Raw genomic sequence first — 57,671 nt, 5'->3', positions numbered from 1 at the left:
CCTGAAAGACCTCGCCGTGGGCGTCAGCTGGACCACGGCGCTGGCGCCCGCTCCGACCTACTCGGCGGGATGCACGCCCAGCACCTATCCCACCGCAGGCACGCGACACGGCGAAGTCGTCGCCGAGGAAACGCTGACGGTTGCCGCAGGCACCTTCAAGACGCTCAAGGTTGTCTCCAGCGCGAGCACCAGCTATGCGAGCGGAAACAAGACGGCGACTGAGTCCACCATTTGGCGGGACAGCGTCACACGCCGCGTCGTCAAGGAAAATTACAGCAGCACGTCGACGACGGCGCAGGGCAAAGTCAGCTCCTACACCGCCGCGATAGAACTGCAAGGCTATGCGGACGCCAAGCGCGGACGCCAGAGCCTGAATGTCGAGCGCTTCGCCGGTCCGTGGTCCGGCTCGTACTCCGGCTCGTACAGCGGCAGCTGCTCCGGGCAGATCTCCACTGACGGCGTGCTGGATGCGGCCTGCGGCGGCGGCCAGTTCAGCATCCACGGCAGCGTCGACGCGCGCGGCCAGGTAACATTCTCGCTGAGCTCTGGCGGCGTGTCCGGCCCCGTCTTCAGCGGCAGTTTCGAATCGCCGCTGACCATCAACGGCACGTGGAGCGCCGGCGCCGGCGTCTCCGGCAACTGGACCTTGAACCACCTGTAAAACAGTGCGCCATTAAAACGGCGCCGGCTCTACCATGTGCTTTTCGGACAGGGAGAGCGACGATGCGCGCGTTGTTGTGCACCGGACTGCTGGCCGCCGCGCTGTGCGGCGGCGCGGCGTTCGGCCAGGAGCCCCCGCCCCAGCGGGTGACGGTGACGGCCACCCGCGATCCGGTCGATAAATCCTACCGCAAGATGATCGCCGGCATGGACCGCTACCAGCGCGAACGCGCGCTGGCGCCGCAGTCCACGCTGCGCTTCGAGCTGCTGCCGCGCCTGCCCACCACGCGGCTCGACGGCATCACCCTGCGCGTGGTCGGCGACACGCTGTCGTTGCCGGTGACAGTGGCGGCCGATCACACTTTCACGCTGGAACGCAACGCCCAGGCGCTGGAGCAGGACGCGGCACTGGTGGCCAGCAGCAAGACCAGCACGCTGACCTGGCGTGCGCAGGTGCGCAGCCCGAACGTGCCGGCCGGCATGCGGCGGCTGGGCGACCTGCGGCTGGAATGCCGCGTCGGCGTCGAAGCCGGCCTGCTGTCGAACAACGCCAAACTGTTTGCCTGGCTGGGCGAACTGTTCACCGATGCCGACCGCGTCTGCAACGCGCCAGACGGCAACTACCTGTTCTTCAGCGAACGGCCGCTGTTCGGCGTCACGCTGCATGACGGCGCGCGCAGCGAGATGCTGCCGTTCGACCGGCTGTATGCGGGCGGCACGCAAACGCCGGACACCCTGCCCTACTGCGACTGCCAGGTATTGCTGGACCGCAGCTACTATGCGCCGGTGTGGGACCGCGGCTGGTCCGACGATACGCTGCTCGAATTCGACTACATGGACGATCCGCCCGGCGCCGCCGACACCGCCGTCGCCCCCGGGCTGCGCGGCATGGAACAGATGCGCGCGGCGCTGGGTCCGGCCACCGTGCAGCGCTTCGACAGCGGCTACCAGGTGTGGCGCTACCGCTACCCGTCGGCCGTCCGGCGCGATCCGCCGGCGTATGCCGACTTCGTCATCCTGTTCGGACCGGACGGCGTCGCCCGCAAGGCCCGTTTGAGCGAACGCTTGTAAAGCCGGCCGCATAGGATCATCATGGCTTGATGAAAACCTATCCCCACTTTCTCCGTCTGGCGGGCGCCGGCCTGATGCTGCTGGTTGCAGCCGCCTGCAACAGCGCGCCGCCGGCCGTCCAAGGCAGCGAAGGCAGCGCCGCGCTATGGCAGCGCATCCAGTCCACCAATGCAGCCAACAGCTGCGAGCGCGACAGCCAGTGCCACAGCATGGGTGTCGGCGCCAAGGCCTGCGGCGGGCCGGAAAGCTACCTGGCCTGGTCGGACAAGAACGCCGACGCCGCCAAGCTGAAACAACTGGTCGAACAACACGCGGCAGCCCGCCGCGACGAAGACGCGCGCGCCGGCCTGATGTCCACCTGCCAGGTGACGCCGGATCCCGGCGCCACCTGCCACGCCGGCCGCTGCGAACTCAGGACGCTGCAGCCCGGCCAGCCTGGCGGCGGCAGCCAGCAATAGAAAAAGCCCCGCAGCAAACAGCCTGCGGGGCCCTTCTTCCTACAGCCGGAACAATCAGTCGGCCAGCACTGGCTTGCTGCGTGCGCTCTGGAACAGCGGCAGCGGATCGGTGGTGTCGACATCGATCACCGTCGTTCCCTGCTTGACGCCGCCGATCAGGTAGTTCACCACGCCCACGTGACGCTTGCCCACCGGCAGGCCGGACCAGCTCATGCCCACCGAAGCGGTGCCGCCGATGGTGGCCGCGCCAGGCATCAGCACCTTGAAGTTGCCGCCGGTCGAAGTAGGCTGCACCACCCAGCTCGACAGTGCATAAGTCGCCTGGCCGCCCACCGGCGCATAGCCGATCACGCACACCTTGTAGTCGCCCGCCGCCGGCGCCAGCAGCTGCAACGCCTCGTTGGCGGTCGAGCCGCCGCTGCTGCCGACCGCGGTCGTGCCCTTGACCACGACCAGGTCGAGGTCGGAGTGGCCGTTGCCGGTCGTGTCGGCGTCGAACAGCGCGAAGCGCGCCATCAGCGTGCCGGCCGGGATGGTCACCGTATGCACGTTGACGCCGGTTGCGCCGCCCGCCGCGCACTGGCTGGTGGTGTTGGCCGCCGTGTTGGCCTGGCCGACGACACGCGATTCCTGGACCGCTGGAATCAGGCCGCCCTTGACGCTGCTCATGCTGCCGGCGAAACCGGTGCCCACGGTCAGGATCTTGCTGCCGGTGGTCGCTTCGCTATACACCGACGCTGCCGCCGCCAGCGCGCTGCCGCGCACGGTCAGCGGGCTGCGCACCGTGTGCACGCCGTCGGTCCATACCAGCTTGCCGTAGACCCAGGTGTCGATCGGCGCGTTGGTGCGCGTGATCTTGACCGTGAAGGTGCCCTTGGCGCCCGCGCCCAGCACCAGCGTTGCCGGCTGCACGTCGACCGTGTAGCCCGGTACCGAAGCGGCGGCGTTGTAGGTCGCGCTGGTGGCGCCGACGTTGGTGACGGTGCGGGTCAGCGTCATCGAGCCGAGGACGTTGCCGGCCGTCAGCGAAGCCAGGTTCAGGTTCTGCGCGGTGATCGGTCCGCCGGCCGCCGAGCATTGCGCCGCCGTGTAGACCAGGTTCTGGCCGCACAGGAAGCGCACGTAGTCGACCGGCGCGATGTCGTACACCAGGCCGGGATCGGCCGCCGAGGTCGGCGCGATATGGCCGGCGCCCTGGCCCCACGGCAGGGTGCCGGTGGTGCGGGCGGTGGCGTCCCAGGCCATGGCGCCGTTCTGGCCGTCGGCGAAGGTGTCGGTCGCGGTGGTCATCAGCGCCGATTTGATGGCGGCCGGGGTCCAGTCCGGATGACGCTGCTTCAGCAACGCGGCGATGCCCGCCACGTGTGGCGACGCCATCGAGGTGCCGGTGTAGAACGCCCAGTTGACCGATGGCGCCACGCCGCCGGCGGCTACGGCATTGCGCTGGTCGCGGGTCAGGTCGGCGGACACGGCGGCCAGGATGTCGGTGCCGGGCGCGGTCAGGTCGGGCTTGAGGATGTTGGCGTTGGCCACGTTCGGGCCGCGCGACGACGAGCCGTTCATGATCGGCGCCTTGACGGTGGCGTCCAGCGCGGCGTGCAGGTTGCCCAGCGAGCCGGTGGCGCCGGCCGGATTGGCGGCGATGTAGTTCTTGACCACCGCGCCGTCTTCCTTGGTGATGTGGATCGTCGAGATCGAGTGCGCCTGGTTCAGGATGGTGGTGGCGCCGCCCTCCACGTTGGCGATGATCACGCCGACCGCGCCGGCGGTCTTGCCGTTCGCGCTCTTGTTGACCAGCACGTTGTTGCCGCGGTCGCAGACCAGGATCTTGCCCGACACCTTGGCCGGATCGAGCAGGGCGGGCTGGCCGTCGGCCGCGCCGAAGCAGCGGCTCAGATTGATGTCGGCCGGATCGACGCCGGCCAGGCCGGCGTCCTTGGCCAGGATCAGCGGCGCCGACGGGGTGTTGGCGTTGCCCGAGGCGCCGCTGACGGTGGCGCCGCTGCCCAGCACGGCGTCGGCCAGGTAGATACGGTTGTGGGTCGAGTTGCCGACCGTGGTCAGCCACGGGCTGATGTGGGAGGCCGGCGCCGGCGCGGTCGAGGTCGGACCGGAGTTGCCGGCCGAAGCGGCGACGAACACGCCGGCCGCCGCCGCGCCCAGGAAGGCTTGCTCGGTCGCTTCGTTGAAGGTGCCGCCGCCGGAGCTCGGGCCGATCGAGAAGTTGATGACATTGACGCCATCCTTGACCGCCTGGTTGATCGCCGAGACGCTGTTGGACGTGGCGCAGCCGTTCTTGGCGGTGGCGCCGTCGGTCCAGCACACCTTGTAGGCGGCGATGCGCGCGCGTGGCGCCATGCCGGTGATCTTGCCCAGGTTGACGCCGCCGGTGGTCACCGTCACGCCGTTGTTGCCGCCGGCGGTGCTGGCGGTATGGTCGCCGTGGCCGCCCGACCCTTCGGTGCCGGCCACCGAATCGCGCGCCGACAGGAACTCGGTCCAGTGCAGCGTCTGCGACGGCGCCTTGTAGTAGCGCGCGCCGATCAGCTTGTTGTTGCAGTTGTTGGCGCCGAAGCCTTCGCCGATGTCGCAGCTGCCCTTCCAGCTGGCCGGCGGCGCATCGTAGACGCGGGTCGCCCCGCTGTGGCTGGGGTTGCCGTTGTCGTCGACGCGGTCGGCAAAGCTCGGCTGCTCAGGCCAGATGCCGCCGTCGACGACGCCGATGATCATGTTCTCGCCGGACGCGCCCTTGCCGCCCAGCTGTTCCCACAGGCCGCCGGCCTTGTCGAGGCCGAGGAAGCTCGGGGTGTAGCTGGTGTCGAGCTCCATCATCGAGTCGGCGGTGATGGCGGCCACGCCGCTGTTCTTTTTCAGCGCACGCACTTCATCGTCGGTCAGCATCGCGGCAAAGCCGTTGAACACCACGTCGTACTTGTGGGTGATCTCGGCGGCGCTGATGGTGTTGATGACGTCGTTCTGCTTGGCGTCCAGGTAGGTGAGGTAGGCCTGCACGTCGGCGGCGTCGACATCGAGGCGCTGGCCTTGCGGCGGCATGGTGGCGGCCAGCCCGGCCACCTGGCCGGTGTAGGTGGCGACCGGCTTGTCGGTCAGCTGCACGATGTACGAATGGCGCTCGGCGTCGGCGAAGGCCGAACTGGCAACCGTCGCCAGCAGCATCAGGACTGCGGAGGAAATAGGACGAAGTTTCATGTATGGTCTCGTGCTCAGGCGTTGATCGAAGCGGCTTTTTTTGCGCGGCGGCGCGACAGCAGGCTGATGACGGCCAGGCCCAGGCCCATCATGGCGTAGGTTTCCGGCTCCGGCACGGCGGCCAGGTTCAGGTTGTCGATGCTGAACTGCGCCTGGTTGCCGGCCGGGTGGACGCAGCTGGCGCCGTCGAACAGGCAGGCGCCGATGGTCACGCTGCTGAAGGCGGTGCTGCCGAAGTCATGGCTCAACGCGGCGCCGAGGAAGGGCGACTGGCCGCCGATCAGCGCCGGGAAATCGTAGTTGAAGGAGACCGTGCCGCCACCTACCTTTTGTCCCACCACCGTCATCTGGCCGTAGGAATAGCCGGCCAGGCCGCCGACCGGCGGCAGGAAGGCGTAGTCCACGCTGTAAAGGCGGAATGCCTGGTTGTCGGCGCGGCTGACCTTCAGGGTGCCGTCGTTGAGACCCATGTAGAAGTAGCTGCCGTTGCCGGTCGGGCACGCGGCAATTTCGCACAGGTAGGGATCGCTGCCGTTGCCGACGCCGCCGGCGAAACCGGTGCCGGTCTCGCTGGCCGGGGTATCGATGACCGTCATGTTGTAGCCGGCTTCGCTGAAGGTCTCGGTGCCGTTGTAGATGGCAGAGCCTATCGTTTCAAAGTTGATGGTGTCCGCCATGGCCGGTGCGGCGCCCATCAGCGCCAACGCGCCGAACGTAGCGGCGCCGATCGTTTTCAGTTGCGTGAAATGGTTCATTCTCTTGCCTTGTGGTTTGGTTAAGCCATGGCCCGCCCGGTCTGTGCGCCAGCTGGTACCCGTTTCTACTTTTTAAAAAGTAACAATTAATATATCAAACGAGCACCGCAGCAATGCTGAAATGCTAAGCTTAATTGTTTTCTTATGTTTCAATAAAACCAAACAAAATACGGCTGGCGCTATGTAAGCGAGGTCATCCACTAGTCACAAAATCATGTTAATTTTGGTATATTTGTGTTGTTATTTCACAAAAAACAGCAAAGATACTGAAAATTCGTATCGCATTGAAATAACCAGTAAAAAATAGTCATCGTCCGCTAAATGCGTATATAAAGATGATTTTATGCGGTCATCGAACGACAACCGGCGGGGTAAAAAAAAAGCCAGCCGGACGGCTGGCTTTCGAGGTCTAACGACCGGCAATTAAAATACTGTCATCGCTTTCTTAATGGCAACACAGCGTTCATCTTCCTGATGAGTCACCAAAAGGGAACGTTTTGTGCCAGCAGACAAATCTTTCAATTTAACAATTGTCGCTTGCAAACGCTGGACGCTGGCCGGCGTGCACGTGGCCGGTATCATCGAGGTGGCGTAGCTGCGCATAAAGACCGGGCCGGCATCCTTGTCGACCTGGCCCAGCGTGGCCAGGCGCTGGTTGGCGCTCAGCTCGTTCAAGGCGCCCTGCTCGGCCGGATACATGCTGCTCATGGCCGTGCGGATCTTGGAGAACGGCAGCTTGGTCTTCAGGTCGGCGATCGTCGCCAGCCATTCGGCCTTGACCTTGGCGTCCGGCTGGGCCACGGTGGCGGCCAGCGCGGCTGACTGGCCGCTGTCGGACTTGTCGCGCTCCTGCTCTGCCGCCAGCAAGGCCGCCGCGCCCGGATAGGCGTAGCGGTTCAGGTGGCCGACGATTTCCCAGCGCACGTCCTGGCTGACGTTCAGTCCCTCCACCACCAGCTTGCCGCTGAGGATGTCGGCCATCTGCTGCAACGCGGCCGGGCTGCTGCCCACGCCCATGAACAGCGAGAACCAGCGGCGCTGGAAGTTCTTGTCGCCGCTGGACGCCTGCATGGCGGCAAACGCCATCTGCTCCAGCTGCGCGCCGACCTGCGCGTTGTAGGCCGCGGCGGACGGTCCCATCAGGTCCAGGTAATGCTTGGACGCGCGGATCTTGCCGACGATGTCGCCCAGCAAGGTGTAGTCCTTCTCGGCCGGCGCATTGGCCAGCGCGGTCTTGAGGAAGTCGTTGAGCGGCAGTTTGGCATCGCGCACGCTGTCCCACAGGCTTTGCCAGAGCATCGAGCGCAGCAGCGGATCGTCCACCTTGCTCAGGCTGGCCTGCGCGGTGGCGAACGACTTCTTGTCCAACTGCACCTGGGCATAGCCCCAGTCCTGGTAGTTCGGATACACCAGGTCCGGACAGGCGGCGCCCTTCAGTTCCGGCACGGCGGTGCTGGCGCCCTGGTAGGTGACGGCCACGTTCTTGCTCAGCGCAAGACCCTGCGCGCCCAGGTTGAACAGGCCGATCTGCACGCGCTGCTCGCGCAAGGTCGGCATGGCCTTGGTCGGCGCCGCCTGGCGCAGCTTGAAGGCGCTGATCTTGCCGCCGGCGCAGCTGAACTCGGCCGCGATGGTGTTGACGCCAGGCTCGTACAGCCACTGCTTGGTCCAGCCGCTCAGGTCGCGGTGCGCGGCCTCCCCCAGGCTGCCGATGAAGTCGTCCAGCCTGGCGTTCTGGTACGAGTACTTGACCAGGTAGTTGTGCACGCCCTGGCGGAACACTTCCTCGCCCAGCAGGTGGCGCAGCTGCTTCAGGGTCGACGCGCCCTTGGAATAGGTGATGGCGTCGATGTTGTCGAAGGCGTTGGCGGTCGACGGCACCGGCGTCTCGATCGCGTGCGTGGTCACGCGCTGGTCCTGCACGTAGGCGCCCTGCTTGGCGCCCGAATAGAAGCCCTGCCAGGCGTTGCTGAACTCGGTCGATTCGGCGGTCGCCAGGGTGCCCATGAAGGAGGCGAAGGATTCGTTGAGCCACAGGCCGTTCCACCATTTCATCGTCACCAGGTCGCCGAACCACTGGTGGGCCATCTCGTGCATGATGACGCCGGCCAGGCTCTGCTTCTGCGCCGCCGTCATTTCTTCCTTGTACAGGAAGCCGCGCTCGGCGAAGGTGATGGCGCCGGCATTTTCCATCGCGCCGTACAGGAAGTCCGGCACCAGCAGCTGGTCGTATTTCTCGAACTGGTAAGGCACGCCGAAGTAGTTGTCGAAGAAGGCCAGGCCCTGCTTGGTGTACTTGAACCAGTCCTGCGGCGACACCTGCGCCGCCACCGACTGGCGCGCGAACAGGCGCATCGGGTACTTGCCGCTGTTGTCTTCCCACACCTTGTACGGACCGGCGTGCATCGAGAAGTTATAGGTGCTCAGCTTCTTGGTGCGCGGGAAGGTCCAGCGACGGGTAGCGCCGATCTCCTGGATGCCGGTCTCGCGCTTGGTCGACGACACCACCCAGTCGCCCGGCGTGGTGACGGTGACTTCGTACGTGCCCTTCAGGTCCGGCTGGTCGAACAGCGGGAACATCTGGTGCGCCGCGGCCGGCTCGAAGTGCGAATAGGTGTAGACGCGGCCGTCGACCGGGTCGACCATGCGGTGCAAGCCTTCGCCGTTGGTGCTGTGCGGGCGCTGGTAGGCGATGGTGACGCGGTTGCGGCCGGCCTTCAGGTCGGCCGGGGCGATGGTGATGAACCACTGGTTGTATTGCGGCGCGACGGCCTTGCCGTTGACCGTCATGCTGGCGATGGTCGCCTTGTCGAGGTCGATGGTCAGCGGCTGGCTGGCGTCGCTCAGGTCGAAGTCCAGTGTGGTGGTGCCGGAGAAGGTCTCCTTGCCGGTCAGTACAAACTCCAGCGTGTAGTCGACATTGGCCACGCGCGCCGAGCGGGCGGCGGCGTCGGCTTGCGACAGGAAGGCGTTTTCGGCGCGCGTGGCGGTGCCAGCGGCGGCTGTAGCGGCGGCCGGCGCGGCCTGGGCGGTGCTGTAGGCCAGCGCGACGGCGGCAACGATCAATGTTTTTTTCATGTTCTGTCCTTGAATGCGGCAACGCCCGCGTCGTCGCGGGCGTTGTATCGTTAAACTGGTTTTATTTTTTCAGGTAGGTATCGAGCCAGTCAATCACCGTGTGGTGCCACAGCACCGAGTTGGCCGGCTTCAGCACCCAGTGGTTCTCGTCCGGGAACACCATCAGCTTGCTCGGCACGCCACGGCGCTGCAGCGCGGTGAAGGTGCCCAGGCCTTGCGCGGTCGGGATCCGGAAGTCCATGTCGCCCTGCACCACCAGCATCGGCGTTTTCCAGTTCTTCACCTTCAGCGCCGGATTGAACTTCTCGTGCAGTTCCGGCACGTCGTAGTAGGCGCCGCCGTTTTCCCATTCGGTGAACCAGATTTCCTCGGTGGCGTAGGCCATGCCGCGCGTGTCGAACACGCCGTCGTGGTTGACGATGCACTTGAAGCCGTCGGACCAGTTGCCCTCGATCCAGTTCATCATGAAGCCGCCGTACGACGCGCCCAGCGCGCAGCTGCGCTCGCGGTCCAGCCACGGGAATTTCTGCACCGCGGCCGCCAGGCCTTTTTGCAAGTCTTCCAGCGGCTTGCCGCCCCAGTCGCCGCTGATCGAGTCGGTGAACTTCTGGCCGTAGCCGGTCGAACCGTGGAAGTCGATGAACACGGTGGCATAGCCGGCGCCGGCATACACCTGCGGATTCCAGCGGTAGCTCCACGAGTTGCCGAAGCTGCCCTGCGGGCCGCCGTGCACCAGGAAGGCGATCGGATACTTGACGCCGGGCTGCGCGTTCCACGGCTTCATCACGTGGCCGTAGACGGTCTCGCCGTTGGCGCCGGTGAAGGAGAACTGCTCGTACTCGCCGAACTTGACGTCGGCCAGCGCGGCCGCGTTCAGCGTGGTCAGCTGCGCCGCCTTGTCAGCCGTGCCGCCGAGCTTGAACTTGTACAGCTGCGCGCCGGACGACAGGTTGGCCTGCGCCATGACGACCGTGTCGCGCGCGACGTCGAAGGCGCTGACATAGCCGTTGCCGGTCAGCGGCGCCACTTTGCCGCTGGCGGCGTCGATGGCGAACAGGCGGTGCTGGCCGACGTCGTCGGCCGTGGCCAGCAAGGTCTTGCTGTCGGGCGTCCAGCGGTAGTCGGCGATCGAGCGGTCCCAGCCGTCGGCGACGGTGCGCTTCTTGCCGCTGGCGACGTCGATCAGCACCAGGTGGAAGCGGTCGGCCTCGAAGGTCGGCTTGTCCATGGCCAGGTAGGCCAGCGTCTTGCCATCCGGCGAGTAGATCGCTTTCGTGTCCCAGGCCTGGTTGTCGGCGGTCAGGTTCTTGGGCGCGCCGCCGTCGGCCGGCACGGTATAGACGTCGAAGTTGGTCGACCACGCCTCGGTCTTGCCGGCGATGCGGGCCGAGAACGCGACGGTCTTGCCGTCCGGGCTGAAGTGGTATTCGTCGTGGTCGCCGAACGGCTTGGACGGCACGTCGCCGTCAAGCATGCCGGACAGGCTGACCGGCTGCGCGCTGACCTTGCCGGTGGCGTCAATAGGCGCCGAGTACAGCACGTTGGTGCGGCCATCGGCCCAGGTATCCCAGTGGCGCACGAACAGCTTGTCGTAGATCTTGCCGCTGGCCTTGTTCTTGCCCTGCGCATCGAGGCGGGCCTTGCTGCAGGCCAGGTCGGCGCAGTCGCGGAACACGGCCACGCTCAGCGCCAGCCGGTCGCCCTGCGGCGACAGGCGGAAGTTCTCGACGTCCAACGCCAGGTCGGTGACCTTGGCCGCTTCGCCGCCGGCCAGCGGCAGGCGCCACACCTGCTGCGAGCCCGAGCGGGCCGACAGGAAGTAGACGGCGTCGCCGGCCGGCGACCATTCCGGATCGCTGCTGCTGGCGTCGGCCTGGGTCAGGCGCACCGGCGCCGCCTTGGGCGCGCGCAAGTCCAGCATCCACAGCTGGGTGTTGCCCCGGTTCTTGTCCATATTGGTCGAGCGCACGGTGTACACCACTCGGGTGGCGTCCGGCGACAGCACCGGGCTGCCGACGCGCTCCATCCTGACCATGTCTTCTACAGTGAAGCCGCGCGGCGCGGCAATTGCGCTGGACGCCGCGACGGCGGTGCCGAGCAGCAGCAGAGGTAATCTCATTCGGTGATCTCCGACGTTTATAAGAAATGGCCGGCTCGTGGCCGGCTGTCGGACATCATACCAAGAGTGCAGTGCAGCAAGCAAAACTGTTACTTTATGCTACTTGGGCTACTTGCCGCCGCGTGCCTGCCTGATCGCATCCCAGTACGCCTCGACCTGCGCCTGGTTCTTTTGATAAAACGCCTTGTTGACGATCAGATACATCGGCGTGACGATGAAGGGGCGCGGCAGCATCTCGATCTGGCCCCGGTACTTGTCGGCGATCAGCGTCTCGCCCTCGCCCTGCTGGGTCACGACGGCCGCCACGCGGTTTTGCGCCAGCATGGCAAACACCTGTTCCGGACTGCCGCCGCTGTCGTCGATGACCACGTTAAGCTGGCGCAGCAGCGCCACGTGCAGCAAGCCCGGCTGGGTGCCGACCGGCTGCCGTCCCAGGCCGTGGAAGCGGCGGCCGTCCCACTCCACCGTGCCGCCCTGGCGGCGCGACACCGAGAAGTTCAGCTCGCCGACGGCGCGGCTGGTGTCCGGCTGCGAGCCGGCCATCGGGAAGGCACCGTACGAGGTCCGGTCTTCGATGAAGGCGGCCAGCATGGCGTCCACCTGGCCGGTGCGCAGCTGCTCCATGCAGTCGAAGCGCGGCTTGACCACGTTTTGTATCAGCACCGGCTGCAGCCTGGAGGCGCGGCGCAACAGCTCCTGCGCCTGGCCGCTGCCGTCCGGCAAGGTCATCGGCGGGAATGGATGATCGAAGATGCACATCTTCAGCGTCAGCGGCGCGCCGAGAGCGGGCGCGGACAACGACAACCCCAGCAACAATGACAGCAGCAGGCGGCGCATGGATTCCCTCACTTGGTGACCGGTTCATGGTGGCGGATCGCGAAGGCCGCGATATGCGCCGGGTAGTAATGCTGAAACCATTTCCACAACGTGCCCTGCGCCGCCTGCCGCAGCAGCTGGTGCAGCTGCGCCTGGTCGGCCTTGCTCAACGAGCGGCGCGACACATAAATGCCGCTGTCGGTCGGCGGCAAGCCGTCCAGCGCCGAGAACCGCACCTGGCCGGCAAAACCCGCCATCTCCGGATCCTCGTTCAGCGAGGTCAGAAATATCGTCGGCGCGACAACGGTAAAGTCGGCCCGCCCCGCCTTCATCATGCGCGCCACCATCAGCGGTGCCGCCGCATACGACACGCGGCGCTGCGCCTCCAGCTGCTCCATCAGCGCGTTGTACTCGTTGCCGAACACATAGCTGCGCACCACCACGCCGCGCCAGTCCGGGTGCGCCAGCAGTTCGGCCACGCTGGCCGCGCGCACCGGGCCGTTCTTGTTGCTGATCAGCGCCATCTTCAGCTTCATCATCGGCACGAAGTCGGCCTGGCTGTCGCGCTCGTCGCTGCGCGAGGCCGGCAACAGCAGGTCGGCCTCGCCGGACTGCAAAAACATATACGAAATGCGCGCCCGCGGAATCACCGGGAAGGCAAACTCGCAACCGGCTTTCTTGCCCAGTTCCCGCAACGCGTCCGGAAACACGCCAGACACCTTGCCGCCGTCGATGATGACGCTGAAGCCGGTCGGCGCCACCGGCACCACTATGGTCCGGGAACAGCCCGCCCACGCCGGCGCAGCGGACAGCAGCATAGCTAAACCGGCAAGAATGAACAAACGGGGAAACAAGCGGACTCCGGATCGACTGCGGAGTTCCTATTCTAGCCCAACTGCAACTGTAACTAGCGCCGGCTGCCTGGATCAGTCGGCATCGTGAAACGCTTCTGGTCCAGCAACTCCTTGGCATCGACCGTCTGCACGTCCGGATTGGCCGAGCAATCGCGGCGCGTGATCGAGCTGCCGGTCGGCGCGTCGGCGTTGCGGTTGCACTTGGCCGTTTTCGCCGTGGCCGCAGCCTCCGGCGCCGCCTCAGGGGTCGACGCGCAGCCCGCCAGCAGCGCCAGGGAAATCCAGATACCGGTTGATGCCATTGCCTTCATTACACAATCCTCTTAACCATAAGTAAAAAACTATCGGTATGCTATCACCTCCATAGGAAAAAAGCCTTTGACTTTTTTAAGACGACCAGTCATATTACGCACATGCCTAAACCTAACGTCAAAGAGCAAATCGTTACCACCAGCCTGAACCTGCTGCACAGCAAAGGGTTCAATGCGACCAGTGTGCAAGACATCACGGAAGCGGCCGGTGTACCGAAAGGCTCGTTCTACAACCACTTCGCCAGCAAGGAAGCGCTGGGGATCGAAGTGTTGCAGCGTTATGCCAGCGTGGCCGGGGAGCACCTCGCGGTGCTGGACGAGACGGCGCTGGAACCCAAGGCCAGGCTGGCACGGTATTTCGGCTTGCTGATCGAAGCCAACGCCGTCAACGACTACAACTGCGGCTGCCTGCTGGGCAACTTCAGTTCGGAATTGTCGAACCAGATCCCGGCGATCCGCACGGCGCTCAGGGATTCCTACGACGAATGGAGCGCCAGGTTGGCGGTGCTGATCGCCGAGGCGCAGCGCGGCGGCAGCGTCAGCACGGCACAGCCGGCGCTGGAACTGGCCAACTTCATCATCGACGCATGGCAGGGCGCCGTGCTGCATGCGAAGGCGGCCAAGAGCCGGGCGCCGCTGGAGCGTTTCCTGGTCATGACGCTGGACCGGATTTTGATGTAGTTTGAGGTAACTCATGCAGTAGCGTTTTTTTTCGCTGTTTTTTAAGATGACCGGTCATATTTATATTTTTAACCACAACAAAGGAACTATCATGAACTTCAAAGATGCCGTCGTACTCGTCACCGGTGCCAACCGCGGCCTGGGCAAAGCCCTGGCGCAAGCCGCCCTCAACGCCGGCGCCCGCAAGGTCTATGCCGGCGCCCGCAATCCCGCCGCCGTCACCCTGCCGGGCGTGACGCCGATCAAGCTGGACGTCACCAGCGAGGCCGACATCAAGGCCGCCGTGCAAGCCATCCCCGACCTGACCATCCTGATCAACAACGCCGGCATCTCCTCCGGCGGCGGCGTGACGTCGCCGGAGGCCATCGCGACCGCCCGCCTGGAGCTGGAAGCCAACTTCTTCGGCCCGCTGGCCCTGAGCAACGCCTTCGCCCCGACGCTCAAGCGCAACGGCGGCGGCGCCATCGTCAACATCCTGTCCGCGCTGAGCTGGATCAGCCTGCCGAGCACCGGCACCTACAGCGTGTCGAAAGCGGCCGCCTGGGCGCTGACCAACGGCCTGCGCGGCGAGCTGTTCGCGCAAAACACGCAAGTGCTGGGCGCGCACATGGGCTATATGGACACCGACATGACCGCCGGCATCGATGCGCCGAAAGTGGCGCCGGCCGACGTCGCGCAGGCCATCGTCACCGCGCTGGAGGCGGGCGAGTCCGAAGTGCTGGCCGATGACACGGCGCGTCAAGTCAAGGCGGGCTTCGGCTTGCCCCGCGGCGCCTATCTGGGCGCGCCGCTGGGCGCCTGATTTCGCCGCAATGCAGCATAGAGCCGCGGCGAAAAATCGCCGCGGCTGATACAAATTATTTTTGATCGCCGTAATAAATCACGTATTTTCGCGCGCAAAAAAGGTGCATAATTTCCTACTCAGACAGGAAGAGTACGCACGATCACGACCGGCTTGACGTGCATACAACTCGTTTTCCCCGCCGGTAATCTTCGCTATGTTATTGACACACCAGCAGATGTGAACAATTGTAAATCGACGTGGAATGAGCCCGCCTCGGGGCTAAGGTAACACTCCTCACCTCGGGCGTGTCCACCATCCGACGTTGCCGCGCAGCCGAAGTCAGACGAAATACGGGAAACGTTATGCTTACTGCCACCTATGTCTTGTTGACACTATCTATCGAACAGAAGAAGGAACGCCACTTCATCTCGCGGCTGCTGCAGTACGTGCAGTCGATCGCCCGCCGTCCGCAGGAAATCGATCCTGTGTTCATCGAATCCCAGCTCAGGGAATTGACCAGCTTTGCCGAGGCACGCCACCAGCGCAAGGTCGAGGCCTGCCTGATGCCGGCCGTGCGCGCGGCCGACAGCAATTGCGCCGCGCTGATGAACGATATGGAATCGCTGAGCAAGCTGGGCGGCGCGATGCTCAACGCGGTGCACAAATGCCTGCGCCGCGCGATGCGCCGCAGCGCCTCGCAGGGCAAGTTCCTGTGCCGGACCGTCGACCTGTATTGCCAGAACCTGCTCAAGCGGCTGGACAAGGAAGAGCAGGAACTGCTGCCGCTGGCGCAAAAGGTCATCTCCAGCGAGGAGTGGTTCGAGATCGGCAGCATGTTCCTGGCGCAGGAAGAAGACGATGCCGCCAGCCAGCCGGAACTGCGTCCGCGCCGCACCCGCATCTATTCCAGCGGCGCCGCCGCCTGAAGTCCCCTGTTGTATTGAGCGGCGCCAAGCGCCGGGAGCTTGCCTAAGCTTTTAGGTGCGGCTAATATCGGCAGCATGCAGACCGATTCCGCTATCGCATCCACCGCGCCGGCAGCCGCACCATGAGCGCGGGCGCCAAGCTGCTGCATCTGCGCGGCGCCGCCGGCATGGATGCCATCTATCGCAAGATCAGCTGGCGCCTGCTGCCCTTGCTGATGCTGGGCTATGCGCTGGCATGGCTGGACCGCGTCAACATCGGCTATGCGCAATCGCAAATGCGGCACAGCCTCGGCTTCGGCGACCAGGCCGCCGCCTGGGGCGCCGGCCTGTTCTTCCTCGGCTACTGCCTGTTCCAGCTGCCCTGCAATCTGCTGCTGCAAAAAATCGGTGCGCGCAAAATGCTGCCGCGCCTGTTGCTGTGCTGGGGCCTGGCTTCCGCCGCCGCCGCCTTCGTCCGCACGCCCTTCCAGTTCTACGCGCTGCGCTTTGTGCTCGGCGTGTTCGAAGCCGGCTTCCTCCCCGGCGTGATCTACTATCTGAGCTGCTGGTACCCGGCCGCGCGGCGCGCCCGCGTGTACGCCATCTTCGCCACCGCCGCGCTGATCGCCGCGGCCGCAGCCGCGCCGCTGTCGGGCTACACGCTGCAGGCGCTGCACGGCCAGGGCGGCCTGCAGGGCTGGCAATGGCTGCTGCTGACGCAAGGCCTGCCGGCCGCGCTGACGGGCGTGGCGGCCTGGCTGTGTCTCGACGAGCAGCCGGACGACGCGGACTGGCTGTCGCCGTTCGAACAGCAGATGGTGGAACAGGACCTCGAACGCGACGAGGCGCAGCATGGCGCCGCGGCCCGCGATGCCGACGCCGGCGCCGCCGCCATCGGCTGGACATTGGCGCGCGATCCGGCCATCGCCCTGCTGGCCCTATCCAATCTGTTGCTGATCGGCGCAGGCTACGCGCTGGCCGCGCTGGCGCCGGACCTGCTGCGGCGCTGGGGCGCCGATGGCGCCGACATCCAGCCGGCCTGGCTGGCCGTGCTGCCGTATGCGGCAGGCGTGGTCGGCATGGTCGCCATCGGCCACGACTCGGACCACCGCCACGAGCGGCGCGGCCATTTCGTCGCCTGCATGGTGCTGGCCGCCGGCGGGCTGGGACTGGCGATCGCCGCCAACGACGGCCTGGCATGGTCGCTGGCCGGGCTGTCGCTGGCGGTGCTGGGCGTCACCTCGGCCGCGCCGCTGCTGCTGGCGATACTGGCCGGCCTGCTGCCGCGCCGCCACGCGGCGATCGGCATCGCGCTGATCGGCACCGCCGGCGGCGCCGGTGGCGCCTTCGGTCCCGCGCTCGGCGCGCGCCTGCTGAACTGGGGCGGCAGCGCCGTCATGCTGGCGGCGCTGATCGGCGTCTGCCTGACGGCCGGCGTGATGCTGCTGCTGGCGCTGCGCCTGTCGCCGCACCGCAGCGGCCCGGACGCCAAGCATGGCACTTCCGACAAGATGGCCCGCAACTGAGGCTTGGGCTAGAATCTCGGACGCGCCGCGATCCGACGCTCCCGTTCACCCAACCTCAAAGCGAACCTACCAATGCGTTTTGTCCTGCCCCTGTTAGCCGCCACACTGGCCGGCTCCCTTGCCGCCAGCGCCGGCGCCACTCCCACTCCGATCACGCTGGACCAGGCCATGGCCAATCCCGACTGGATCGGCAACCCGGTCGAAGCGGCATGGTGGGGCTGGGACAGCCGCCAGGTCTACTTCAAGCAAAAGCGCGCAGGCTCGCCGCTGCGCGACACCTTCCAGATCGCCACACCGTACGCAGCGAAGAAGGTGGACGACAAGCAGCTGGCCAACCTGGACAGCGCCGATCCGGTCTACAACCGCGACCGCACGCGCGCCATCCTGCTGCGCAACGGCGACCTGTTCGAGCGCGACCTGAAGACCGGCGCGCTGACGCAGATCCTGCGCGGCACCACGCCGGCGGCCGATCCGCAATATGCCGCCGACGGCGCCCACGTGCAGTTCCGCGTCGCCAGCGACTGGTTCAGCTGGAGCCGCGGCGAGCGCCTGGTGTCGCCGGTCGCGCTGCTGCGCACCGCCAAGGATCCCGACGCCGCGCCGGACGCCGACACCCGCCGCGACCTGCAACTGCGCCTGATGTCCACGCTGGCGCGGTTGAAGGAAGAGAAGGACGCCACGCGCGACCGCCGCAACGAAGAGCGCGGCGCCGACGCCACCCGCGCGCCGCTGCCGGTCTACCTGGGCGACAAAGTCACCATCGACGCCAGCTCGCTGTCGCCGGACGGCCGCTACCTGCTGGTGGTCACCAGCGCCAAGGACGGCGACAAGCGCCGCATCGGCAAGCTGGCCAAGTACGTCACCGAATCGGGCTACGAGGAAACCGACGACCAGCGCAAGCGCGTCAGCGACGCCGGGCCGCAGGCGCAGCAACTGAAACTGGTTGAACTGGCGACCCGCAAGGTGACCGACCTGCCGTTCGACGCCCTGCCCGGCATCAACGTCGATCCGCTGGCCGAGCTGCGCGCCGCGCACAAGCTCGATCCGCTCAAAGGCAACCGCGGCATCCGCTTCGAGTCCCGCGAGGAGTCGATCCACTGGAGCGCCAACGGCGCCCAGGTGGCGGTGATGGCGCAGGCGATCGACAACAAGGACCGCTGGATCGCCACCGTCGACCTGGCGGCGGCCAGGCTGAAACCGGTGCACCGCCTGAGCGACGCCGCGTGGGTCAATAACCGCGGCAACGATTTCGGCTGGCAGCCGGACAACAGCACGCTGTGGTACCAGTCGGAAGAAAGCGGCTACGCCCATCTGTACGCGATGACGGCCGACGGCAAGTCGCGCGCGCTGACCTCCGGCAAATGGGAAACCAGCGCCATCGAGTGGAACGCCGACGGCAGCACCGCCTACTTCCTGTGCAACCCCAAGCTGCCGGGCACCTATGAAGTCTGCTCGGCCTCGGCCAGGGACGGCGCGCTGCGCGAGCTGACCTCGCTGGGCGGCGTCGAAAGCTTCGCGCTGTCGCCGGACAGCCGCAAGCTGCTGGTGCGCTACTCGGCCGCCTACATGCCGACGCAGATAGCCATCGTCGCCAGCGGCGGCGGCGCCGCCACCCAGCTGACCGACACCCGCAGCGCCGACTACAAGGCGCGCGAATGGGTCGCGCCGCAAATCGTCGCCGTACCGTCGACGCACGGCGCCGATCCGGTGTGGGCCAAGCTGTATCGCCCTGCCACGCTGGAAGCGGGGAAAAAATATCCGGTGGTGATGTTCGTGCACGGCGCAGGCTACCTGCAGAACACCACCAAGCGTTATCCGGTCTACTTCCGCGAGCAGATGTTCCACAACCTGCTGGTGGAAAAAGGCTACATCGTGCTGGACATGGACTACCGCGCCTCGCTCGGCTATGGCCGCGACTGGCGCACGGCGATCTACCGCCAGATGGGCCATCCGGAACTGGAAGACTACATCGACGGCTTGAACTGGCTGATCGCCAACCACCAGGGCGACGCCAAAAACGTCGGCATCTACGGCGGCAGCTACGGCGGCTTCATGACCTTCATGGCGATGCTGCGCGCGCCGGAACAGTTCAAGTCCGGCGCCGCGCTGCGTCCCGTCACCGACTGGACCACCTACAACCACGAGTACACCGCCAACATCCTGAACACGCCGGACCTGGACCCGGACGCGTACAAGGTGTCGTCGCCGATCGAATACGCCGACAAGCTGCAGGGTAACCTGCTGATCGCCCACGGCATGATCGACGACAACGTGTTCTTCCAGGATTCCGTGCGCATGGCCCAGCGCTTCATCGAACTGAAGAAGGACAACTGGGAACTGGCGCCGTATCCGATGGAGCGTCACGGCTTCGTCCACCCGGAGAGCTGGTACGATGAATACCGCCGCATCTACCAACTGTTCGAACGCACGTTGAAACAATAAAAAGGAGACGCATGAAAAAGCTTGCCGCCTTGCTGCCGTTGGCAGCCCTGTTGTGCGGGCCGCTCGCGGTCCACGCCGAGAACAGTACCGTGAAGCACCCGGCCTGGAGCCGCAGCTCCAACATCTACGAAGTCAATCTTCGCCAGTACAGCAAGGAAGGCACGCTGAACGCCTTCAGCGCCGCGCTGCCGCGCCTGAAGGCGATGGGCGTGGACATCATCTGGCTGATGCCGATCCACCCGATCGGCCAGCAGAACCACAAGGGCACGCTGGGCAGCTACTACGCGGTCAAGGACTACACCGCCGTCAACCCGGACTACGGCACCATGGACGACCTGCGCAAGATGGTCAAGCAGGCGCACGCGCTGGGCATGCACGTGATACTGGACTGGGTCGGCAACCACACCGCCTGGGACAACCCGTGGGCCACCCAGCATCCGGACTGGTACAAGAAAAACGACAAGGGCGAAATCTATTCCGTCACCTTCAAGAACGAAGCGGGTGGAACCGAGGAATGGACCGACGTCATCGGCCTCGACTACGGCAACAAGGCGCTGTGGAAGGGCATGACCGACGCCATGGCCTACTGGGTGCGCGAAGTCGGCATCGACGGCTTCCGCTGCGACGCCGCCGGCCTGGTGCCGACCGAGTTCTGGAACCAGGCGCGCGCGCAGCTGGACAAGATCAAGCCGGTGTTCATGCTGGCCGAATGGAACGAACCGGCGCTGCACGAGAAGGCCTTCGACGCCAGCTACGACTGGCCGCTGAACGAGATCATGAAAAAGATCGGCAAGGGCCAGGCCGGCGCGGCCGAACTGAAAGCCTTCGTGGCCAATCCGCCCAAGGCCTACCCGCGCGACGCCTACCGCCTGCAGTTCACCAACAACCACGACATCAATTCGTGGCAGGGTTCCGACAAGGACCTGTACGGCCCGGCCTACGGCGCGATGGCGGTGCTGAGCTACACGCTGCCCGGCATGCCGCTGATCTACAACGGCCAGGAATCGCGGCTGGAGAAAAAGCTGGAGTTCTTCGAAAAAGATCCCATCGACTGGAAGACCTATGAGCTGGAAGGCTTCTACGCCGGCCTGAATCAGCTGAAGAAGGAAAACGCCGCGTTGTGGAACGGCGCCAGCGGCGCGCCGGTGCAGGTGCTCGACGTCGGCAACGACCAGCTGTTCGCCTTCAAGCGCCAGCAGGGCAACAACAACGTGCGCGTGATCGTCAACCCGACCGGCACGCTGCAGAAGTACAAGCTGGCCGGCGACGAAGGTCCGGCCGTGCTGAAACCCTGGCGCTGGCGCATCATCGTGCCTGAATAACCCCGGGGTTATTCCGTGGCCAGGCGCTTGCCGAGGCGGTACAGGTACTCCTGGCCGTCGTACAGCGACTTGACGCGGATGTGTTCATTCAGGCCGTGCGCGCCGCTGCCTTCCGGGCCGTGGAACATGCCGCTGATGCCGTAGGTCCAGATGCCGGCGCTGTTCAGGAAGCGGCCGTCGGTGCCACCGGTCGACATCGTCGGAATCACCGGCACGCCCGGCCACATGTCGTTGCTGATTTCCTCGACCGCCTTCATCAGCGCCGGCGTCAGCGGCGGCATCGGGCTGGCCACGCCTTCGCCGATGCGGGTGATCTTGATCTGGTCGTCGGCCACCACGCGCTGCAAGGTCGCCTGCACTTCCTCGATCGGCTCGCCCGGCAGGATGCGGCAGTTGACGGTGGCGCGCGCCCGCTGCGGCAAGGCGTTGTCGGCATGGCCGGCGTTGACCTGGGTCGCCACGCAGGTGGTGCGCACGGTGGAGTTGTGCGAAGGACTCAGCGTGTACAGGCGCTCCAGCGCCGCCTCGTCCGGAGGGTTGTTGAGGATGGCCTTCATGTCGGCCGCCACCTGGCCTTTTTCGATGGTCGACATCTTCTCGTAGAAGGCGCGCGTGACGTCCGACAGCTTGAACGGGAATGCGAACTTGCCCAGGCGCGACAGGCCGTCCGCCAGGTGGTAGATGGCGTTGTCGCGGTACGGCGCCGAGCTGTGGCCGCCCGGATTGGTGACTTCCAGCTGGAAGCTCTGGTAGACCTTCTCGCCGGCCTGGATGCCGTGGCGTACCGGCTTGCCTTCCTTGTCCAGCAGGCCGCCGCCGCCTTCGTTCAGCGTGATCTCGGCGTCGATCAGGGCACGGTGGTGGTTGAACAGGTATTCGACGCCGTCGAACTTGGTCGGCACCATCTCTTCGTCGCAGGTCAGCGCCATGACGACGTCGCGCTTGGGCGCCAGCTTTTCCTTCTTATAGCGGATCATGTTGGCGACGAACGAGGCGGCCATGGCCTTGTCGTCCGACGAGCCGCGCGCATAGAACATGCCGTCTTCCTCGACCAGCTTGAACGGATCGCGCAGCCAGTCCTCGCGGTTGGCCTCCACCACGTCGATGTGGGCCAGCAGCAGCAAGGGCTTCTTGCTGCCGTCGCCCTTGATGCGGGCGACCAGATTGCCCTTTTTCGGCCCGCCGGGCGGCACGATCAGGTGCAGGTCGGCGTCCTTGAAGCCGGCGTCCTTGAGGCGCTTGGCCATCTTGTTGGCGGCCACGGTGCACGAGCCGATCGAATTGGTGGTGTTGGTTTCCACCAGCTCCTGGTAAATCTCGCGCATCTGTTTTTGCACCGGCTTCAGCTCGGCGCCATGTACCACGCCAGTGAACGCCAGCCCCGCCAACAACCAAGTCGCCTGTTTCATGTTGTCCCTGTCGAATGAGATAGCCGAAACGACCAAATTTATACCTCGACATTATTGCTGTCAATAAAAGTCGCAACTGGCCCTTGTCAAACCCCGGGGACCGTCTGCTATAATTGCGGCCCTTGGCCTGGTAGCTCAGTTGGTAGAGCAGAGGATTGAAAATCCTTGTGTCGGTGGTTCGATTCCGCCCCGGGCCACCAAGAACATACCTCACGCAACGCCCACTCATGCAAGTGGGCGTTGTCGTTTGTGGGTTCCGTAGTCCTGACTCCGAGTCAGCGGATGCTCGTTTGCCGATTCCGATCGCACTTGACTAACGCAAAACCATCGCTAATATGTCAATATGGTTTTATTTGCAATGTCAACTGGAGAGCATTGATGCGATTCCGACTTGTGCTTGCGTTGTTTACGACCCTGGCGGTGACGGATCTGTCGTCCGCTCGTGCGGCCCCTTCGGATGACGAGTTGGCGATACAGCAAGTCGAAAGTCGTTGGCAGGACGCCTGGAACCGCCACGATATGACGACGCTTTCCAGCCTCTTCACCGATGACGCCGATTTTGTTCAGGTCAATGGCCGGAGATGGATCGGACCTGCCGAGATCAAGAAAAACCATGCACTAGTCCACGAAATGATGTTCAAGGATAGCGTGTGGACTAACCTGAAATTGGATATACGCTTTCTAAAGCCGGACGTCGCCGTTGCCCACCAGACGTGGGGGCTGCGCGGTGATAAAAATCCGGACGGCACGCCGCGCACGCCTCGCGAAGGTTTGTTTACCCAGGTATTTGTCAAGCGCGACGGTCATTGGCTTATCTCCGCTGCCCATAACACGAATATCGCTGTTGTTCCTGGGAGTCCCGTAGCAGGCGCCCCGCCACCAAAATAAAAATCCATGTGTCGCATGGATCCGCTTCGTCTGAACCTTCTGCATGACAAACTTTTCGGCTGACGCCCCAAGCCCGCCCTTGCTTGACTTCCTTTTGCGGAGTATTAGGCTATCTGAATCGACTACCGCGACATGACCATCCGCGACTGTCGTCGGCTAGCCGACAACATCGGGAGGCTTACATGAGCACGCAGGAAAACAAGCAAGTGGTGATGGAGGGCTATCAACACTACAAAAACGGCGAGATCCAGCAACTGCTGGACCGCTATCATGAGGACGCCGAGTGGGTCACTCCGGAATCCGAGTTGATACCTTTCTCCGGCAACTTCCATGGCAGGTCGGGCATTGCGCAGTTCTTCGCCAAACTCGGCGCCGCCTTGCAAACCATCAGGTTTGAACCCACACAATTCATTGCCGAGGGCGACAAGGTCGTGGTCATCGGCGAGGGTAGTTGGCAGGCCAAGCCAACCGGCCGCGAGTATGACAGTCCCTGGGTTCATATATTCTCTTTGCGAGACGGCAAAGTGGCCCGGTTCGAGGCGTTCTACGACACGGCGGCAAGCGAAAGAGCGTTCCAGCCGGGACAAGCGGGCCAGCAATCAACCGCTGCTGAAATACATCATTAATGGCCCAAAAACGCCAACCCACGAAGGTTGGCGTTTTCGTTTGCGGATCTCCCCCACCATTCGCTATGTACGGAAACGAACGGTTCGCCTCGGCATTAGAGCGCATGCTGCAAACCTACCACCAACGCCTGCCCCGCCGTATCGTCCATGACGTGGCGGCCACGGCCACTTGGCCATAGTCTCATTCCCTCACACCGCCCTGCGAAACTCGCGCCCGACGCCGTCGAGCCGTTCCGCACACGGCGGCGCAGTCTCTCCCAAAGGATTCATCATGAAACACGCCCTGATCTTGCTCGCGCTTACCTCCACCTTCGCCCTGACCGCCTGCCAACGCGAAACGCCGCCGCCAGTGGTGCAAGTGGTCCCTGGTCCTGCCGGTGCGCCTGGCGCTACCGGTGCGACTGGCGCCACGGGTGCCGAGGCTCGTCCCGGCGCTACCGGCGCCACGGGTGCCACCGGCGATAGCGGAGCGCCAGGCACCGACGGCGCCAAAGGTGCCACCGGCACCGATGGCGCCAAGGGCGAAGCTGGTGCCACCGGCTACGACGGCGCCAAGGGCGACACCGGCGCAAAAGGTAAAACCGGCGACACCGTAATCGTCGTTCCACAACGCTAATACCACAGCCGCATCAGGCAACACCGGGTACTCCAGCGAAGGAATAGTGGACTTATTGCTGTATAGCACTATCATACAGTCAATGCTGTCGTCCTTTTTCCTGCTGGAGCCCGAGTTATGCAATCAACCGTCGAGACGCCCCCTCTCTACATGCGCAGCGTGCGCTTCGATCGCATGTTTGTGCTGGGCATTCCACTGCTCGCGCTGGCGATGGGCGCGCTAGCCCTCGGCTTCCCCCAATATTTCTTCCTGATACTGTCGCTGGACCTGGCGCTGCTGGGCTATCACCACATCATCTCCACTTATACCCGGCTGCTGTTCGACATGAAGTCGGCGCGCCAGCATTGGACGTTGCTGTTGCCTTTGCCGGTGGCAGTGTTTGCCGGCGTCTATCTGCTGGTCAGCTGGGCCGGCGTGGCCGCCCTCGCCACCGTGTACATGCATTGGCAGTGGTATCACTACACGCGCCAGAGCGAAGGGATCAACAAGGCGTATGGCATGAAGACGCGCAGCGCCCAGGCCGGCAACCCCGTGTTCAACCGCTTCACCTTCTACCTGGTGCCGGCCGCCGCTTTCCTGATGATGAGCGCTCGCCCGGAATCCACCTTCCTCTCGATGGAAGTGTGGAAACTGCCGGTGCCGCAATGGCTGGCCAACGGCGTACTGGCCGCGGCCGGAGCCTGTCTGGCGTGGTGGCTGGCGGCGCAACTGCGCGCCTTGCGCGCCGGCACGCTGGGGCGGCTGCATTTCGCCTACCTGTGCTCGCACCACCTGATCTACTTCGTCGCCTACGTCGCCATCCGCGACATCACCAATGGCTGGATGGTCATCAACGTGTGGCATAACGCGCAGTACATCGCCTTTGTGTGGCTGTTCAATTCCAATCAGTTCAAGGGCGGCGTCGACCCGCAGCAGCGCGCGCTGTCCTGGCTCAGCCAGGAGGGCCGCTGGCCGATCTACCTGCTGGCCTGCCTGGCGCTGACGGGCGTGGTGTACCTGTCGATCGACGCTTCCAATACCTGGTTCGCCAACTACACGCTGATGCCGCTGGTCCTCATCGCCTATCAGGGCATCAATTTTCATCACTACATCGTCGACTCGATCATCTGGAAACTGCGCAAGCGCGAAGTCCAGAGCGCATTGAAGATAGCCTAGCCATGCCTGTGGCCGCACGCACCAGCCTGGTTGGCGACCCGGGCCGCTACCCGGTCCTGGATGCGCTGCGCGCGCTGGCGATCCTGCTGGTGCTGGCGCGCCACTGGGCGGTCGGATCCATAAGCGCTTTTGGTGCCGTTCCCGGCGGTCCGCTGGCAGTACTGGCGGCCAATGGCTGGATCGGTGTCGACCTGTTCTTTGTGCTGAGCGGCTTCCTGATCGGCAGCCATTTCGCCGGGCCGCATGCCGGCCCGTTTAGCAAGGCCGCCGTGCTGGATTTCTACCGGCGCCGCGCATTCCGCACGCTGCCGCTGTACTGGGGCATCATCCTGCTTTGCTGGCTGAGCGCGCCGTGGCAAGGCGGCGCGGGGTTCTCGCGCTCGTCGTTCGCCGTTCACCTGCTGTTCCTGCAGGACTACCTCGGTTCGGATGTGATGGTCACGCTGTGGTCGCTGGCCGTCGAAGAAAAATTTTACCTTGCCGCACCGGCGCTGCTGTTGCTGCTGATGTGGGTGGGCAGGCGGATCGCCGGCGTCCTGCTGATCGCGGCCATGGCGTGGCTGTGCTGGGCCATGCTGGCCAGTGCGCGCGGCGTGACGCCGGGCGACTATGCCGCTTTCTTCTGGACCGTCCGCGCGCCGTCCCATCATGCCGTGCTCGGCATTCTGGCGGGCGTACTGGTGGCCGTCCAGCACGGCAGATCCAGCGATCGCAGCGCGCCCCGATCGCTTTTCCTGGCACTTGCCGCACTGCCGCTGGCGCTGCACTTGGGCCGGGATTGGCTGGCGGCGGGCGACTGGTCGATGTCCTGCTGGATCATCATCCTGTCGTCCTGCCTGTTTGCACTGCTGGTGCGCTGCGGCCTGGCCGTCAACCGCAGACATCCTGCTTTTGGTGCCGCCCGGCCGCTGCGCGCCGTCGCCAGGCTGTCGTATGCACTGTACCTGGTGCACTATCCGCTGATCGAACCGGCCGCGCACCTGTGCCAGGCCGTGCTGGCCGGCGCCGGCGCCGATCTCCCGGAGCCGGCGCTGGCCAGCCTGCTGTTCCTGCTCATTTACGGCGCCATGTCCTGGGCCGCCGCCTGGCTGCTGCACGTCGCGCTGGAGCGACCGTTCCTGCTGCTGCGCGACCGTCGAGCGTGGCTGACTACAGCTATGCGAATTTCACGATCACTCAAGCACCGCCGCCGCAAGGCCTGATTACCACATCAGGTCGTCGGGGATCTGGAACGCGGCGTAGGGATCGTCTTCCTCCACCACGCTGCTGCTCTTGTTGACCCGCACCACCAGCGCCGGATCGCGCTCGGCGATCTTGTCGGCGATCACGCGCGGCACCAGCTCGGCCACGCCGTTCAGCACCACGATCACCAGCCGGCCCGCCACCAGGTGCTCGCGCACGGCGGCCGACACGAACATGCGCTCGATCTTGCTGCCGTGCGTGTAGTTGTAGGCGATGTCGCCATTGTTGCCCTTGCTCTGGCGGTTCTGCTGCACCATCTGCGCGATCTGCGCGACGATGGCTTTCTGCTGCGCCGCCGCGTCGCGCTGGGCGTTCAATTCCCGGTTGCGTTCGGCCAGCTTGCGTTGCGCCTCCTGGGCGGCAAGCTTGGCCTCGTCGACGCTTTGCGTGCCGGTGCGCCGCTCTTCCTTCTTCTGCTTGCTCTTTTCCTGGTTGGCCACCTTGACCTTGTTCTTGGCGACCAGGCCGGCTTTCAATAATTGTTCTTGTAACGAGACCATACGAGCTGCTCCATGATTAATCGGTGATGCTATTTCGGTTGGCGTACCCAGCCGCCTTGCCGCGCCGCACGTTCGCCCTCGGCGTCCAGTGCCGGACCGCTGATGCGGGCGTCGATGGCGTCGAGCACGGCGGCCGGCGTGGCGCTGCCGGCTTGCCGGTATTCGCCGGCCGCGCCCTGCGGCGCCTCGGCCATCACCGGCAGCGTCCATTGCCCGCCCTGGCGGCACGCGAGACCCGCCGCAGCCCCTATTGTAAAGCTACGGCACAGCGTACCGTCTTTCGCCGCAAAACTGACGCCGATTTTGACGCCGGCGCCGCCCGCCGCGCTGGAGGCCAGCTGGCTGGACAAGGCATCCGCCAGCGCGCCCCTGGCGACCAGCGCGCCGTCGACGGCCGCGATGGCGGACTGAGGCTGGCCTGCGGATCCGCCACCGCCCAGCAGCAGGCTGCCGGCCAGCACGCCGATCGCCAGCGACGCGGCCATGCCGCCCCACTGCGCCCATGACCAGCCGCGGGCCGGCGCAACGGCGGCCGGCGCCTGACGCGCGGCGCGCGCCGCGTCCAGGTCCGCCACCTTGGCCGGCATGGCGGCGGCCGACAGCCGGGCCGGCACCGGCTCGTCCAGCACCGGGGCAAACGCGGCAAACACGTCCGTCCGCAGCGCCTGATGCCGGGCCACTCTGGCCGCCACCTCCGGATCGCCGCGCATGGCGCTCTCCACCTCGGCGCGCGCCGCGGGTTCCAGCTCGCCGTCGGCATACGCCATCAGGGTTTCATCGGAAAAGCTCATTTCACTGTCCTCGCTTGATCGGATAATAGTTCCTGCAACGCCGCGCGGGCGCGCACCAGCCGGCTGGTCAGCGTTCCCATCGGGATCTCCAGCACCTCGGCCGCTTCCTTGTACGGCAGGCCGTCCACCAGCACCAGCGCGATCACCATCCGGTGCTCGTCCGACAGCATGCTGACGGCCTTCTCTATCGCCATGCGCTGCTGCTGCGCTTCGGCAAAACCGTCGCCGACATGCTCGCCCGCCTCTTCCGGCGCGAACAGCGTGTCGCGCCGCATGCGCGAACGCACCTCGTCGATCCAGGCGTTCTTCATGATGCGGAACATCCAGCTGTCGAGCCGGGTGCCGGGCTCCCATTGCGCACTGCGGCCCAGCCCGCGCTCGACCGCGATCTGCACCAGGTCGTCGGCATCGTCGCGGTTGTAAACAATGCTGCGGGCGAACCGGCGCAGGCGCGGCAGCAGTGCGGCAATCTCGTTGTTGATGGCGTTAGCGGTCATGGATACCAGGTAAACGACGGGGAGATGGATTTTAATCCCTGTCCCGTACGTTTACGTTTCAGAAACTCCGATTCCTTATACTATCTCATCATGCCGATCAGACCCATAACCACTGCCGTAGCCCTGGCTTGCGCACTGGCTGCTTCCAGCGCCAGCGCTCAGCTGCGCTTGCCTCAATTGCAAGTGCCGCAACTGCAGCTGCCGCAGTTGCAGGATCCCCTGGGAAGCGGCCTGGTGCGCGACAGCCGGCGCCTGCTGGACCGCACCGATACCGGCGACTTGCGCAGCCTGCGCCTGAAGCAGGTCGATGAACTGCTAAAGCGGCACCGCGATGTGCTGGAACCCGATCCGCGCGGCGAGCCCGTGGTGCGCCGCGAAATCCTGGCATGGTCGCCCAGCCCGCAAGGACTGGCGGCCATGCGCGCGGCCGGACCGGTGGCGGACGGCGGCGCCGAAGGCATGCTGGTATTGCGCCTGCCGGCCGATGCGGACATGGCCGCCACGCTGGAGCGCCTGCGCAAGGCCGATCCCGACGGCGCCTACGACTACAACCATATCTACACCGGCAGCGGCGCGGCCCAGCCAGGACCGGGGCAGCAGGCGCCCGCTCCTGCCAAGGCCGACTCGAAGGAAGGCGCGCCGCGCATCGGACTGGTCGACAGCGGCATCGAGCGCGGACACGAGGTCTTCAACGACGCCGCCATCGTGCCGTGGGGCTGCGACGACGGCCCCCATCCAAGCGCGCACGGCACGGCGGTGGCGGCGCTGATGGTCGGCCGCTCGCCGCGCTTCCACGGCGCCGCGCCGCAGGCGACGCTGTACGCGGCCGACATCTACTGCGGCAGCGACAACGGCACCGGCGGCTCGGCGGCGCGCATCGCGGCGGCGCTGAGCTGGCTGGCGCGCGAACAGGTCGCCGTGATCAATCTCAGCCTGGTCGGGCCGCCCAACCAGATCCTCGAACGGGTGGTGCGCGGCATGGTGGAGCGCGGGCACCTGCTGGTGGCAGCCGTCGGCAACGACGGGCCGGCGGCGCCGCCGCTGTACCCGGCCAGTTATCCGGGCGTGGTCGGCGTCAGCGCCGTCGACAAGCAGGGGCGGCCGCTGCCGGAGGCGGCGCGCGGTCCGCAGGTGATGTTCGCGGCGCCCGGCAGCCAGATGGTCAGCGCCGCCATCGGCACGCCGCCCTACCGCATGGTGCGCGGCACCTCGTTTGCGGCGCCGCTGGTGGCGGCCTTGCTGGCCGATGGGCTGGGCCGGCCTTCGCCGCAGGCGGCCAGGCAGGCGATTGCCAGGCTGGCCAGGACCGCCACCGGCGCGCCGGCGGGCGCCATCAGCAATGAGATCGGCTACGGCGTGCTGGGGACGGCGTTGCGCACCGATCCTTCGGCCTTCCGATAATTTTTAAAAATATTTTCATCGCGATGGATTAAACCGTCGAGCCCGCACGTTTTCCTTGTAACAGCCGCAGATTGTCTGCGGCGCTTACAAGGAGAATCATCATGAAGAACGTCACCATCGCCAAACAGTTGATCATCGCATTGTCCATCGGCATGGCTTGCTCGGCCCACGCCCAATTGCTGGGCCGCGGCGGCGCCGTCGGCGGCATGATAGGCGGCTCCGGCGGCATCGGCGGCCAGTTGAACGGCGTGACTTCCTTCGCCGGCCGCGGCGACGTGCTGGACCGTACGCGTTCGGCCACCGGCGCCATCAACACCGACGAGCTGCGCAAGCCTGCCAGCGACAAGCCGGCTGCCAGCAACGTGACGCCGACGGCGGCACCGTCGGCCAGCAACAGCGCCGCGCCGGCCAGCCCGGGCCCGCTGCAGGCGCTGACCGCCGGCGGCAACGGTAGCGGCAATGGCAATGCGCAGGGCGCGGTCGGCATCGACAGCGGCAACAGCGCCGGCCTGGCCAGCAGCCTGACGCAAGGCGCACGCGGCACCGCGCAACCGCTGCGCGACGGCGCGACGGCGCAGGCCGACAGCACCCGCAACTATGCAAAAACCAGCACGGCGACGGCAAAGACCGCCGCCAAGGGCAGCAAGCACGGGGTGGTCGATGGCCTGCGCGGCGCCGGCGACGCGGCGGCCAGCGCGCAACCGTCGGCCAACGCCAGCGGCACCGCCAATGGTTCGGCGAACGGCACGGCAAACGGCTCGACCGGCAGCGCGGCCAAGCCTTCCACCAACGGCGGCAACGCGATGTAAGCACGCAAAAAAAATCGGCTGGCGCAAGGCCAGCCGATTTTTCTGCTGCAACTACCCGATGAAGCTTAGAAGCGGTAGTTCAGCGATGCGGCGAAGGTGCGGCCCAGCTGGCTGAACTGCGAACCGTCGTAGGTCACCATCGAGTAGCGGCCGTTGAAGGTCACCAGGTTGCTCTGGATTTGCGCCGGAGTCAGCTGATAGGTTGGATCGATTGCCTTGCTGTCCAGGATGGCCTGGCCTTTCGAGTTCAGCGCATTGAAGTGCCAGCTCGGCGTGACGTTGAACATGTTGTTGACGTTGAACGACAGCGTCATGCTCGGGGTCAGGTTGTAGTTGACAGCGAAGTCGGTGACCGTCTTGGTCTTGAACGCCACTTCCAGGTTCTCATCCATGCCGGCGTTGCGGAAATGGGTAGGACCGAAGACGGTGTTGTTCAGCGACAGGTTCAGCTGCTTGTAATCCCAGTCCGCGCCGATGATGGTCTTGAACTTGGGACGCGAGGTGAACATCAGCGCCTCGGTGGTCGGGTTCAGCACCGACTGGCCGGCGGCGGCGATCAGGGCCGGGTTGTTGACGGCGCCGTCACGCTCGTTTTTCAGCGAGTAGTTGCCGGACAGGTTCAAGGTCAGCTTGCCGTCGGCCAGCGGAATGTTCTTGCGCGAGGCGACGTAGTCGATACCTTCGGTACGGCTGGTCAGCGCGTTGACGAAGAAGCTGGCCGAGACGATGCCGTATTTGTTCAGCTGCACATCCAGCGGATTGGTGGCCACGCCGGTCGGCTTGATCTCGGTGCTCAGGACGATACGGTCCTTGACCTTGATGTTGTAGTAGTCGAGCGTGATGCTGGTGTTGTTGTCCGGCTTGAAGCCCAGGCCCAGCGTGATGTTGTTCGACTTTTCAGCCTTCAGCTTGGGCACTTGCAGCGCCGCGGCGGCATCGGACACGTTGTTGACCAGGCCGGACACCTGGATCGCGCCGCCCGCCACGAAGGAGTACTGCGCCTTCTGCGTGTAGATCTGCGCCAGCGATGGCGCGCGGAAGCCGGTCGATGCCGAGCCGCGCAGCGTGAACTGCTCGTTGATCTTGTAGCGGGTCGAGGTTTTCCAGACGAAGGCGCTGCCGAAGTCGGTGTACTTCTCGTAGCGGCCGGTGGCGTCCACCAGGAAGGCCGGGGAGATGTCCCAGGTCGCGCCGGCATAGGCGCCGTAGTTCGAACGCGACGACGGGAACGAGTTCTGCGGCGAATTGCCGGCGTACGAATCGGCGCCGCTGCCGTAGTAGGACGCGAAATCGCCGGCGATGGTCTCATAGTTCTCGTGGCGCAGCTCGGTACCGGCGTAGAAGTTGACGTCCTTGGTCAGTTGCTTGGAGATGTCGCCGTTCAGCACCCAGTGGTAGAACTCGACGCCGCCCGCATCGAAGCGGGTAGGCGACGGCGTCTTGATCTTGCCGGCCAGGTAGTCGTCCTGCATGCCGCGGTTGACCGAGTTGCTCACTTCGTAGTTTTGCTTGTTGCCGCCGTAGGTCAGGCTGACATCGGCGTTCCAGTCGCCCAGCATGAACTTGGTGCCGCCGGTGGCGTTGTAGTCGTCCAGCGTGCCGACGAAGGTCGGCACATAGCCGACGTACGGCGAACCGGCCGGGTGCAGCAGGCCGTAGTCGGTCGGACGCCAGTACGGGGTACGGTAGTTGGCGAAGCTGTTGACCTTCTTGTTGATGTAGGCGGCGTTGCCGTAGAGGCTGGTGGTGTCGCTGAGGTCGTAGCGGGTGTTGACTTCGGCCTTGACCGCGCGGGTGGCCGGCGAGCCGTTGATGTTGCCGGCGTCCGGATGGGCGGTCAGGAATGGCTGCACCTGGGTGGCCAGGTCGGCGCCGAAGTCGCCGGCCTCGCCCTTGGCGTCCACTTTGCCCGGACGGTTGGACAGGTTGATCTTGGACACGTCCACCGTGTAGTTGACGAAGCCGCGGTCGCCCAGCGCCAGGCCCTGGTTCAGGCTCAGGCCGCCCATCTTGCCGTCGCTCTCGTGGGTGATACCGCCGCGCGCGGTGATCGAGCCGCCTTCGGCGTTGTCCTTCAGGATGATGTTGACCACGCCGGCGATCGCGTCGGAGCCGTACTGGGCCGATGCGCCGTCGCGCAGCACTTCGATGCGCTTGATCGCGTCGGGTGGAATCGCGGAAATGTCGGCGCCGCTTTCGCCGCGGCCTGGGGAAGTCTGGGTGTAGATCAGCGCGCTGGAGTTCTTGCGCTTGCCGTTAATCAGGATCAGCACGCGGCTCGGACCCATGTTGCGGATCTCGTAAGGATCGAGCAGCGAGGTGGCGTCGTTGACCGGGGTCTGCACGGTGTTGAACGACGGCACGCGGAACTGCAGCGCCTTGTCGAGCGTGGCCTGGCCGGTCTTGCTCAGCTCGCGCGCGCCGATGATATCGATAGGTACCGGGGTGTCGACCAGCGTGCGCTGGGCGCCGCGGCTACCGGTGGAAACAATCACGACTTTCTGGATGTCGTCAGGCGTGGCGTCCGCCGCGGCAGTGGTGGCAGCAGGCTGGGCAGCTGCGGTTTGGGCGGCGTCCTGCGCCTGGGCCAGCAGGTAAGGACTTGCAGACAACAACAAGGCTGCAAAGGGAAAGTTCTTCTTCATCATCATCTCGCTCTATCTCTTTTGTTTTATCGATGGTTTTGTGTGTCTGTGTGGCTTGGTATTGCAAGGAATGAATGTATAGACATCATTGTTGGGCGTCTATTGTTTCCAGCAAAGTCGCGAGTGAAACCAGATTCATGCTGCAAATTAACAACTACCTGTCGTGTTTAGATGTCAATCTTGCATTATTTCTGCGACTATCCTCCTGCGCTCCGCACACAACAACACGCCGAGGACCTCATGATTCGCTACGTTTTGCCCGCCATCCTCCTGGCCGCCGCCCTGCCGGCACAGGCCCAGTCTCCCGACACCACGCCGCTGATCGAGCGCGCGAAAATCTTCGGCAACCCCAGCAAGTCCGGCGGCAGGCTCAGCCCGGACGGCAAGTGGCTGTCCTGGATCGCGCCGCGCGACGGCGTGCTCAACGTCTGGGTGGCGCCGGCCAGCGATCCGTCGCAAGCCAAGCCGCTGACCGAGGAGAAATCCCGGCCGATCCGCACCAGCTTCTGGTCGCCCGATTCCAAGGTGCTGATGTTCATCCAGGACAAGGGTGGCGACGAGAATTTCCTGCTGTACGGCGTCGACGTCGCCAGCGGCAAGCAGACCAACTACACGCCGTTTGAAAAAACCCGCGTGAAGATGGTCAAGATCAGCACAAAAATCAAGGACCGCATCCTCATCGGCATCAACAACCGCGATCCGAAATGGCACGACGTCCACAGCCTGGACCTGGCCACGGGCAAGCTGACGCTGGTGCAGCAGAACGACGGCTACGGCGGTTTCCTGGCCGACGACATGCTCAACCTGCGTCTGGCCGAGAAGCCGCGCGGCGACGGCGGCAGCGCGTTTTACCGCGTGGCCGACGGCAAGGTCGAGGCCACGCCCGTCGTCGAGGTCGGCCTGGACGATTCGCAGACCACCGGCCCGCGCGGCTTCACCACCGACGGCAAGACGCTGTACTGGATCGATTCGCGCGGGCGCGACACGGCGGCGCTGATGGCGCAGGATGTGGCCAGCGGCAAGTTCACCATGGTGGCGCAGGACAAGCGCGCCGACATCACCGACGGCCTGTTCGACACCCGCACCGGCAAGGTGCAGGCCTACGAGGCCGAGTATCTGCAGCACGAATACCTGCCGCTGTCGGCCGACCTGAAAGCCGACCTGGCCTTCCTGAAGAAAAACATCAAGGGCCAGTTCTACATCGGCTCGCGCACCGACGCCGACGACAAGTGGCTGGTGTCGGTCGACCAGGTCAGCGCGCCGGCCTCGACCTGGCTGTACGAGCGCAAGTCCAAGCGCCTGACCCGGCTGTACGTCGTCCGTCCGGAGCTGGAAGGCGCGCCGCTGGCGCAGATGTATCCGCAGGAAATCAAGAGCCGCGACGGCCTGACGCTGGTGTCCTACCTGACCCTGCCGAAATCGGTCAACGCGGCCGGCACCGGCAAGCCCTCGCAACCGGTGCCGATGGTGCTGCTGGTGCACGGCGGCCCGTGGGCGCGCGACAGCTACGGCTACAACGGCTACCACCAGTGGCTGGCCAACCGCGGCTACGCGGTGCTGTCGGTGAACTACCGCGGCTCGACCGGCTTCGGCAAGGGTTTCATCTCGGCCGGCGACCTGCAATGGGGCCGCAAGATGCATGACGACCTGCTGGACGCGGTGCAATGGGCGGTCAAGAACGGCATCACCACCAGCGACAAGGTCGCCATCATGGGCGGCTCCTACGGCGGCTACGCGACGCTGGCCGGCATGGCGTTCACGCCGACCACCTTTGCCTGCGGCGTCGACATCGTCGGCCCGTCCAACCTGTTCACCCTGCTGCAGACCATCCCGCCGTACTGGGAAGCGGGCAAGCAGCAGTTCTACAAGCGCATGGGCGACCCGACCACCGACGAGGGCAAGGCGCTGCTTAAGGAACGCTCGCCGCTGAACTTCGCCGAAAACATCCAGCGTCCGCTGCTGATCGGCCAGGGCGCCAACGATCCGCGCGTCAACGTCAAGGAGTCGGACCAGATCGTCGCGGCGATGGCGGCCAAGAACATCCCGGTCACCTACGTGCTGTTCCCGGACGAAGGCCACGGCTTCGCGCGCCCGGTCAACAACATCGCCTTCAACGCGGTGACGGAAAACTTCCTGGGCAAATGCCTGGGCGGCCGCGCCGAGCCGATCGGCGGCGCGGTCAAGGCATCGACCGCGCAGATCAAGCATGGCGCCGAGTTCGCGCCGGGCCTGCAGGAAGCGATACAGTAAGGCTCAGGCCTTGCGGCTGCGGCGCGCGGGCTTGGCGCCGGCAGCCGTGGCTGAGGCTGGAGCTGGGATGGCCGCCAGCGAGGCGCGCAGCGTCATCGTCACCGGGTAGCCGCGCGTGACGGGGCGCTGCAGGTCGTAGCAGCGGTTCAGCAGCGCATTGATGCCGTTCTGCGTCATCTCGCGCCACGGCATGTGCACCGTGGTCAGGCGCGGCGCCGAGAACTCGGCGCTGGGCGTGTCGTCGTAGCCGATCACCGACAATTCATGCGGCACGCGGATGCCGGCCTCCTGCAGATAGGACAGCGCGCCGGCCGCCATCTCGTCGTTGGCGCAAAAGATCGCCGTCACCGGCGTCTTCGATTCGATCAATTCCTTGGCCGCCGACCAGCCGCCCGCCGGCGAGAAATCGCGCTCGGTCACCCACAGTTTTTCCACCTCGACGCCGGCGCCGCGCAACTCTTCCATGAAGGCATCCACCCGCACCACGTTGTCGGGCAGGCTGGCCGGGCCGGAGACCACGGCGATCTGGCGGTGGCCGTGGTCGAGCAAGGCGCGCGCGGCCATCTTGCCGCCCAAGGTGTGGTCGACCGTGAAGCAGCGGTCGGCAATGCTGTCGAAGCTGTGGTTCAGCACCACCATGCTGGTCTGCTTGGGGTTGAGCGCGGCGATGTCCTCTTCCTGCAGCACATTGGTCATCAGGATCAGGCCGTCGCAGCCGCGCTCGATCAGGAAGTCGATGCCCTCGATCGCCTGCTGGCGCGCGCCGCCGAGCCCGGCGCCGAAGGCCACCACCATGTGCAGGCCGGCCATGCGCAGCTCGTTGTCGATGATCTGCAGGATGGGCGTGTAGAAGGTGCCGCTGAGCACGGGGATGTAGACGCCTATCATCTGGCTGGAGCCGGACAACAGGCTGCGCGCCGCGTGCGACGGGCGGAAGCCCAGCTGCTCGATGGCCGCCTTGACCCGCGCCAGCGTGGCCGGCGACACCGATCCCCTGCCGCTGACCACGCGCGAGGCGGTGCCCAGTCCTACGCCCGCGAGGCGGGCTACGTCTTTGATGGTGGCCACGATAGCGTCACTTTTTCTTTTTAACGTAGGTCATGATATTGAGGAAGGTGTCGGTCCAGTATAGCTTGCGGTTGTCCGCCAGGTACTTGACCAGCTCCTCGTGCGCGGCCGCCGACGTGGTCAGGTAGTCGCCGCCGACGCCGTGGAAGGTGAAGTTGATCATCGTGCCGCGCTCGGCCGCCTGCTTGACCAGCGCGATCAGCTCCTGCCCGCTGAGGCCGACCGGCGCCATCACCGCCACCGCGTACGGATCGAGCGCCGCCATCGACGGCACCACCGCGTCGCCGCCGCCGGCCTTGACCGCCACGAAGGCCGGCGCCACCAGCGGCAGGTAGTTGACGCCGTTCGCCATCAGTTCGCCGCACGGCGCCGTGTAGGTGCGCTCGCGCTTGCCGTCGATGGCGAACAGCATGGTGTTGGCGGTCAGGATCTGGTCCTTCATCTGCTCGGCGCAGGTGGTGTCCAGGTCGCGGTGCTTCTGCACCCATTCGTGGCCGGGCGCCGACAGCGAGCACTGGTGGAACATGCTGTGGTTGCCCAACTCATGCCCGTGCCTGGCCGCCGCGCGCCAGGCCGCCATGCGTTGGTCGACGGCGGGATTGGACAGCTGCAGATAGAACGTGGCCTTCAGGCCGTACTTGTCCAGCGTCGGTATCGCGTGGTCCAGCTGGGAGTCGAGGGCGTCGTCATAGGCCAGGCTGACGGCCGCCCTGGCGCCGTGCGGCCACGGATAGGCATCGGCGTGGGCGTCGGCGGCCGGCGCCGCGTTTTGCGCCAGCAAAAAAGCCGCGGCCAGTGCGATCGAGCGTGTGATGTGCATGAAAAGTGTCTCTTTTTGGAAACGTTCCCACATGGTGCACGGGTTGATTTCCCCTGTCAACGAAAAACCGCTGCGCTTGCGCTGTGGTTTATGTGGCATTGCAAATTGACTTTGAAATTCGTTCGGTGCTATATTTGCCACACCAAATGGAAACCTTTCCAAAAACCAGGGGGCACAGAGAATGATGAGACAGGCGGCGTTGATGACGGCGGTGGTATTGCTCTGCGCATGCGGCGGCGGCGGCTCGTCCGCGACCGCGCAGGTCGCCGTCGCGCCGGCCACGCCCTCCTCCGCCCTGCCCGCCGGCGGCAGGCCGGCCGGCTGGAACCTGGCCTGGTCCGACGAGTTCGACGTCGACGGCCTGCCCGACGCCGCCAAATGGGACTACGACACCGCCAACAACAAGGCCGGCTGGTTCAACCACGAACTGCAGTACTACGCGCGCGGCCGGCTGGAAAACAGCCGCGTCAGCGGCGGCAAGCTGATCATCGCCGCGCGCAAGGAAGCGCTGGCCACGATGGCCGACTACGGCGGCCAGCAATACACGTCGGCGCGCCTGGTCACGCGCGGCAAGGCCAGCTGGACCTACGCCTTCATCGAGGTGCGCGCCAAGCTGCCGTGCGGCCTGGGCACCTGGCCGGCGATCTGGATGCTGGGCACCAAGGGCGGCTGGCCGGTCGACGGCGAGATCGACATCATGGAGCACGTGGGCCACAAGCCGGCCGAGATCCTCGGCAGCATCTACACCGGCGCGCAAAACTGGCCGAAGGGCACGCCCAACACCGCCGCCACCACGGTGGCCGACGCCTGCGGCGCCTTCCACAACTACCAGCTGACGTGGAGCGCGGAGCGCGTGGTGGTCGGCGTGGACGACAGGAACTACATTCAGTTGCTCAATCCAAAAGATGGCGACTATCAGAAATGGCCGTTCAGCAGCCCGCAGTATTTGCTGCTGAACCTGGCCATCGGCGGCGACCTGGGGGGCGTGGTCGACGACGCCGGTTTGCCGCAGCAAATGGAAGTGGAGTACGTCAGGGTTTACCAGCCTTGAGCGATTTTTTTACAACACCAGCAGCACGGTTTTACCCGATGGCATGGCCGTATCACACCAGACCAGCGGACTTCGATTGACAATTTTGGGGCTCAATCTTAATATTCGACAAATCATCATGGAAACGTTTCCATAGCGATCTCGGTAGTGGCAAGCGAGCTGTTCATAAAAACACAGGAGATAACATGCATTATCCAAAGACACGACAGAAATTAATGAGCCTGGCCGTCGCCAGCGCCTGCGCCGCGGCCGCCCCGGCCATGGCGCAGGAAGCGCCGGTCAAGGCGGCCGACGCGGCGCCGGAAGTCCAGAGCGTGGTAGTGACCGGCCTGCGCGCCAGTCTGTTCTCGTCGATGAACCTGAAGCGCAATTCCGACGGTATCGTCGACGGGATCGTGGCCGAGGACATCGGCAAGTTCCCCGACACCAACCTGGCCGAATCGCTGCAGCGCATCTCCGGTGTGTCGATCGACCGCTCCATCGGCGAAGGCTCGAAGATCACCGTGCGCGGCGTCGGTCCCGACTTCAACCTGGTGCTGCTGAACGGCCGCCAGATGCCGACCTCCAACCTGGGCGACCTGAACGGCCGCGCCTTCGACTTCGCCAACCTGGCGTCGGAAGCGATCTCGCAGCTGCAGGTCTACAAGACCAGCCGCGCCGAAGCGCCGACCGGCGGCATCGGCGCCACCGTCAACGTGATGACGGCGCGTCCGTTCGACCGTCCCGGCATGCACGCGAGCATAGGCGCCAAGGGCGTGTACGACACCTCGAACGACAACCTGCCGCACGACGTCCAGGCCAGCAGCTCGGCCTCGCCGGAACTGTCGGGCATCTACTCGAACACCTTCGCCGACAACAAGTTCGGCGTGTCGATCTCGGGCAGCTACCAGGAACGCAACCTGGGCTACAACACCGCGTCCGTGGGCAACGGCTGGCGCGGCCCGTTCCGCGGCGATGAAAACAACTGGGGCACGATACCCCAGCCGGGCAGCGCGGGCGCGGCCAACATCACCAACCGCCCCGGCCCGACCGACATCTACTCGGTGCCGCAAAACCTGAACTACAACTTCAACGGCGTCAAGCGCCAGCGCACCAACGCCCAGCTGACCTTGCAGTACAAGCCGGTCGACACGCTGGTCACCACGCTGGACTACACCTATTCCGAGAACAAGATCCAGACCAAGCGCAACGACGTGTCGGCCTGGTTCAACTTCGGCGATTCGAAGAGCTCGTGGACCAAGGGTCCCGTGTCCAGCCCGCTGGTGTACACCGAGCTTATCCCTGGCGGCAACAGCGACATCGCCATGGGCGCGGCCGACTTCGCCACCAAGACGCAGAACAAGTCGCTCGGCTTCAACGCCGTGTGGAAGCCGACCAAGGACCTGCGCTTCGAGCTCGACACCCACCACTCGACCGCCGAATCGATGGCCGACAGCCCCTTCGGCTCGAGCAACACCCTCGGCACCGCCAGCTTCAGCCGCGGCGACACGACGGCCGACTTCACCCACGACTTCCCGGTGCTGAGCATCGTCGGCGCCGACTTCACCAAGGCCGGCCAGCAGGTGACCGGTTCGGTGTTTACCAACGGCTACATGAAGGGCCAGGTCGACCAGACCCAGGTCAAGGGCGCGTGGAAGGTGCTGGAGGACTCCGAACTGAAGTTCGGCGCCACCGCGACCAAGGTCGACAACCGCTCGGCGTTCTCGAACCAGCAGCGCGACACCTGGGGCGGCGCCACCAAGCCGTCGGACTACCCAAGCAGCGTCTGGCATCCGGAGACCGTGCGCCAGTACTTCGACAAGATCGACGGCAGCAACAGCCCTAACCTGTTCAACCAGTTCTACACCTTCAACTTCGCCCAGGTGCGCCAGCTGGCGGCCACCGCGTCCGGCCTGCCGGCGCTGTACCTGCCGAAGACCACCTTCGACAACGATGCCCGCACCGAAGAGAAATCCAAGGCCGCGTTCATCCAGTTCAACACCGACTGGGACACCAAGTTCCCAATCCGCACCGCGATCGGCGGCCGCTACGAAACCACCGACGTGGTCTCGACCGCGCTGGTGCCGGCCGCCGTCGACATCCGCTGGGTGTCGCAGAACGAGTTGCCGATCACCTTCGGCGATCCGACCTTCACCACGCTGACCGGCAAGTACCACCACTTCCTGCCGAGCTTTGACTCCGACATCGAGCTGAGCCAGGAGCAAAAGCTGCGCTTCAGCTACGGCGAAACCATCGGCCGTCCGCGCTACGACCAGATCCAGGGCGGCACCACGCTCAACTCGCTGGTGCGCACCAACGGCGGCACCGGCAACCAGGGCAACCCGGCGCTGAAACCGGTCAAGTCGAAGAACATCGACCTGTCCTACGAGTGGTACTACGGCAAGCAGAACTTCTTCTCGGTCGGCTACTTCAAGAAGAACCTGGAGAACTACGCCGGCCAGTCGATGATCAACGCGACGCCGTTCAACCTGCACACGCCGGTCGGCGGCACGTTCTGGAACGAGGCGCTGGCCAAAGGCTGCGGCAACGCGGACACCACCTGCATCCGCAACTACATCTTCCGCAACCACAACGGCGCGCCGGGCGTGACGCGCGGCGCGGACGATCCGTCGGGCAACGCCACCGGCACCATCGTCGGCCAGCCAGGCGATCCGGTGGCCAACTTCCAGATCACCTCCTTCTCCAACCAGAAGAAGGCCAGCCTGAACGGCGTCGAGCTGAACCTGCAGCACATGTTCGGCAACAGCGGCTTCGGCGTGTCGACCAACTACACCTACGTGCACTCGGGCCTGAAGTATGACAACGCCAAGATCGGCGAGCAGTTCGCGCTGGTCGGCCTGTCGAACTCGTCCAACGTGGTCGGCATCTACGAAGACAAGAAGTGGACGGCGCGCCTGGCCTACAACTGGCGCGGCGAGTTCCTGTCGTCGACCTTCGACGGCGCCGGCCCCAACCCGCAGTATGTCGAGGCGTACGGGCAGGTCGACGTCAGCGTGGGCTACAACTACAACGACAAGCTGAGCTTCCAGCTCGAGGGCATCAACGTGGGCAACTCGATCACCCGCGTCCATGGCCGTACCCAGCAGTCGGTGGACTCGGTCACGCAGGCTGGTCCGCGCTACATGATCGGCGCCCGCTACAAGTTCTGATCCGCGTCCGTCGCAACCAAAAGACCGCTGCCCGTCAGCGGTCTTTTCAGTTAGACTTCAGGCAATCTCATCACCAACTCAGATAACAATATGGTCCGACGCATCGTGATTGTGGGGGGCGGGTCGGCCGGCTGGCTGACGGCCGGCCTGATCGCGGCCGAGCACCAGGGTTCCGCGCTGCAGGTCACCCTGATCGAATCGCCCGACATACCGCCCATCGGCGTGGGCGAAGGCACCTGGCCCAGCATGCGCGACACGCTGCGCCGCATCGGCGTGTCCGAATCGGACTTCTTCCGCGAGTGCGACGCCTCGTTCAAGCAGGGCTCGCGCTTCAACCGCTGGGTCGACGGAGCGGACCACGACTACTATTTCCACCCCTTCGTGTTGCCGCAGGGCTATGGCGAAGTCAACCTGCCCGAACAGTGGCAGGCGCAGCATCCGCAGGTCCCGTTTGCCGACCTGGTCAGCTTCCAGCCGCACCTGTGCGTCAACGGCCGCGCGCCCAAGCAGGTGGTGACGCCGGAATTCTCGTCGGTGGCCAACTACGGCTACCACCTCGACGCCGGCAAGTTCGGCCTGTTCCTGCGCAAGCACTGCCTGGAAAAGCTGGGCGTGGTGTTCGTGGCGGACAACGTCACCGGCGTCAATGCGCACGACAACGGCGACATCGCCTCGCTGCGGACGGCGGCCCACGGCGCGCTCGAAGGCGACCTGTTCATCGACTGCACCGGCATGCAGTCGCTGCTGCTGGGCCAGCACTACCAGGTGCCGCTGATCTCGCAGCGGCATGTGCTGTACAACGACTCGGCGCTGGCGGTGCAAATCCCCTACCCCGGCGACGACACCCCGATCGCGTCGCAGACCTCGTCGACCGCGCAGAGCGCAGGCTGGATCTGGGACATCGGCCTGCCGACCCGGCGCGGCACCGGCCACGTGTATTCGAGCGCCCACATCAGCGACGACCAGGCCGAGGCCGAGCTGCGCCGCTACATCGTCGACACCGGCGGCCCGGCCGACATCCCGCAGCCGCGCAAGCTCAGCTTCAATCCCGGCTACCGCGCCGAGTTCTGGCACCGCAACTGCGTGGCCATCGGCCTGTCGGCCGGCTTCATCGAGCCGCTGGAGGCGTCGGCGCTGGCACTGGTGGAAATGTCGGCCGCCATGGTCAGCGACGACCTGCCGGCCACGCGCGAGGCGATGGCCATCGTGGCCAGGCGCTTCAACGAAGCCTTCACCTACCGCTGGGAACGGGTGATCGACTTCCTCAAGCTGCATTACGTGCTGAGCCGGCGCCGCGACAGCGCCTACTGGCGCGACAACACCGAGACGGTGCCCGAGCGCCTGGCCGAGCTGCTGACCCTGTGGCGCCACCGCGCGCCGTCGCGCAGCGACTTCTACCGCATCGAGGAGGTGTTCCCGTCGGCCAGCTACCAGTACGTGTTGTACGGCATGGGCTTCCGCAGCGAATTCGGCGCCGCGAAACCGGGCCAGGCGGCGATGGCGGACAGCTATTTCCGGGAAGCTGCTACATTAACGCATAAAATGATGGGTGCGCTACCATCGAACCGCGCGCTGATCGACCATATCAAGCGTCACGGCTTGCAAAAAATATAACCAGAGACATAGAGAGACAGTATGACCAACACCGTTTTGCTGAACAATATCGACCACCAGAATCTGCGCGTCATCACCAAGCGCGGCGCCGAGTACGGCGACAGCCTGATGTCGTCCGTCACCTTCCCGTCGGAATTCCGCGACGTACAGGCCTGCTACCCCATCGTCTTCCGCAAGACCGCCGACGGCCTCGGCTTCGAGCCGATCGCGCTGTTCGGCTTCCAGGAGGGGGAAAACCTGTTCCTCCACGGCGACCGCTGGGACGCGCCCTACCTGCCGATGCTGGTCGAGCGCCAGCCCTTCCTGATCGGCGTCGGCGGCGAGGAGCTGATGGTGCACATCGACCTCGACAACCCACGCGTCAGCCAGGACGAGGGCCGCGAAGTGTTCAAGCCGCACGGCGGCAACACCGATTTCCTGGAAAACATCAACTCGATGCTGTTCGCCATCCACCAGGGCCTGCAGGGCACGCCGCTGCTGCTGGCCGCGCTGCTCGAGCACGAGCTGCTGGAAAGCTTCGTCCTCGACATCGAGCTCAACGACGGCTCGCAGAACCGCCTGGTCGGCTTCTACACCATCAACGAGGACAAGCTGGCGGCGCTGGGCGGCGACGCCATCGCCAGCCTGCACCAGGCCGGCCTGCTGCAGGCGATCTACCTGGTGATCGCCTCGCTGTCGAATTTCCGCGCCCTCATCGACCGCAAGAACGCCGCCCATGCCTGATGTGATGTCCAACGTGAGGCCGAGCGCCATCCGCGAGGTCCACGGCCTGGGCGCCAACGACCTGAGCGACGAGATCCTGACCGCGACCCAGCCGCTGGTGCTGCGCGGCCTGGCCGCCGGCTGGCCGATGGTGCGCGCCGCGCTGGCCTCCGACCGCGAGGGCGACGCCTACCTGCGCAGCCACTACCGCGACGCCACCGTGGGCGCCATGCTGGGCGCGCCGGAAGCGGGCGGCCGCTTCTTCTACAACGACGACCTGAGCGGCTTCAACTTCCAGCCCGTGTACGCCAAGCTGAACGGCGTGCTGGACGAGATCGAGGCCAAGGCGGCGATGGCCACGCCGCCCACCGTGTATGTCGGCTCGACCTCGATCGACACCTGCCTGCCGGGCTTCCGCGAGCACAACGACCTCAACCTCGGCGGGCGCGACGCGCTGGCCAGCATCTGGATCGGCAACCGCACCCGCATCGCCGCCCACTACGACCTGCCGGACAATATCGCCGTGGTGGCGGCCGGCCACCGCCGCTTCACGCTGTTCCCACCCGAACAGCTGAAGAACCTGTACATCGGCCCGCTGGACTTCACCCCGGCCGGCCAGGCCATCAGCCTGGTGGACATGGTCGCCCCCGACTTCGGCAAACATCCCCGATACGCGGAGGCGCTGCGCCACGCGCAGAGCGCCGAGCTCGGGCCGGGCGACGCCATCTTCATCCCCAGCATGTGGTGGCACCACATCGAGGCGCTCGATGCGTTCAACGTGCTGGTCAACTACTGGTGGCGCCAGTCGCCCGACTACATGGACACGCCGACCAACGCGCTGATGATGGCCTTCCTGACCATGCGCGACCTGCCGGCCGCACAGCGCAAGGCGTGGCAGGAGATTTTCCGCCATTACATCTTCGAAGCCGACGACGACACGGCGGCCCATATCCCGCCGGCCGCGCGCAGCGTGCTGTCGCCGCTGAGCGCGGACGGCGCGCGCGGCCTGCGCGCCCAGCTGCTGAAAAAAATGAACCGCTAATCAAGGAACCAATCCATGCGTGACCCGAACAATCGCCAACCCGTGCGCCGCGTCGTCATCTGCGGCGGCGGCACCGCCGGCTGGATGGCCGCCGCCGGCATCTCCAAGGTGCTGGGCAAGCTGCTCGACATCAAACTGATCGAATCCGACGAGATCGGCACGGTCGGCGTCGGCGAGGCCACCATCCCGACCTTGATGAACTTCCACAACCTGCTTGAACTCAACGAGCAGGAATTCATGGCCGAGACCCAGGCCACCTTCAAGCTGGGCATCGGCTTCGAAAGCTGGCGCGACGTCAAGCAGGACTATATCCACTCCTTCGGCACCACCGGCACCGACCACTGGACGGCCGGCTTCCAGCATTTCTGGCACAAGGGCGTCGAGCGCGGCCTGGCCGGCGACTACGGCGACTACTGCCTGGAGCTGAAGGCCTCGCTGGAAAGCCGCTTTGCCCACCTGCCCAACCAGGGCATGAACTACGCCTACCACCTCGATGCCGGCCGCTACGCCAAATACCTGCGCCGCTTCAGCGAACCGAAGGGCGTGCAGCGCATCGAAGGCAAGATCGTGCGCTACACCAAGCACGCGGACAGCGGCGACGTGCGCTCGGTGGTGCTGGAATCGGGCCAGGAAATCGAAGGCGACCTGTTCATCGACTGCACCGGCTTCCGCGGCATGCTGATCGGCGAGGCCATGGAAGAGCCGCTGGAGGACTGGTCGCGCTGGCTGTTCTGCGACCGCGCCATCGCCGTGCAGACCGAGTCGGTGGGCGACGCCATACCGCTGACGCGCTCGATGGCGCACCAGGCCGGCTGGCAGTGGCGCATTCCGCTGCAACACCGCGTGGGCAACGGCATCGTGTATTCCAGCCGCTACCTCGACGACGAGACGGCCATGAAGCAGTTGCTGGGCAACGTGGCCGGCAAGACCCTGATCACGCCGCGCGTGATCAAGTTCAAGCCCTGCCAGCGCCGCCAGACGTGGAAGGGCAACGTGGTGGCCGTCGGCCTGGCCAGCGGCTTCCTGGAGCCGATCGAGTCGACCAGCATCCACCTGATCCAGCGCGCCGTGATCCGGCTGATGCAGACCTTCCCGGCCGACGGCATCAGCCAGCACGACATCGACGAGTTCAACAACCAGTGCAACAGCGAGATCGACCACATCCGCGACTTCATCATCCTGCACTACCACGTCAACAACCGCACCGACTCGCAGTTCTGGATCGACGCGCGCGAGATGAGCATCCCGGCCTCGCTGCAGCACCGCATCGACCTGTTCCGCGAGACGGGCCGCGTGTTCCGCATCTCGAACGAGCTGTTCGCGGAGAACTCGTGGATCCAGGTGATGCTGGGCCAAGGCATCATGCCGCGCACCCACCACCAGACCGCCGACCTGATGAGCGACCAGGAGCTCAAGGGCTTCCTCGGCAGCATCAAGTCCGCCGTCGACCGCACGGTGGTGCAGCTGCCGACGCACGAAGCCTACGTGCAGCGCTATTGCGGCCGCTCTGAAGGCAAGGCCGCCTGACCGCTCGCAACACCAGCGGCAAGCGCAAAACGCCACCTCCGGGTGGCGTTTTTTTTGCCTGTGCACGCCACGCAACACCCGATTGAAATATTTGTCTTTGCGCTATTTTTTAAGTAGTAATATTACAAACCCATCCATCCCGCAGAGGATAGGAGGTTAATACCTATAAAACACAGGAGACGAGCATGGAATTGCGCTGTAGTTTAGTTTCACATCTGAAAGTCATGGCTGCCGCCGGCATGCTGGCGGCCCTTGCCGCCTGCGGCGGCGGCGACACCCAGGGCGGCGCCGCGGCACCGGCCGCCAAGCTGCTCGGCGGCCGCGTCGTCATGGCCGCGGCCACCCCGGTCGCCGCCGGCAGCATCCGCATGCACTACCACCGCGCCCAGAACGACGCCAGCCAGTGGGGCGTCTATTCGTGGGACGGCCCGCTCAATCCGAGCCCGGCCTGGATCAGCGGCCGCTTCATGATGACCCAGAGCGACGACTTCGGCGGCTACGTCGACATCCCCGTCGACACGGGCAAGTCGGCGATCTGGTTCCTGGTCACCGACGGCAGCGGCAACAAGAATTGCGGCAACGACCAGTCGGCCGGCTTCAACGCCAACATCGGCAGCGCCGGCCAGGAAGTGTGGATGCTGGAAGCGGACTGCACCGTCTACAGCACGCAGCCGGCCCTCACCTTCGGCAACCTGAACAACGCCAGCGCGCACTGGCTGGCCGCCGACACGCTGGCCTGGCCGGGCGTGCCCGCCGGCGGCGCCAGCTACAAGCTGTACTACGCGGCCAACGGCGGCCTCGGCTCCGGCGTGGCCGGCGTCAGCGGCGCCGACGGCAGCATCGCGCTGACCGCCGCCGCCCTGCCGGCCGCGCTGCGGCAAAAGTATCCGCACCTGGCCGGCGCCACCGCGCTGACCATGTCCGCCGCGGACGCGGCCGGCATCGCGGCCAAGGCCAGCGGCCAGTTCGCCGTGGCCCAGTTCGACGCCGCCGGCAAGCTGCTGCAGGTGACGTCGCTGCAGATGAGCGGCATGCTCGACAGCGTGTTTGCCGGCGCCGCCGCCAACGCCACGCTGGGCGTCAGCTTCGAGCGCAACGGCGCGCCGACCTTCCGCGTGTGGGCGCCCACCGCCAAGTCGGTCAGCCTCAACCTGTATCCGGACGCCACCAGCGCCAGCACCGTCACCCGCGCGATGACCAGGAACGCCGCCAGCGGCGTGTGGAGCTACACCGCGCCGGACGCGAGCTGGGTCAACCGCTACTACTACACCTACAACGTGCAGGTGCTGTCGCGCTGGGCCGGCAACACGCTGGTGAGCAACACGGTGACCGATCCCTATTCGCTGAGCCTGAACGCCAACAGCCAGCGCAGCTTCGTCGCCAACCTCGACAGCCGCGCGCTGAAGCCGGACGGCTGGGACCACCATTCGGTGCCGCGCCTCGACAGCCCGACCGACATCGCCCTGTACGAACTGCACATCCGCGATTTCAGCGTCGGCGACGCCACCGTGCCGGCCGCGCACCGCGGCAAATACCTGGCCTTCACCGACGAGCGCTCGAACGGCATGCGCCACCTGCGCGCCATGCAGCAGTCCGGCCTGACCCACGTCCACCTGCTGCCGACCTTCGACATCGCCAGCGTCAACGAGGCCGGCTGCACCACGCCGGTGATCCCGAACGCCGCCGCCAACGCGCCCGACCAGCAGGCGGCGGTGGAAGCGGCGCGCGGCACCGACTGCTTCAACTGGGGCTACGATCCGGTGCACTACACGGCGCCGGAAGGCAGCTACTCGTCCAACGCCAACGACGGCGCGGTGCGCGTGCGCGAGTTCCGCGCCATGGTGCAGGGCCTGCATGAACAAGGCCTGCGCGTGACGATGGACGTGGTCTACAACCACACCAGCGCCTCGCAGCAGGGACCGCTGTCGGTGCTGGACAAGATCGTGCCGACCTACTACTACCGCCTCAACGCGGGCGGCGGCATCACCAACGACAGCTGCTGCGCCGACACCGCGGCGGAGAACGCCATGATGGCCAAGCTGATGATCGATTCCGTCAGCACCTGGGCGCGCGACTACCAGGTCGACAGCTTCCGCTTCGACATCATGGGCTTCACGCCGCTGGCGGTGATGAAGCAGCTGCAGGCTGCCGTCAACAAGGCGGCCGGCCGCGACATCTACCTGTACGGCGAAGCGTGGAACTTCGGCGCCGTCGGCAACGACACCCGCTTCGTGCAGGCGCGCCAGGCCAATATGTACGGCAGCGGCATCGGCTCCTTCAACGACCGCCTGCGCGACACCATCCGCGGCGGCGGCTGCTGCGACAGCGGCGCCAGCCTGATCAGCCAGCAGGGCTTCATCAACGGCGTGTTCTACGATCCGAACGCGCAATCGACGCAGACGAAGGACGACCTGCTGCGCCTGGGCGACCTGGTCAAGGTGGGGCTGTCCGGCACCCTGCGCGACTACAGCTTCACCGACCGCACCGGCACCTTGCGCAAGAACTCGGAGATCGATTACTTTGGCCAGCAGGCCGGCTTCACCGCCCAGCCTTCGGAGACCATCAACTACATCGAGGCGCACGACAACCAGACCTTGTTCGACCTGAACGCCTACAAGCTGCCGCAAGCGACCAGCCTGGCCGACCGCGTGCGCGTGCAGAACCTGGGCGCGGCGATCAACGTGCTGGCGCAGGGGATACCGTTCATCCACGCCGGCCAGGAAATCCTGCGCTCGAAGTCGATGGACCGCGACAGCTACGACGCCGGCGACTGGTTCAACAAGCTCGATTACAGCTACCAGTCGAACAATTTCGGCGTCGGCCTGCCGCTGGCGGCGGTCAACCAGGACAACTGGCCGCTGATGTCGCCGATTTTGGCCAACGCGCTGATCAAGCCGGACAGCGCCGCCATCGTCAGCGCGCGCGACACCATGAACGACCTGCTGGCGATCCGCCAGGACAGCTCGCTGTTCCGCCTGCGCACGGCGAAGGACGTGTCGGATCGGCTGCGCTTCCACAACACCGGGCCGCAGCAGGTGCCTGGCCTGATCGTCATGAGCATCGACGGCCAGCATCCGCAGCGCTACGCCGGCGCGAAGTACAAGTCGGTGGTCGCGCTGTTCAACGTCGACAAGGTGGCCAAGACGATCGCCGTGCCTGAACTGGCGGGCCGCAAGCTGAGGGTGCACAAGGTGCAGCGCAAGTCCGGCAGCGACACGCTGGCCCGCACCGCCACCTACGCCAGCGCCACCGGCAGCTTCACGATCCCGCCGCGCAGCACCGTGGTATTCGTTGAAAAAGGCTCGCACGAAAACGAGGACGACTAAAACACCCCCCCTTGCGTGCAGGATACGCATAGGGGGTAGTCGCTACAAGTGCGTGTGGTAAACGGCCTCCATCCGCCCCTCTTTTCTTCTCATTTCCCTTATTTCTCCTCTCTTTTTGAACTTCCTCCAAAATTGGAGGTCTAAAGAGAGGACGAGAGAAGAAAAGAGAGGAGAAACGCGTATGTTTACCACACTGAGTGTGCAGCTTCCTACCGATACCCTGCTCCGCCTCGTCGAGCGCCTGAAGAATCGCGGCGGATCGCAGGACCTGTCGGAAGCGATTACCGGTGCCGTCGAATCCTGGCTCGATGGATGCAGCGACAGCAGCCATGCGCAGGACGGCTTCGGCGCGAGGGGCTATCAATGGAAGTCGCTGTTTCTTCCCGAGGGCACCATCTTGCGGTCTTGGAGCTACGGCGAGCATAACTATGCCCGCGTGGAAGGCGACGAGATCATCCATGAGGGCAAAGCCGTGTCGCCAAACCGGTTCGCGCGTTCGTTCGCGCGCACCACGCGCAACGCCTGGTTTGATCTATCGGTTCGTCGCCCCGGCGAAAAGCACTTCAAGATGGCATCGCTGCTGCGAAAGGAGCTGGCTGCGCAGGCGCGCGGCGCGCCTCCGGTCATAGCTCCTGTTGCCGCGATAGCGGAAGCACCGCACGCCGACACCGCACCATCTGCGCGGCCGGCGAAGCCAGATTTCGATCCGGGATGGGATCTCCCCGAGCGGCGAAGATTCCGTTACCGCGCCGAAGACATCGCATTCTGATTTTCGATACCTCGCCGTAACTTGCCGGCCCTTGATAAAGAATGGCCGGCCGTTGCCAAGTCAGTTATAGTAATCATGTGGCAAGCAGCCATGCCGCGCCTACCGTCATTCGACTTCCGAGGAATTGAAAATGAAAAAACTGTTCGTTGCCAGTCTGATCCTGTCCCTGAGTGGCGCCGTGTTTGCCGCCGAGCCGACCGCCCAGCAGAGCAAGATGAAAACCTGTAATGCCGACGCCACCGGCAAGAAAGGCGATGAGCGCAAAGCCTTCATGAAGGAATGCCTGAGCGCCAAGGCCGAAGCACCGGCGCCGAAGGTGACCCAGCAGGAGAAGATGAAAAAATGTAATGCCGACGCCACCGGCAAAAAAGGCGATGAGCGCAAGGCCTTCATGAAGGAATGCCTGAGCAACAAATAAGCACCAGCCGCCGCCACCAACGCCATCCCTGTGATGGCGTTTTTTATTGGCGTCGAGTATTTCCCATGGCACATTAATTGCTTTAAATATATTCTTTGTGATTAACTCAAGGTGATGACCCCTAACCAAGAAGCCAGCTCGGACGTCTTCCTACCCCATATGTCCGATGTTGCCCGTTGCGAGCTGTCGCTGCGGGAATTGAATCAGATGTGGAGACTTATCGAGTCCTCCGCGAAGATGAACTGCCCCGCCGAAGCCCGCCTGCTGCTGCCGGCCATGGTGGCCACCCGCACCGGATTCGCGCACCTGGAACGTGCACTGGTGGCCAATCTGGTGCAGGAAAAGGTGCGCCACGTGCTGGCCAACCTGGGCACCCAGGCGCGCTACGCGATCGACATCCTGGTGCGCAACCTGTACGAGCGCACCGCCGATGTCGGCTTTCTCGCCACCGACGTCGACCTGTGCCGCTTTGTCGCCGGCCTCGATGGCGACCAGGCCCAGGCCAGCCAACGCCTGTCCAGCTATCGCGACAAGTACACCGTCTACGACCAGATCCTGCTGCTGGACCTGGAAGGCCGCGTGCTGGTGCAGGCCGATCCCGCGATTCCGGTCGCTCGCAGCCACGATCCTCTGCTGGCGCAGACGCTGGAGGCGCCCGGCTACGTCGAAACCTTCCGCGCCACCGATCTGCGTCCCGGCAAGCCGCGCGCGCTGGTGTATTCGCACCGCATGCTGCGCCCGGAGACCGGCGAGCCTGCCGGCGTGCTGTGCCTGTGCTTCAATTTCGAGCAGGAGATGGAGGCCATCTTCGACGCCTACCGCGATCCCTCGCAGCGCGCCAACATGCTGCTGCTCGACGCGCAGGACCGCGTCATCGCCAGCGCCGATCCCCTGTGGATACCGGCCGGCGTCAAGGTCCCGACCAATGAGCAAGGCGCGCCGCAGCCGCTGATGTTCGGCGGCCGCGAATACCTGGTGCGCACCTTCGGCTCCGCCGGCTACCAGGGCTATCCCGGCCCGGCCGGCTGGAAAGGCCAGCTGATGATACCGCTGGAGCTGGCGTTCCACAGCCACGGCGGCAACGCGCTGGCCGGCGTGCCGCCGCAGCTGATCCAGGGCCTGCTGTCGCATGCCGAGAGTTTCAGCCCCACGCTGCACGAGTTGATGAGCGCCGTCACGCGTACCACCCGCACCATCGAGCGCATCGTCTGGAACGGCAAGGTCACCAGCGCCGCCAGCGGCGGCGATGGCGGCGGCGCCGGCAAACTCAATACGGTGCTGGACCAGATCACCGAAACCGGCGAACGCAGCGACGAGCTGTTCTCGCATTCGATCCAGGACCTGTACCAGACCGTGCTCTCCGCCAGCCTGAGCGAGGCGGAACTGACCTCGCAGCTGCTGGTCGACATGCTGGACCGTAACTTGTACGAGCGCGCCAATGACTGCCGCTGGTGGGCCTTGACGGCGCAGCTGCGGCGCGGCCTGGCGCAGCCGTCGGCGGCGCAGACCGCCGCCATGGGCCAGGTGCTGGCCTACATCAACAGCCTGTACACCGTGTATGCGCGGCTGTTCGTCTACGACCGCAACGGCCGCATCGTCGCCAGCACCGGCAGCCAGGACGCCATTGGCACCGTCATCGACGGCGCCACGCTGGGCCGCGTGTGCGCGCTGCGCGGCGAACTGGATCACTATCCGCAGCCGTTCGCGCCGTCGGCGCTGTATGGCGGCGAACCGGCCTTCGTCTACCACGCGGCGATCCGCCATCCGGACCAGCCGGCGACAGTGGTCGGCGGCATCGGCGTCGTGTTCGACACCGGGCCGGAGCTGCACAATATGTTGCTCAGCGGCGTGGCGGCGCGCGCCAACATGCAAGCCTTCTTCGTCACGCCCGGCGGCCGCGTGCTGGCCGGCAGCGACCCGGCCTGCGCGCCGGGCAGCCAGCTCGATCTCGATCCGTCGCTGTTGGCGGCGGCCGACGCCAACGCCGGCGCCAGCGTCTCGCGCATCATGGCGCACAACGGCCAGTACGTGATCGCCGCCTGCACCCGGGCGGCGGGCTACCGCGAATTCCGCGCCGCCGACGGCGTCGAGGAACCGGTGCTGGCGGTGCTGCTGGAATCGTTCGGCCCGGTGCGCGACGGCCAGCAGGCCGCGCCCGCGGCGCGCATCGAGCGCCGCGGCGACACCGGCCCGGACTTCGCCATCTTCTATGCCGGCGGCACGCTGATGGCGCTGGCGGCCGCGCGGATACAGGAGGCGGTGCCGTTCGCCAGGGTGCAGCGGACCAGCAGCGGCGGCCATCCGGCCCGCGTCGGCATGCTCGATGTGCCGCTGGCCGGCGGCGAAAAGCACTTTGTCTGGGTGTTCGACCTGGCGCTGCTGGTCAGCGGCCGGCCCGGCGCCGTCACCGGCGACAGCCAGGTGATGCTGGTGCGCCTGGGTGGCAGCACCATCGGCCTGATGGTCGACGATCTGCATTCGGTGCAGCGCTTCGACGAAACAGACATGACCGGATCGCCGCTGGGCTCGGGCGACGCCGCGCTGGCGCCGCGCCTGATCAAGGCCAACCAGGGCGACCTGCTGATACAGGAGATCGATATCGAGCGGCTGTTCGCGCGCCTGCGGACAGGCGCGCAGGCCGGCTAGCTAGGCGGCGGCGCCGGCGGCGTGGCGCTGCTGGCGCTGCTGACGGCGGTACAGCAGCAGCGTGGCGCACAGGCCGCAGACGGCGGCAAACGTCAGCCACCAGCCGGGCGCGCTCTTGTCGCCGGTATATTCGATCAGGCCGGTGGCGATGGCCGGCGTGAAGCCGCCGAACACCGCCGTCGCCAGGCTGTAGGCCAGCGAGAAGCCGACCGTGCGCACCTCCACCGGCATCACCTCGGTCAGCGCCACCACCATCGCGCCGTTGTAGCTGGCGTACAGGAAGGACAGCCACAGTTCCACACCCAGCATGCGGCCGAAGCTGGGCGACTGCACCAGCCAGTGCAGCGCCGGATAGGCGGTGAAGATGGCCAGCACGGTAAAGCAGATCAGCAGCGGACGGCGGCCGACGCGGTCCGACAGCGAGCCCATCACCGGCAGCCAGAAGAAGTTGGAGAGGCCGACGAACAAGGTCACCATCAGCGCGTCGCTGGTGCTCAGGTGCAGCACGTTCTTGCCGAAGGTCGGCGTGTAGACGGTGATCAGGTAGAACGACACGGTGGTCATCGCCACCAGCATCATGCCGGAGATGACCAGCGCCCAGTTGTTGAGCATGGACTGGAAGATCTCCTTCAGTTCCGGCCGGTGCTTGCGCGCCTTGAATTCCTCGGTCTCCTGCAGCGAGCGGCGGATCACGAACAGCACCGGCACGATCAGGCAGCCGACGAAGAACGGGATGCGCCAGCCCCAGGCGCCCACCTCGGCCGGCGACAGCCACTGGTTCAGCGCATAGCCCAGCGCCGCGGCGGCGACGATGGCCACCTGCTGGCTGGCCGACTGCCAGCTGACGTAGAAGCCCTTGCGCCCCGGCGTGGCCATCTCGGCCAGGTACACCGACACGCCGCCCAGCTCGACGCCCGCCGAAAAGCCCTGCAGCAGGCGGCCGGTCAGCACCAGCGCCGGCGCCAGGTAGCCGATGCTGGCGAAGCCGGGCACGCAGGCGATCAGCAGGGTGCCCAGCGCCATCAGCGCCAGGGTGACGATCAGACCCTGGCGGCGGCCGACGCGGTCGACGTAGGCGCCGAGGATGATCGCGCCCAGCGGCCGCATCAAGAAGCCGGCGCCGAAGGTCATGAAGGTCATCATCAGCGAGGCCACTTCGTCGCCGCTGGGGAAGAAGGCCTTGGCGATGGCGTTGGCGTAAAAGCCGAACAGGAAGAAGTCGAACATCTCCATGAAGTTGCCGCTGACGACGCGGAACACGGTGCTGAAGCGGGACTGGCGGGGCTGGCTGGCGGTGGTCATGATGAACTCTGCGGAGAAAACAGTGCGTCGATGATACGCCGCTTTCCTTTCATTTGCCCTTCAGCGAGAACGTAGCCCCCGCGCAACACAACCCCGGATTTTTGCAGTTCGTCGCAAACTTGTCGGCAGCCGCGGCCAAGTTCAGTAAAATCAATCTTGTCAAATTTGATAACTCAACAAGGAATCGCCATGCGCCGTACCGTTGCCGCCACACTGACCGCCACCCTGTTTGCGCTGAGCGCCTCCGCGCTGGCCGCCGAATCGACCCGCGCCGTGCCGTCGTTCATCGCCGTCAACGCCAAGGGCGCCTTCGCCATGACGGTGGAAGTGGGCAAGACGCAGTCGGTGCTCGTCAGCGGCGACGACAAGTTCGTCGGCTCGCTGAAGACCGAGGTGGTCGACAACGAACTGCTGATCACCATGCCGGAGAAGATCAACCACTCCAGCAAGAGCGATCCGCGCATCACCATCACGGTGCCGTCGCTGAGCCGGGTCAAGGTCGAGGGCGCCGGCGAGACCATCATCAACAACGTCAAGACCGACCGCCTCGACATCGGCTACCTGGGCGCCGGCCATCTGGTCGCCAACGGCAAGGTCAAGTACCTGCGCATCAACGCCAAGGGCGTCGGCGAGGTCGATACCAAGTCGCTAGTTGCCGAGCGGGTCGACGTCAACTTCGAGGGCGTGGGCCACGTCAGCGTGCACGCCACCGACCTGCTGAACGCGGTGGCCAAGGGCATGGGCGAGCTCGACTACTACGGCCATCCGAAGACCGTCAACAAGTCCGTGGCCGGCATCGGCAGCGTCAACGCCAAGGACTAAACTGCCCTGCTGACACAGCCTGCGATTGCGGTTACTATCAGATAAACAACAGATAGCAACCAACCGCAACGCATTCCGGAGGCTGCAACGGTGGCTGTGCCGAACGACATCGCGCACTGGCGCGCGCAAATCTTTGCGAAGCTGCTGCTGGTGGTGTTCCTGCTCGGATCAGCCACCGCCATTCCCAGCGTGCTGCTGGCCGCCAGCGAGGGCCTGTGGTCGATCGTCGTCATCGACATCGTCGCGCTGGCCTGGCTGGCCGCCATCTGGCGCCTGCGGCGCATCGCCTACACCGTCCGCGTCGTCAACTTCCTGGCCGTCGCCTTCATCGTCGGCATCGCCCTGCTGCTCAAGGTCGGGCCGGTCAGCCAGATCTACCTGATGGCCATCCCGGTGCTGGCCGCGCTGCTGCTGGGCCTGCGCCCCGCGCTGTGGACGCTGGCGCTCACCGGGCTGGCGGTGATGGTGCTGGGCTTCGAGGAAAACTCCACGCTGCACATCGCCGGCATGCCCGACCACGGCTTCCTCAAGGCCGCCATCATCACGCTCAACTTCCTGTTCATGACCTCGGTGCTGACCCTGTCCTGCGCGGTGCTGCTGCAGCACCTGGCGCGCTCGCTCGATGAATTGAGCAACACCGCCGGCGCGCTGGAACGGCGACAGGCGCAGTTGTCGGCGCTGAACGCCGAGCTGCGCCTGACCTCGGCCGCCGTCTCGCGCCTGAACGACATGGTGATGATCGCCGAGGTGGGCCGCGACGACGGCACCGCCGCCGGCGAGCAGCACATCATCTTCGTCAACGAAGCCTTCGAGCGCCGCACCGGCTACCGCCGCGACGAGGTGCTCGGCTGCAGCCTGCGCATGCTGCGCGGGCCGGACACCGAAGCGGAGGCGGTCGCGCGCATCGAGCGGGCCATGGCGCGCAGCGAGACGGTGCGCGCCGAGCTGCTGAACTACACCAAGGGCGGCGAGCCGTACTGGGTGGAGACGGAGCTGGTGCCGTTCGCCGGCGAGGGCGGCGTCAACACGCACTGGGTGGCGGTCGAGCGCGACATCACGGAGCGCAAGAAATCGCAGGACGACATCCACCGCCTGGCCTTCTTCGACGTGCTGACCGGCCTGCCCAACCGCCGCCTGCTGATGGACCGCATCGACAAGCTGCTGGCCAGCTCCGAGCGCGGCGCCACCTTCAGCGCCGTGATGTTCATCGACCTGGACCGCTTCAAGACCATCAACGACGCGCGCGGCCACGCCACCGGCGACGCCCTGCTGCGCAACGCGGCGGCGCGCCTGGACCAGCTGATGCGCAAGGCCGACACCGTGGCCCGCATCGGCGGCGACGAATTCGTCGTGCTGCTGGCCCACCTGTCGGACGACCTGCCCGGCGCCACCCGCGCGGCGCGGGCCGTGGCTGAAAAAATCCGCGCCGCCATCGGCCGCGAATTCGAGATCGAAGGCCAGAGCTACAACTCCACCGCCAGCATCGGCGTGACCATGCTGCCGAAAAGCGGCCCGCAGTTTCCAGCCCAAACCGCGCACGACCTGCTGCGCGAGGCCGACACCGCGATGTACCGCGCCAAGTCGGAAGGCCGCA

Annotated in this window: 44 protein-coding genes and 1 tRNA gene (2 of these 45 cut by a window edge); 30 read left to right on the top strand and 15 right to left on the bottom strand. The window is 65.4% G+C overall.

Going from position 1 to position 57,671, the window contains the following annotated elements; genetic code table 11:
- The 3 genes from ABWW33_RS24805 to ABWW33_RS24795 all read left to right on the top strand — a co-directional run.
- Nucleotides 1-661: the 3' portion of a hypothetical protein gene (locus tag ABWW33_RS24805; protein WP_353404173.1), read on the top strand. 389 nt of this gene lie to the left of the window's left edge; only the last 661 of its 1,050 coding nucleotides appear in the window; the start codon falls outside the window, past its left edge; the stop codon is at nt 659-661.
- A 62-nt stretch (nt 662-723) separates the two neighbouring features.
- Nucleotides 724-1,731 (top strand): hypothetical protein, encoded by a 1,008-nt coding sequence (locus ABWW33_RS24800; protein WP_353404172.1) that lies wholly within the window; start codon nt 724-726, stop codon nt 1,729-1,731.
- Between the two features lie 29 nt (nt 1,732-1,760).
- Nucleotides 1,761-2,189: a hypothetical protein gene (locus ABWW33_RS24795; protein WP_353404170.1), complete on the top strand. Its 429-nt coding sequence runs from the start codon at nt 1,761-1,763 to the stop codon at nt 2,187-2,189.
- A 54-nt stretch (nt 2,190-2,243) separates the two neighbouring features.
- On the opposite strand, the gene ABWW33_RS24790 is transcribed toward ABWW33_RS24795, so the two are convergent.
- The 7 genes from ABWW33_RS24790 to ABWW33_RS24760 form a co-directional block, all read right to left on the bottom strand.
- On the bottom strand, nt 2,244-5,399 hold the full coding sequence (locus ABWW33_RS24790) for a S8 family serine peptidase (RefSeq protein WP_353404168.1): 3,156 nt from the start codon (nt 5,397-5,399) through the stop codon (nt 2,244-2,246).
- 14 nt (nt 5,400-5,413) lie between these two features.
- Nucleotides 5,414-6,154, bottom strand: coding sequence for an NF038120 family PEP-CTERM protein (locus ABWW33_RS24785; protein ID WP_353404166.1), 741 nt, complete (start codon nt 6,152-6,154; stop codon nt 5,414-5,416).
- 423 nt (nt 6,155-6,577) lie between these two features.
- Nucleotides 6,578-9,232: an aminopeptidase N gene (pepN, locus tag ABWW33_RS24780; protein ID WP_353404165.1), complete on the bottom strand. Its 2,655-nt coding sequence runs from the start codon at nt 9,230-9,232 to the stop codon at nt 6,578-6,580.
- Nucleotides 9,233-9,293: 61 nt separating this feature from the next.
- Nucleotides 9,294-11,351 carry a S9 family peptidase gene (locus tag ABWW33_RS24775; RefSeq protein WP_353404164.1) on the bottom strand — a complete coding sequence of 686 codons (2,058 nt, stop codon included), beginning with the start codon at nt 11,349-11,351 and terminating at the stop codon, nt 9,294-9,296.
- 108 nt (nt 11,352-11,459) lie between these two features.
- Nucleotides 11,460-12,188, bottom strand: coding sequence for a transporter substrate-binding domain-containing protein (locus ABWW33_RS24770; protein ID WP_353404162.1), 729 nt, complete (start codon nt 12,186-12,188; stop codon nt 11,460-11,462).
- Between the two features lie 8 nt (nt 12,189-12,196).
- On the bottom strand, nt 12,197-12,985 hold the full coding sequence (locus tag ABWW33_RS24765) for a substrate-binding periplasmic protein (protein WP_176655451.1): 789 nt from the start codon (nt 12,983-12,985) through the stop codon (nt 12,197-12,199).
- 89 nt (nt 12,986-13,074) lie between these two features.
- Nucleotides 13,075-13,323, bottom strand: a complete 249-nt coding sequence (locus ABWW33_RS24760) for a hypothetical protein (RefSeq protein ID WP_353404161.1) — start codon at nt 13,321-13,323, stop codon at nt 13,075-13,077.
- A gap of 111 nt (nt 13,324-13,434) precedes the next feature.
- Here ABWW33_RS24760 and ABWW33_RS24755 point away from each other — a divergent pair, with 111 nt between their 5' ends.
- From ABWW33_RS24755 to ABWW33_RS24730, 6 genes are all read left to right on the top strand, one after another.
- Nucleotides 13,435-14,013 (top strand): TetR/AcrR family transcriptional regulator, encoded by a 579-nt coding sequence (locus ABWW33_RS24755; RefSeq protein WP_353404159.1) that lies wholly within the window; start codon nt 13,435-13,437, stop codon nt 14,011-14,013.
- A 91-nt stretch (nt 14,014-14,104) separates the two neighbouring features.
- Nucleotides 14,105-14,815, top strand: coding sequence for an SDR family oxidoreductase (locus ABWW33_RS24750; RefSeq protein ID WP_353404157.1), 711 nt, complete (start codon nt 14,105-14,107; stop codon nt 14,813-14,815).
- Nucleotides 14,816-15,159: 344 nt separating this feature from the next.
- Nucleotides 15,160-15,723, top strand: coding sequence for a hypothetical protein (locus ABWW33_RS24745; protein ID WP_353404155.1), 564 nt, complete (start codon nt 15,160-15,162; stop codon nt 15,721-15,723).
- Nucleotides 15,724-15,845: 122 nt separating this feature from the next.
- Complete coding sequence (locus tag ABWW33_RS24740; protein ID WP_353404154.1) at nt 15,846-17,228, top strand: MFS transporter; 1,383 nt, start codon at nt 15,846-15,848, stop codon at nt 17,226-17,228.
- Nucleotides 17,229-17,300: 72 nt separating this feature from the next.
- Nucleotides 17,301-19,670 (top strand): S9 family peptidase, encoded by a 2,370-nt coding sequence (locus ABWW33_RS24735; protein WP_353404153.1) that lies wholly within the window; start codon nt 17,301-17,303, stop codon nt 19,668-19,670.
- 11 nt (nt 19,671-19,681) lie between these two features.
- The gene (locus tag ABWW33_RS24730) at nt 19,682-20,992 is read left to right on the top strand and encodes an alpha-amylase family glycosyl hydrolase (protein WP_353404152.1); all 1,311 of its coding nucleotides are present in this window, start codon (nt 19,682-19,684) and stop codon (nt 20,990-20,992) included.
- 8 nt (nt 20,993-21,000) lie between these two features.
- On the opposite strand, the gene ABWW33_RS24725 is transcribed toward ABWW33_RS24730, so the two are convergent.
- Complete coding sequence (locus tag ABWW33_RS24725; protein ID WP_353404151.1) at nt 21,001-22,401, bottom strand: M20/M25/M40 family metallo-hydrolase; 1,401 nt, start codon at nt 22,399-22,401, stop codon at nt 21,001-21,003.
- A 124-nt stretch (nt 22,402-22,525) separates the two neighbouring features.
- Here ABWW33_RS24725 and ABWW33_RS24720 point away from each other — a divergent pair.
- The 6 genes from ABWW33_RS24720 to ABWW33_RS24695 all read left to right on the top strand — a co-directional run bounded on the left by ABWW33_RS24720 (nt 22,526) and on the right by ABWW33_RS24695 (nt 26,888).
- A tRNA-Phe gene (locus ABWW33_RS24720) sits at nt 22,526-22,601 on the top strand.
- Between the two features lie 178 nt (nt 22,602-22,779).
- Nucleotides 22,780-23,289: a YybH family protein gene (locus tag ABWW33_RS24715; protein ID WP_176655440.1), complete on the top strand. Its 510-nt coding sequence runs from the start codon at nt 22,780-22,782 to the stop codon at nt 23,287-23,289.
- Nucleotides 23,290-23,471: 182 nt separating this feature from the next.
- Nucleotides 23,472-23,915, top strand: coding sequence for a nuclear transport factor 2 family protein (locus ABWW33_RS24710; RefSeq protein ID WP_353404150.1), 444 nt, complete (start codon nt 23,472-23,474; stop codon nt 23,913-23,915).
- Between the two features lie 289 nt (nt 23,916-24,204).
- Entirely contained in the window at nt 24,205-24,531 is a 327-nt protein-coding gene (locus ABWW33_RS24705; protein WP_353404148.1) for a collagen-like protein, read from the top strand.
- 117 nt (nt 24,532-24,648) lie between these two features.
- Entirely contained in the window at nt 24,649-25,686 is a 1,038-nt protein-coding gene (locus tag ABWW33_RS24700; protein WP_353404147.1) for a hypothetical protein, read from the top strand.
- 2 nt (nt 25,687-25,688) lie between these two features.
- Nucleotides 25,689-26,888 (top strand): acyltransferase family protein, encoded by a 1,200-nt coding sequence (locus ABWW33_RS24695; protein WP_353404144.1) that lies wholly within the window; start codon nt 25,689-25,691, stop codon nt 26,886-26,888.
- On the opposite strand, the gene ABWW33_RS24690 is transcribed toward ABWW33_RS24695, so the two are convergent.
- From ABWW33_RS24690 to ABWW33_RS24680, 3 genes are read right to left on the bottom strand one after another with little or no spacing between them, the layout of a single operon-like run.
- Complete coding sequence (locus ABWW33_RS24690; protein WP_176655436.1) at nt 26,889-27,428, bottom strand: DUF2058 domain-containing protein; 540 nt, start codon at nt 27,426-27,428, stop codon at nt 26,889-26,891.
- Between the two features lie 29 nt (nt 27,429-27,457).
- On the bottom strand, nt 27,458-28,219 hold the full coding sequence (locus ABWW33_RS24685; protein WP_176655435.1) for an anti-sigma factor family protein: 762 nt from the start codon (nt 28,217-28,219) through the stop codon (nt 27,458-27,460).
- Complete coding sequence (locus tag ABWW33_RS24680) at nt 28,216-28,716, bottom strand: RNA polymerase sigma factor (RefSeq protein ID WP_353404143.1); 501 nt, start codon at nt 28,714-28,716, stop codon at nt 28,216-28,218. Before ABWW33_RS24680 ends, ABWW33_RS24685 begins: the two co-directional genes overlap by 4 nt.
- Before the next feature lie 168 nt (nt 28,717-28,884).
- Here ABWW33_RS24680 and ABWW33_RS24675 point away from each other — a divergent pair, with 168 nt between their 5' ends.
- Together ABWW33_RS24675 and ABWW33_RS24670 are read left to right on the top strand one after the other, a co-directional pair.
- Nucleotides 28,885-30,117, top strand: a complete 1,233-nt coding sequence (locus ABWW33_RS24675; protein ID WP_353404142.1) for a S8 family serine peptidase — start codon at nt 28,885-28,887, stop codon at nt 30,115-30,117.
- A 101-nt stretch (nt 30,118-30,218) separates the two neighbouring features.
- Nucleotides 30,219-30,926 carry a hypothetical protein gene (locus ABWW33_RS24670; protein ID WP_353404141.1) on the top strand — a complete coding sequence of 236 codons (708 nt, stop codon included), beginning with the start codon at nt 30,219-30,221 and terminating at the stop codon, nt 30,924-30,926.
- Between the two features lie 65 nt (nt 30,927-30,991).
- Here ABWW33_RS24670 and ABWW33_RS24665 read toward each other — a convergent pair whose 3' ends face one another.
- Complete coding sequence (locus ABWW33_RS24665) at nt 30,992-33,538, bottom strand: TonB-dependent receptor plug domain-containing protein (protein ID WP_353404140.1); 2,547 nt, start codon at nt 33,536-33,538, stop codon at nt 30,992-30,994.
- A gap of 273 nt (nt 33,539-33,811) precedes the next feature.
- On the opposite strand from ABWW33_RS24665, the gene ABWW33_RS24660 reads away from it, so the two are divergent.
- Entirely contained in the window at nt 33,812-35,821 is a 2,010-nt protein-coding gene (locus ABWW33_RS24660; protein ID WP_353404139.1) for a S9 family peptidase, read from the top strand.
- Between the two features lie 3 nt (nt 35,822-35,824).
- Here ABWW33_RS24660 and ABWW33_RS24655 read toward each other — a convergent pair whose 3' ends face one another.
- Both ABWW33_RS24655 and ABWW33_RS24650 read right to left on the bottom strand, forming a co-directional pair.
- A complete protein-coding gene (locus tag ABWW33_RS24655) occupies nt 35,825-36,889 on the bottom strand; it encodes a LacI family DNA-binding transcriptional regulator (RefSeq protein ID WP_176655430.1) in 1,065 nt (354 codons plus the stop codon).
- Between the two features lie 7 nt (nt 36,890-36,896).
- A complete protein-coding gene (locus tag ABWW33_RS24650; RefSeq protein WP_353404138.1) occupies nt 36,897-37,709 on the bottom strand; it encodes a polysaccharide deacetylase family protein in 813 nt (270 codons plus the stop codon).
- Between the two features lie 181 nt (nt 37,710-37,890).
- Here ABWW33_RS24650 and ABWW33_RS24645 point away from each other — a divergent pair, with 181 nt between their 5' ends.
- The 10 genes from ABWW33_RS24645 to ABWW33_RS24600 all read left to right on the top strand — a co-directional run bounded on the left by ABWW33_RS24645 (nt 37,891) and on the right by ABWW33_RS24600 (nt 53,953).
- Nucleotides 37,891-38,760: a glycoside hydrolase family 16 protein gene (locus ABWW33_RS24645; protein ID WP_353404137.1), complete on the top strand. Its 870-nt coding sequence runs from the start codon at nt 37,891-37,893 to the stop codon at nt 38,758-38,760.
- A 185-nt stretch (nt 38,761-38,945) separates the two neighbouring features.
- The gene (locus ABWW33_RS24640; protein ID WP_176655428.1) at nt 38,946-41,909 is read left to right on the top strand and encodes a TonB-dependent receptor; all 2,964 of its coding nucleotides are present in this window, start codon (nt 38,946-38,948) and stop codon (nt 41,907-41,909) included.
- 90 nt (nt 41,910-41,999) lie between these two features.
- Nucleotides 42,000-43,523: a tryptophan halogenase family protein gene (locus tag ABWW33_RS24635; RefSeq protein ID WP_353404135.1), complete on the top strand. Its 1,524-nt coding sequence runs from the start codon at nt 42,000-42,002 to the stop codon at nt 43,521-43,523.
- A gap of 21 nt (nt 43,524-43,544) precedes the next feature.
- The gene (locus ABWW33_RS24630; RefSeq protein WP_353404134.1) at nt 43,545-44,246 is read left to right on the top strand and encodes a SapC family protein; all 702 of its coding nucleotides are present in this window, start codon (nt 43,545-43,547) and stop codon (nt 44,244-44,246) included.
- Complete coding sequence (locus tag ABWW33_RS24625) at nt 44,239-45,267, top strand: cupin-like domain-containing protein (RefSeq protein ID WP_353404133.1); 1,029 nt, start codon at nt 44,239-44,241, stop codon at nt 45,265-45,267. Before ABWW33_RS24630 ends, ABWW33_RS24625 begins: the two co-directional genes overlap by 8 nt.
- 15 nt (nt 45,268-45,282) lie before the next feature.
- Nucleotides 45,283-46,794 carry a tryptophan halogenase family protein gene (locus ABWW33_RS24620; RefSeq protein ID WP_176655425.1) on the top strand — a complete coding sequence of 504 codons (1,512 nt, stop codon included), beginning with the start codon at nt 45,283-45,285 and terminating at the stop codon, nt 46,792-46,794.
- Nucleotides 46,795-46,979: 185 nt separating this feature from the next.
- Complete coding sequence (pulA, locus tag ABWW33_RS24615) at nt 46,980-50,120, top strand: pullulanase-type alpha-1,6-glucosidase (RefSeq protein ID WP_353404132.1); 3,141 nt, start codon at nt 46,980-46,982, stop codon at nt 50,118-50,120.
- Between the two features lie 181 nt (nt 50,121-50,301).
- Nucleotides 50,302-50,889: a hypothetical protein gene (locus tag ABWW33_RS24610; protein WP_353404131.1), complete on the top strand. Its 588-nt coding sequence runs from the start codon at nt 50,302-50,304 to the stop codon at nt 50,887-50,889.
- A gap of 130 nt (nt 50,890-51,019) precedes the next feature.
- Entirely contained in the window at nt 51,020-51,307 is a 288-nt protein-coding gene (locus tag ABWW33_RS24605; RefSeq protein ID WP_176655422.1) for a PsiF family protein, read from the top strand.
- 207 nt (nt 51,308-51,514) lie between these two features.
- The gene (locus ABWW33_RS24600; protein WP_353404130.1) at nt 51,515-53,953 is read left to right on the top strand and encodes a chemotaxis protein CheW; all 2,439 of its coding nucleotides are present in this window, start codon (nt 51,515-51,517) and stop codon (nt 53,951-53,953) included.
- Here the strand turns inward: ABWW33_RS24600 and ABWW33_RS24595 are convergent, their stop codons facing one another.
- A complete protein-coding gene (locus ABWW33_RS24595) occupies nt 53,954-55,255 on the bottom strand; it encodes an MFS transporter (RefSeq protein ID WP_353404129.1) in 1,302 nt (433 codons plus the stop codon).
- 189 nt (nt 55,256-55,444) lie between these two features.
- Between ABWW33_RS24595 and ABWW33_RS24590 the strand changes: the two genes are divergently transcribed.
- Nucleotides 55,445-56,077, top strand: a complete 633-nt coding sequence (locus ABWW33_RS24590; protein ID WP_353404128.1) for a GIN domain-containing protein — start codon at nt 55,445-55,447, stop codon at nt 56,075-56,077.
- Nucleotides 56,078-56,167: 90 nt separating this feature from the next.
- Nucleotides 56,168-57,671 carry the 5' portion of a putative bifunctional diguanylate cyclase/phosphodiesterase gene (locus ABWW33_RS24585; RefSeq protein ID WP_353404127.1) on the top strand. It continues 824 nt past the right edge of the window, so only the first 1,504 of its 2,328 coding nucleotides appear in the window; its start codon is at nt 56,168-56,170; the stop codon falls past the right edge of the window.

The sequence above is a fragment of the Duganella hordei genome (genome assembly GCF_040369125.1).
Lineage (GTDB): Bacteria > Pseudomonadota > Gammaproteobacteria > Burkholderiales > Burkholderiaceae_D > Rugamonas > Rugamonas hordei.
The sequence above is the reverse complement of the archived record's forward strand: the minus strand, read 5'-3'. Positions and strand labels throughout refer to the sequence as shown.

Coding starts and splice junctions, on each gene's coding strand:
- ABWW33_RS24790 (WP_353404168.1), bottom strand. CDS start 5,399: ATGAAACTTCGTCCTATTTCCTCCGCAGTCCTGATGCTGCTGGCGACG.
- ABWW33_RS24600 (WP_353404130.1), top strand. CDS start 51,515: ATGTGGAGACTTATCGAGTCCTCCGCGAAGATGAACTGCCCCGCCGAA.
- ABWW33_RS24640 (WP_176655428.1), top strand. CDS start 38,946: ATGCATTATCCAAAGACACGACAGAAATTAATGAGCCTGGCCGTCGCC.
- ABWW33_RS24620 (WP_176655425.1), top strand. CDS start 45,283: ATGCGTGACCCGAACAATCGCCAACCCGTGCGCCGCGTCGTCATCTGC.
- ABWW33_RS24735 (WP_353404153.1), top strand. CDS start 17,301: ATGCGTTTTGTCCTGCCCCTGTTAGCCGCCACACTGGCCGGCTCCCTT.
- ABWW33_RS24765 (WP_176655451.1), bottom strand. CDS start 12,985: ATGCTGCTGTCCGCTGCGCCGGCGTGGGCGGGCTGTTCCCGGACCATA.
- ABWW33_RS24625 (WP_353404133.1), top strand. CDS start 44,239: ATGCCTGATGTGATGTCCAACGTGAGGCCGAGCGCCATCCGCGAGGTC.
- ABWW33_RS24605 (WP_176655422.1), top strand. CDS start 51,020: ATGAAAAAACTGTTCGTTGCCAGTCTGATCCTGTCCCTGAGTGGCGCC.
- ABWW33_RS24725 (WP_353404151.1), bottom strand. CDS start 22,401: ATGAAACAGGCGACTTGGTTGTTGGCGGGGCTGGCGTTCACTGGCGTG.
- ABWW33_RS24610 (WP_353404131.1), top strand. CDS start 50,302: ATGTTTACCACACTGAGTGTGCAGCTTCCTACCGATACCCTGCTCCGC.
- ABWW33_RS24710 (WP_353404150.1), top strand. CDS start 23,472: ATGAGCACGCAGGAAAACAAGCAAGTGGTGATGGAGGGCTATCAACAC.
- ABWW33_RS24750 (WP_353404157.1), top strand. CDS start 14,105: ATGAACTTCAAAGATGCCGTCGTACTCGTCACCGGTGCCAACCGCGGC.
- ABWW33_RS24650 (WP_353404138.1), bottom strand. CDS start 37,709: ATGCACATCACACGCTCGATCGCACTGGCCGCGGCTTTTTTGCTGGCG.
- ABWW33_RS24670 (WP_353404141.1), top strand. CDS start 30,219: ATGAAGAACGTCACCATCGCCAAACAGTTGATCATCGCATTGTCCATC.
- ABWW33_RS24690 (WP_176655436.1), bottom strand. CDS start 27,428: ATGGTCTCGTTACAAGAACAATTATTGAAAGCCGGCCTGGTCGCCAAG.
- ABWW33_RS24680 (WP_353404143.1), bottom strand. CDS start 28,716: ATGACCGCTAACGCCATCAACAACGAGATTGCCGCACTGCTGCCGCGC.
- ABWW33_RS24760 (WP_353404161.1), bottom strand. CDS start 13,323: ATGGCATCAACCGGTATCTGGATTTCCCTGGCGCTGCTGGCGGGCTGC.
- ABWW33_RS24730 (WP_353404152.1), top strand. CDS start 19,682: ATGAAAAAGCTTGCCGCCTTGCTGCCGTTGGCAGCCCTGTTGTGCGGG.
- ABWW33_RS24645 (WP_353404137.1), top strand. CDS start 37,891: ATGATGAGACAGGCGGCGTTGATGACGGCGGTGGTATTGCTCTGCGCA.
- ABWW33_RS24800 (WP_353404172.1), top strand. CDS start 724: ATGCGCGCGTTGTTGTGCACCGGACTGCTGGCCGCCGCGCTGTGCGGC.
- ABWW33_RS24715 (WP_176655440.1), top strand. CDS start 22,780: ATGCGATTCCGACTTGTGCTTGCGTTGTTTACGACCCTGGCGGTGACG.
- ABWW33_RS24660 (WP_353404139.1), top strand. CDS start 33,812: ATGATTCGCTACGTTTTGCCCGCCATCCTCCTGGCCGCCGCCCTGCCG.
- ABWW33_RS24785 (WP_353404166.1), bottom strand. CDS start 6,154: ATGAACCATTTCACGCAACTGAAAACGATCGGCGCCGCTACGTTCGGC.
- ABWW33_RS24745 (WP_353404155.1), top strand. CDS start 15,160: ATGCTTACTGCCACCTATGTCTTGTTGACACTATCTATCGAACAGAAG.
- ABWW33_RS24630 (WP_353404134.1), top strand. CDS start 43,545: ATGACCAACACCGTTTTGCTGAACAATATCGACCACCAGAATCTGCGC.
- ABWW33_RS24595 (WP_353404129.1), bottom strand. CDS start 55,255: ATGACCACCGCCAGCCAGCCCCGCCAGTCCCGCTTCAGCACCGTGTTC.
- ABWW33_RS24635 (WP_353404135.1), top strand. CDS start 42,000: ATGGTCCGACGCATCGTGATTGTGGGGGGCGGGTCGGCCGGCTGGCTG.
- ABWW33_RS24590 (WP_353404128.1), top strand. CDS start 55,445: ATGCGCCGTACCGTTGCCGCCACACTGACCGCCACCCTGTTTGCGCTG.
- ABWW33_RS24770 (WP_353404162.1), bottom strand. CDS start 12,188: ATGCGCCGCCTGCTGCTGTCATTGTTGCTGGGGTTGTCGTTGTCCGCG.
- ABWW33_RS24695 (WP_353404144.1), top strand. CDS start 25,689: ATGCCTGTGGCCGCACGCACCAGCCTGGTTGGCGACCCGGGCCGCTAC.
- ABWW33_RS24775 (WP_353404164.1), bottom strand. CDS start 11,351: ATGAGATTACCTCTGCTGCTGCTCGGCACCGCCGTCGCGGCGTCCAGC.
- ABWW33_RS24685 (WP_176655435.1), bottom strand. CDS start 28,219: ATGAGCTTTTCCGATGAAACCCTGATGGCGTATGCCGACGGCGAGCTG.
- pepN (WP_353404165.1), bottom strand. CDS start 9,232: ATGAAAAAAACATTGATCGTTGCCGCCGTCGCGCTGGCCTACAGCACC.
- ABWW33_RS24700 (WP_353404147.1), top strand. CDS start 24,649: ATGCAATCAACCGTCGAGACGCCCCCTCTCTACATGCGCAGCGTGCGC.
- ABWW33_RS24755 (WP_353404159.1), top strand. CDS start 13,435: ATGCCTAAACCTAACGTCAAAGAGCAAATCGTTACCACCAGCCTGAAC.
- pulA (WP_353404132.1), top strand. CDS start 46,980: ATGGAATTGCGCTGTAGTTTAGTTTCACATCTGAAAGTCATGGCTGCC.
- ABWW33_RS24795 (WP_353404170.1), top strand. CDS start 1,761: ATGAAAACCTATCCCCACTTTCTCCGTCTGGCGGGCGCCGGCCTGATG.
- ABWW33_RS24740 (WP_353404154.1), top strand. CDS start 15,846: ATGAGCGCGGGCGCCAAGCTGCTGCATCTGCGCGGCGCCGCCGGCATG.